General features: G+C 45.3%; 52 protein-coding genes (1 of these 52 only partly in view). 30 read left to right on the top strand and 22 right to left on the bottom strand.

The features are described from left to right. The 4 genes from nirB to cobA all read left to right on the top strand — a co-directional run. Positions 1 to 1,589: the 3' portion of a nitrite reductase large subunit NirB gene (gene nirB / locus R2S67_RS03330; protein WP_317342199.1), read on the top strand. The gene continues 976 nt to the left of window position 1, outside the view; the window shows 1,589 of its 2,565 coding nt (coding positions 977–2,565); the start codon falls outside the window, past its left edge; it ends in the stop codon at positions 1,587 to 1,589. Positions 1,590 to 1,602: 13 nt separating this feature from the next. Further along, positions 1,603 to 1,926: a nitrite reductase small subunit NirD gene (nirD, locus tag R2S67_RS03335; protein ID WP_317342201.1), complete on the top strand. Its 324-nt coding sequence runs from the start codon at positions 1,603 to 1,605 to the stop codon at positions 1,924 to 1,926. Positions 1,927 to 2,121: 195 nt separating this feature from the next. Then, positions 2,122 to 2,973 carry a formate/nitrite transporter family protein gene (locus tag R2S67_RS03340; RefSeq protein ID WP_317342202.1) on the top strand — a complete coding sequence of 284 codons (852 nt, stop codon included), beginning with the start codon at positions 2,122 to 2,124 and terminating at the stop codon, positions 2,971 to 2,973. 173 nt (positions 2,974 to 3,146) lie between these two features. Beyond that, the gene (gene cobA / locus R2S67_RS03345; RefSeq protein WP_317342203.1) at positions 3,147 to 3,905 is read left to right on the top strand and encodes a uroporphyrinogen-III C-methyltransferase; all 759 of its coding nucleotides are present in this window, start codon (positions 3,147 to 3,149) and stop codon (positions 3,903 to 3,905) included. A gap of 13 nt (positions 3,906 to 3,918) precedes the next feature. Here cobA and R2S67_RS03350 read toward each other — a convergent pair whose 3' ends face one another. Further along, the gene (locus R2S67_RS03350) at positions 3,919 to 4,359 is read right to left on the bottom strand and encodes a DUF4174 domain-containing protein (protein ID WP_258625833.1); all 441 of its coding nucleotides are present in this window, start codon (positions 4,357 to 4,359) and stop codon (positions 3,919 to 3,921) included. 117 nt (positions 4,360 to 4,476) lie between these two features. Between R2S67_RS03350 and R2S67_RS03355 the strand changes: the two genes are divergently transcribed. Then, positions 4,477 to 4,965, top strand: a complete 489-nt coding sequence (locus R2S67_RS03355) for an NYN domain-containing protein (protein WP_005394594.1) — start codon at positions 4,477 to 4,479, stop codon at positions 4,963 to 4,965. A gap of 88 nt (positions 4,966 to 5,053) precedes the next feature. Here R2S67_RS03355 and R2S67_RS03360 read toward each other — a convergent pair whose 3' ends face one another. After that, positions 5,054 to 6,385: an anaerobic C4-dicarboxylate transporter gene (locus R2S67_RS03360; RefSeq protein ID WP_005394592.1), complete on the bottom strand. Its 1,332-nt coding sequence runs from the start codon at positions 6,383 to 6,385 to the stop codon at positions 5,054 to 5,056. 420 nt (positions 6,386 to 6,805) lie between these two features. Here R2S67_RS03360 and R2S67_RS03365 point away from each other — a divergent pair, with 420 nt between their 5' ends. Together R2S67_RS03365 and R2S67_RS03370 are read left to right on the top strand one after the other, a co-directional pair. Beyond that, positions 6,806 to 7,543, top strand: a complete 738-nt coding sequence (locus tag R2S67_RS03365; RefSeq protein ID WP_203347404.1) for a siderophore ferric iron reductase — start codon at positions 6,806 to 6,808, stop codon at positions 7,541 to 7,543. An 89-nt stretch (positions 7,544 to 7,632) separates the two neighbouring features. Next, positions 7,633 to 9,804, top strand: a complete 2,172-nt coding sequence (locus R2S67_RS03370; protein WP_317342205.1) for a TonB-dependent receptor — start codon at positions 7,633 to 7,635, stop codon at positions 9,802 to 9,804. A 53-nt stretch (positions 9,805 to 9,857) separates the two neighbouring features. Here R2S67_RS03370 and R2S67_RS03375 read toward each other — a convergent pair whose 3' ends face one another. Further along, the gene (locus tag R2S67_RS03375) at positions 9,858 to 10,049 is read right to left on the bottom strand and encodes a DUF2986 domain-containing protein (RefSeq protein WP_317342206.1); all 192 of its coding nucleotides are present in this window, start codon (positions 10,047 to 10,049) and stop codon (positions 9,858 to 9,860) included. A gap of 136 nt (positions 10,050 to 10,185) precedes the next feature. Between R2S67_RS03375 and R2S67_RS03380 the strand changes: the two genes are divergently transcribed. Further along, on the top strand, positions 10,186 to 10,695 hold the full coding sequence (locus R2S67_RS03380; RefSeq protein WP_317342208.1) for a GNAT family N-acetyltransferase: 510 nt from the start codon (positions 10,186 to 10,188) through the stop codon (positions 10,693 to 10,695). A gap of 13 nt (positions 10,696 to 10,708) precedes the next feature. Next, positions 10,709 to 11,098 (top strand): nitrous oxide-stimulated promoter family protein, encoded by a 390-nt coding sequence (locus R2S67_RS03385; protein ID WP_258692254.1) that lies wholly within the window; start codon positions 10,709 to 10,711, stop codon positions 11,096 to 11,098. 48 nt (positions 11,099 to 11,146) lie between these two features. Here R2S67_RS03385 and R2S67_RS03390 read toward each other — a convergent pair whose 3' ends face one another. Continuing rightward, a complete protein-coding gene (locus tag R2S67_RS03390; protein WP_317342211.1) occupies positions 11,147 to 12,307 on the bottom strand; it encodes an MFS transporter in 1,161 nt (386 codons plus the stop codon). A 176-nt stretch (positions 12,308 to 12,483) separates the two neighbouring features. Then, positions 12,484 to 12,918 carry a thioredoxin TrxC gene (gene trxC / locus R2S67_RS03395; RefSeq protein ID WP_005394579.1) on the bottom strand — a complete coding sequence of 145 codons (435 nt, stop codon included), beginning with the start codon at positions 12,916 to 12,918 and terminating at the stop codon, positions 12,484 to 12,486. Between the two features lie 162 nt (positions 12,919 to 13,080). On the opposite strand from trxC, the gene R2S67_RS03400 reads away from it, so the two are divergent. Further along, positions 13,081 to 14,175 (top strand): ketoacyl-ACP synthase III, encoded by a 1,095-nt coding sequence (locus R2S67_RS03400; RefSeq protein WP_005394577.1) that lies wholly within the window; start codon positions 13,081 to 13,083, stop codon positions 14,173 to 14,175. Between the two features lie 86 nt (positions 14,176 to 14,261). On the opposite strand, the gene R2S67_RS03405 is transcribed toward R2S67_RS03400, so the two are convergent. The 10 genes from R2S67_RS03405 to R2S67_RS03450 all read right to left on the bottom strand — a co-directional run bounded on the left by R2S67_RS03405 (position 14,262) and on the right by R2S67_RS03450 (position 27,693). Further along, positions 14,262 to 15,587: a DUF1501 domain-containing protein gene (locus R2S67_RS03405; protein WP_317342214.1), complete on the bottom strand. Its 1,326-nt coding sequence runs from the start codon at positions 15,585 to 15,587 to the stop codon at positions 14,262 to 14,264. A 9-nt stretch (positions 15,588 to 15,596) separates the two neighbouring features. Next, on the bottom strand, positions 15,597 to 17,165 hold the full coding sequence (locus R2S67_RS03410) for a DUF1800 domain-containing protein (protein WP_317342216.1): 1,569 nt from the start codon (positions 17,163 to 17,165) through the stop codon (positions 15,597 to 15,599). Positions 17,166 to 17,571: 406 nt separating this feature from the next. Continuing rightward, entirely contained in the window at positions 17,572 to 18,834 is a 1,263-nt protein-coding gene (locus R2S67_RS03415) for a hydroxymethylglutaryl-CoA reductase (RefSeq protein WP_301658446.1), read from the bottom strand. Between the two features lie 352 nt (positions 18,835 to 19,186). Next, complete coding sequence (manA, locus tag R2S67_RS03420) at positions 19,187 to 20,404, bottom strand: mannose-6-phosphate isomerase, class I (RefSeq protein WP_237311064.1); 1,218 nt, start codon at positions 20,402 to 20,404, stop codon at positions 19,187 to 19,189. 124 nt (positions 20,405 to 20,528) lie between these two features. Continuing rightward, positions 20,529 to 21,869 carry an MFS transporter gene (locus R2S67_RS03425; protein WP_317342217.1) on the bottom strand — a complete coding sequence of 447 codons (1,341 nt, stop codon included), beginning with the start codon at positions 21,867 to 21,869 and terminating at the stop codon, positions 20,529 to 20,531. A 6-nt stretch (positions 21,870 to 21,875) separates the two neighbouring features. Further along, positions 21,876 to 23,378, bottom strand: coding sequence for a signal transduction histidine-protein kinase/phosphatase UhpB (uhpB, locus tag R2S67_RS03430; protein ID WP_317342218.1), 1,503 nt, complete (start codon positions 23,376 to 23,378; stop codon positions 21,876 to 21,878). After that, on the bottom strand, positions 23,378 to 23,986 hold the full coding sequence (gene uhpA, locus R2S67_RS03435) for a transcriptional regulator UhpA (RefSeq protein WP_005394558.1): 609 nt from the start codon (positions 23,984 to 23,986) through the stop codon (positions 23,378 to 23,380). The genes uhpB and uhpA overlap by 1 nt, the downstream gene beginning before the upstream one ends. A 138-nt stretch (positions 23,987 to 24,124) precedes the next feature. After that, complete coding sequence (gene uhpT / locus R2S67_RS03440; RefSeq protein WP_021707729.1) at positions 24,125 to 25,519, bottom strand: hexose-6-phosphate:phosphate antiporter; 1,395 nt, start codon at positions 25,517 to 25,519, stop codon at positions 24,125 to 24,127. Positions 25,520 to 25,924: 405 nt separating this feature from the next. Beyond that, the gene (gene fdhD, locus R2S67_RS03445; protein WP_017447522.1) at positions 25,925 to 26,755 is read right to left on the bottom strand and encodes a formate dehydrogenase accessory sulfurtransferase FdhD; all 831 of its coding nucleotides are present in this window, start codon (positions 26,753 to 26,755) and stop codon (positions 25,925 to 25,927) included. A gap of 53 nt (positions 26,756 to 26,808) precedes the next feature. Continuing rightward, the gene (locus R2S67_RS03450; protein WP_046875405.1) at positions 26,809 to 27,693 is read right to left on the bottom strand and encodes a LysR family transcriptional regulator; all 885 of its coding nucleotides are present in this window, start codon (positions 27,691 to 27,693) and stop codon (positions 26,809 to 26,811) included. A gap of 667 nt (positions 27,694 to 28,360) precedes the next feature. Between R2S67_RS03450 and R2S67_RS03455 the strand changes: the two genes are divergently transcribed. The 4 genes from R2S67_RS03455 to R2S67_RS03470 all read left to right on the top strand — a co-directional run bounded on the left by R2S67_RS03455 (position 28,361) and on the right by R2S67_RS03470 (position 33,247). Then, a complete protein-coding gene (locus R2S67_RS03455) occupies positions 28,361 to 30,685 on the top strand; it encodes an FdhF/YdeP family oxidoreductase (RefSeq protein ID WP_317342256.1) in 2,325 nt (774 codons plus the stop codon). Positions 30,686 to 30,987: 302 nt separating this feature from the next. Next, entirely contained in the window at positions 30,988 to 31,464 is a 477-nt protein-coding gene (locus R2S67_RS03460) for a DM13 domain-containing protein (RefSeq protein WP_317342257.1), read from the top strand. 141 nt (positions 31,465 to 31,605) lie between these two features. Continuing rightward, on the top strand, positions 31,606 to 32,406 hold the full coding sequence (locus R2S67_RS03465; RefSeq protein ID WP_317342259.1) for a PhzF family phenazine biosynthesis protein: 801 nt from the start codon (positions 31,606 to 31,608) through the stop codon (positions 32,404 to 32,406). Between the two features lie 145 nt (positions 32,407 to 32,551). Next, positions 32,552 to 33,247: an aspartate/glutamate racemase family protein gene (locus R2S67_RS03470; protein ID WP_317342260.1), complete on the top strand. Its 696-nt coding sequence runs from the start codon at positions 32,552 to 32,554 to the stop codon at positions 33,245 to 33,247. Positions 33,248 to 33,323: 76 nt separating this feature from the next. Here R2S67_RS03470 and R2S67_RS03475 read toward each other — a convergent pair whose 3' ends face one another. Then, positions 33,324 to 35,027 carry an FAD-dependent oxidoreductase gene (locus R2S67_RS03475; protein ID WP_317342262.1) on the bottom strand — a complete coding sequence of 568 codons (1,704 nt, stop codon included), beginning with the start codon at positions 35,025 to 35,027 and terminating at the stop codon, positions 33,324 to 33,326. Positions 35,028 to 35,098: 71 nt separating this feature from the next. Then, positions 35,099 to 35,284 carry a DUF2892 domain-containing protein gene (locus R2S67_RS03480; protein WP_012842250.1) on the bottom strand — a complete coding sequence of 62 codons (186 nt, stop codon included), beginning with the start codon at positions 35,282 to 35,284 and terminating at the stop codon, positions 35,099 to 35,101. A gap of 178 nt (positions 35,285 to 35,462) precedes the next feature. On the opposite strand from R2S67_RS03480, the gene R2S67_RS03485 reads away from it, so the two are divergent. Genes R2S67_RS03485 through R2S67_RS03505 form a run of 5 tightly spaced genes read left to right on the top strand, consistent with a single transcriptional unit; the run spans position 35,463 to position 41,077 of the window. Further along, complete coding sequence (locus R2S67_RS03485; protein WP_012842251.1) at positions 35,463 to 35,771, top strand: ArsR/SmtB family transcription factor; 309 nt, start codon at positions 35,463 to 35,465, stop codon at positions 35,769 to 35,771. A gap of 28 nt (positions 35,772 to 35,799) precedes the next feature. Then, positions 35,800 to 36,219, top strand: a complete 420-nt coding sequence (locus R2S67_RS03490; RefSeq protein WP_258684638.1) for a YeeE/YedE family protein — start codon at positions 35,800 to 35,802, stop codon at positions 36,217 to 36,219. A 10-nt stretch (positions 36,220 to 36,229) separates the two neighbouring features. Then, positions 36,230 to 36,688 carry a YeeE/YedE family protein gene (locus tag R2S67_RS03495; RefSeq protein ID WP_005460965.1) on the top strand — a complete coding sequence of 153 codons (459 nt, stop codon included), beginning with the start codon at positions 36,230 to 36,232 and terminating at the stop codon, positions 36,686 to 36,688. A gap of 28 nt (positions 36,689 to 36,716) precedes the next feature. Further along, positions 36,717 to 40,025, top strand: a complete 3,309-nt coding sequence (locus R2S67_RS03500) for an efflux RND transporter permease subunit (RefSeq protein WP_317342273.1) — start codon at positions 36,717 to 36,719, stop codon at positions 40,023 to 40,025. Then, positions 40,022 to 41,077: an efflux RND transporter periplasmic adaptor subunit gene (locus tag R2S67_RS03505; RefSeq protein WP_301615374.1), complete on the top strand. Its 1,056-nt coding sequence runs from the start codon at positions 40,022 to 40,024 to the stop codon at positions 41,075 to 41,077. Before R2S67_RS03500 ends, R2S67_RS03505 begins: the two co-directional genes overlap by 4 nt. Before the next feature lie 91 nt (positions 41,078 to 41,168). Here the strand turns inward: R2S67_RS03505 and R2S67_RS03510 are convergent, their stop codons facing one another. After that, positions 41,169 to 42,035, bottom strand: a complete 867-nt coding sequence (locus R2S67_RS03510; protein WP_317342275.1) for an endonuclease/exonuclease/phosphatase family protein — start codon at positions 42,033 to 42,035, stop codon at positions 41,169 to 41,171. A gap of 309 nt (positions 42,036 to 42,344) precedes the next feature. On the opposite strand from R2S67_RS03510, the gene nrdD reads away from it, so the two are divergent. Together nrdD and nrdG are read left to right on the top strand one after the other, a co-directional pair. Then, the gene (gene nrdD / locus R2S67_RS03515) at positions 42,345 to 44,465 is read left to right on the top strand and encodes an anaerobic ribonucleoside-triphosphate reductase (protein WP_020842161.1); all 2,121 of its coding nucleotides are present in this window, start codon (positions 42,345 to 42,347) and stop codon (positions 44,463 to 44,465) included. An 84-nt stretch (positions 44,466 to 44,549) separates the two neighbouring features. Then, positions 44,550 to 45,020, top strand: coding sequence for an anaerobic ribonucleoside-triphosphate reductase-activating protein (nrdG, locus tag R2S67_RS03520; protein WP_005394529.1), 471 nt, complete (start codon positions 44,550 to 44,552; stop codon positions 45,018 to 45,020). An 84-nt stretch (positions 45,021 to 45,104) separates the two neighbouring features. Here the strand turns inward: nrdG and R2S67_RS03525 are convergent, their stop codons facing one another. After that, on the bottom strand, positions 45,105 to 46,490 hold the full coding sequence (locus R2S67_RS03525; RefSeq protein WP_085343790.1) for an MATE family efflux transporter: 1,386 nt from the start codon (positions 46,488 to 46,490) through the stop codon (positions 45,105 to 45,107). Positions 46,491 to 46,610: 120 nt separating this feature from the next. Here R2S67_RS03525 and R2S67_RS03530 point away from each other — a divergent pair, with 120 nt between their 5' ends. The 3 genes from R2S67_RS03530 to R2S67_RS03540 all read left to right on the top strand — a co-directional run bounded on the left by R2S67_RS03530 (position 46,611) and on the right by R2S67_RS03540 (position 49,506). Further along, positions 46,611 to 47,468: an AraC family transcriptional regulator gene (locus tag R2S67_RS03530; protein ID WP_134645680.1), complete on the top strand. Its 858-nt coding sequence runs from the start codon at positions 46,611 to 46,613 to the stop codon at positions 47,466 to 47,468. A 155-nt stretch (positions 47,469 to 47,623) separates the two neighbouring features. Then, positions 47,624 to 48,811, top strand: a complete 1,188-nt coding sequence (locus R2S67_RS03535; protein WP_317342288.1) for an amino acid aminotransferase — start codon at positions 47,624 to 47,626, stop codon at positions 48,809 to 48,811. Positions 48,812 to 48,822: 11 nt separating this feature from the next. Then, the gene (locus tag R2S67_RS03540; protein WP_005394517.1) at positions 48,823 to 49,506 is read left to right on the top strand and encodes an ATP-dependent zinc protease; all 684 of its coding nucleotides are present in this window, start codon (positions 48,823 to 48,825) and stop codon (positions 49,504 to 49,506) included. 113 nt (positions 49,507 to 49,619) lie between these two features. On the opposite strand, the gene R2S67_RS03545 is transcribed toward R2S67_RS03540, so the two are convergent. Together R2S67_RS03545 and R2S67_RS03550 are read right to left on the bottom strand one after the other, a co-directional pair. Next, positions 49,620 to 50,156, bottom strand: coding sequence for a hypothetical protein (locus R2S67_RS03545; RefSeq protein ID WP_005394515.1), 537 nt, complete (start codon positions 50,154 to 50,156; stop codon positions 49,620 to 49,622). Between the two features lie 154 nt (positions 50,157 to 50,310). Further along, positions 50,311 to 50,685 carry a YgiW/YdeI family stress tolerance OB fold protein gene (locus R2S67_RS03550; RefSeq protein WP_150916531.1) on the bottom strand — a complete coding sequence of 125 codons (375 nt, stop codon included), beginning with the start codon at positions 50,683 to 50,685 and terminating at the stop codon, positions 50,311 to 50,313. Positions 50,686 to 50,840: 155 nt separating this feature from the next. On the opposite strand from R2S67_RS03550, the gene R2S67_RS03555 reads away from it, so the two are divergent. The 4 genes from R2S67_RS03555 (at position 50,841) to modC (ending at position 54,937) form a co-directional block, all read left to right on the top strand. Then, positions 50,841 to 52,292 (top strand): cobyric acid synthase, encoded by a 1,452-nt coding sequence (locus R2S67_RS03555; RefSeq protein WP_317342291.1) that lies wholly within the window; start codon positions 50,841 to 50,843, stop codon positions 52,290 to 52,292. A 69-nt stretch (positions 52,293 to 52,361) separates the two neighbouring features. After that, positions 52,362 to 53,117 (top strand): molybdate ABC transporter substrate-binding protein, encoded by a 756-nt coding sequence (modA, locus tag R2S67_RS03560; RefSeq protein ID WP_046875452.1) that lies wholly within the window; start codon positions 52,362 to 52,364, stop codon positions 53,115 to 53,117. A gap of 27 nt (positions 53,118 to 53,144) precedes the next feature. Beyond that, entirely contained in the window at positions 53,145 to 53,831 is a 687-nt protein-coding gene (modB, locus tag R2S67_RS03565) for a molybdate ABC transporter permease subunit (RefSeq protein WP_046875453.1), read from the top strand. Next, positions 53,831 to 54,937 carry a molybdenum ABC transporter ATP-binding protein ModC gene (gene modC, locus R2S67_RS03570; protein WP_053808399.1) on the top strand — a complete coding sequence of 369 codons (1,107 nt, stop codon included), beginning with the start codon at positions 53,831 to 53,833 and terminating at the stop codon, positions 54,935 to 54,937. Before modB ends, modC begins: the two co-directional genes overlap by 1 nt. A 71-nt stretch (positions 54,938 to 55,008) precedes the next feature. On the opposite strand, the gene R2S67_RS03575 is transcribed toward modC, so the two are convergent. Further along, positions 55,009 to 55,446 carry a DUF3069 domain-containing protein gene (locus R2S67_RS03575; RefSeq protein WP_005394495.1) on the bottom strand — a complete coding sequence of 146 codons (438 nt, stop codon included), beginning with the start codon at positions 55,444 to 55,446 and terminating at the stop codon, positions 55,009 to 55,011. Positions 55,447 to 55,719: 273 nt separating this feature from the next. Here R2S67_RS03575 and R2S67_RS03580 point away from each other — a divergent pair, with 273 nt between their 5' ends. Both R2S67_RS03580 and R2S67_RS03585 read left to right on the top strand, forming a co-directional pair. Further along, entirely contained in the window at positions 55,720 to 56,679 is a 960-nt protein-coding gene (locus R2S67_RS03580) for a diguanylate cyclase (RefSeq protein WP_046875455.1), read from the top strand. Then, the gene (locus tag R2S67_RS03585) at positions 56,676 to 57,668 is read left to right on the top strand and encodes a Solitary outer membrane autotransporter beta-barrel domain (protein ID WP_047009190.1); all 993 of its coding nucleotides are present in this window, start codon (positions 56,676 to 56,678) and stop codon (positions 57,666 to 57,668) included. Before R2S67_RS03580 ends, R2S67_RS03585 begins: the two co-directional genes overlap by 4 nt. The last annotated feature ends 3 nt before the right edge of the window (positions 57,669 to 57,671 follow it).

Raw genomic sequence — 57,671 nt, forward strand, 5'->3', positions numbered from 1 at the left:
TGCTTGGTGTGAAAGTGGGCTCTATCGGTGATGCGAATGGTCGCACTGAAGGTTGTAAGAGTTACGTTTACCAAAACGAAGAACAAGAAGTTTACAAACGTCTTATCGTTTCTGAAGACAACAAGAAACTGCTTGGTGCGGTATTAGTGGGTGATACGTCTGACTACGGCGATTTGCTTCAATTGATGTTGAACGAAATCGACCTACCAGAACACCCAGATGCCTTGATCCTTCCTGCACACGCAGGCGCTGAGAAACCAGCACTAGGTGCCGACGCTCTACCAGAAAGCGCAGTGATCTGTTCATGTTTCGATGTAACCAAAGGCAAGATCGCACAAGCGGTTGCTGATGGCCACCATAAATTGGGCGACATCAAAGCAGTGACTGGCGCAGGTACAGGCTGTGGTGGTTGTATTCCTCTAGTGACGTCTGTTCTAAATGCAGAGCTTGCTAAATCTGGTATCGAAGTGAAGAACGACGTGTGTGAGCACTTTGCTTACTCGCGCCAAGAGCTGTTCCACTTAATCCGTATTGAAGAGATCAAAACGTTTGATGAGCTTCTGGAGAAATACGGTAAAGGTTACGGCTGTGAAGTATGTAAACCACTTGTGGGCTCTATTTTGGCGTCTTGCTGGGGTGAGCACATCCTTAAGCCACAACTGGTTAAGCTGCACGACACGAACGACAACTTCCTAGGTAACATCCAAAAAGACGGTACTTACTCTGTGATCCCACGTATGGCGGGTGGTGAAGTAACACCTCAAGCACTGGGTGCGCTAGCGAACGTTGCTGCAGAATACAACCTATACACCAAAGTAACCGGTGCTCAACGTATTGGTCTGTTTGGTGCTCAAAAAGACGATCTTCCAGAGATCTGGCGCAAGCTTATCGACGCTGGTTTCGAAACAGGTCAAGCGTACGCAAAAGCACTTCGTATGGCGAAGACCTGTGTTGGCTCAACGTGGTGTCGTTACGGTGTTCAAGATTCTGTTGGTCTAGGTTCCTACATCGAGAACCGTTACAAAGGCATTCGTACACCTCATAAGATGAAGTTCGGTGTTTCTGGCTGTACTCGTGAGTGTGCGGAAGCACAAGGTAAAGACCTTGGCATCATCGCGACTGACGCAGGTTGGAACATGTACGTATGTGGTAACGGTGGTATGAAGCCTCGTCACGCAGACCTACTTGCAAGTGACCTAGATAAAGAAACGCTAATCAAGTATATCGACCGCTTCATGATGTTCTACATCCGTACTGCTGCGCCACTACAACGCACATCAGTTTGGATGGAAAACATGGAAGGCGGCGTTGACTACCTACGCGAAGTGATTGTTGAAGACAAACTTGGCATTAACGCTCAACTAGAAGCAGACGTAGCGAAGCTTGTAGATGAGTACGAATGTGAGTGGACTGCAACCATCAATGACGAATCACAACTGACTCGTTTCGCACACTTCATCAACTCTGACAAGCGCGATGACAATGTTGTGTTTGTTCAAGAGCGCGAACAGCACCGTCCAGCGACCTTCACGGAGAAACATCCTGAAGCGAAAGGCGACATCCTACACGTAGCGATCACTGAAGCATAAGGGAAGGTTGAACATGTCATTTGAAAAGATTTGCCAAATCAACGACATCGTACCGGGCACTGGCGTTTGTGCACTGGTTGATGGTCAGCAAGTTGCGGTATTCCGCCCAACAGAAGCGGAACAAGTGTTTGCAATCAGCAACACAGACCCGTTCTTCCAATCAAACGTGCTTTCTCGCGGTTTGATTTGTGAGCACCAAGGCGAACTCTGGGTAGCAAGCCCACTTAAAAAGCAACGCTTTAACCTGACAACAGGTGCTTGTATGGAAGACGAGCGTTTTAACGTGAAAGCGTACAAAACGCGTGTAACCAACGGTGAAGTAGAAATTTCTGCATAAGCTTGGTTCGCATTCCCTCCTCCTTAAGGGGAGGGAATGCACTGAGTACTTAGATTCAATAGACAAAGGCTTTCCAAGCGTCATCTTGGGGGAACAGGGAAGCGAGATGATGTCGACAGCAGTGGGTGTCAACGGGAAGCCTTTCTCATTCAATCTTTAACTTTTTAACTTTCAATTTTGAATAAGGACACATTCATGTCTACAGACTTTAAACCTGCTGAATTCGTGCAAACCATGATCAACGTGGGTGAAGCGAAAATTAATACCAGCACTCGAGATCTTCTGCTTCGCGGCACGATGGCAGGCGTTATTCTGTCTCTTGCGGTGGTGGTTGCTATTACCGCGATTGTACAAACGGGCATTGGCCTTGTGGGGGCGCTTGTTTTCCCTGTGGGCTTTGTGATTCTCAGTGTGATGGGTTACGACCTTGTCACAGGTGTTTTTGGTCTTGCTCCTTTGGCTAAGTTTGCTAACCGTCCGGGTATCACTTGGGGTCGTATTTTCCGTTGCTGGGGATTGGTAGGTTTGGGTAACCTGATTGGTTCTCTAATAGTGGCTTACCTAGTGGCTATCTCTCTAACCGGTAACTTCTCTCTAGAATTGAACGCGGTAGCGAATAAGTTTGTCGCTGTATCGACTGCCCGTAGCCTTGGTTTCGAAAGTATGGGTATGGACGGATGGATCACGTGTTTTGTACGCGCTATCTTCTGTAACCTAATGGTGTGCCTGGGCGTGATCGGCAACATGACGGCACGTTCAGTATCTGGTCGTGTAGCGATGATGTGGTTCCCAATCTTCATCTTCTTCGCACTCGTATTTGAGCACACTGTGGTAAACATGTTCCTATTCCCACTGGGTATGATTCTAGGTGCGGATTTTGGTATCGCGACTTGGTTGAACTTCAACCTTATCCCAACCATCTTAGGTAACATCGTTGGTGGTCTTGTAATGACTTGTCTGCCACTGTACCTAACTCATGCGAAAACAGCGCCTTCTATCAACGTAGTTGAAGAAGAAGTAAAAGCAGAGCCTGCAATCGCAAAATAAACTGCTTTTATCTGGCCCTACCTATGGAAGGTAGGGCTACTCAACTCATTTAACTTTCAATAGATATTGTATTGATTTAGCTATAAAAAGTAATAACTCCTTGGGGTAGTTTAAACCTTAAGTTAATAACGTGAGTGTTACTCTTTATATCCAAATTTCCGATAGGCGTTGATATGACTACTGCGAACTCATCTTTAAACAGCGGCTTTGTTTCTTTAGTTGGTGCAGGTCCGGGCGATCCAGACTTGCTGACGGTCAAAGGTTTGAAAGCCATTCAAGCGGCTGAAGTTGTGGTGTATGACCGATTGGTATCTAAAGAGATTCTAGAGTTAGCACACGTATCCGCCGAGATGATTTATGTCGGGAAAAAGCTCGATTTTCACTGCGTACCACAAGACCAGATCAATCAAATTTTGGTGGAAAAAGCACAAGAAGGTAAACGCGTTGTGCGCCTAAAAGGTGGTGATTCTTTCATCTTTGGACGCGGCGGTGAAGAGTTAGAAGAGCTTGCAGAATATGGCATCAAATACGAAGTGGTGCCAGGGATCACCGCTGCGGCGGGTGCAACAGCTTACGCGGGTATTCCATTAACGCATCGCGACCACGCGCAAAGCGTTCAATTTATTACGGGTCACGTGCAAAAAGACGGTCGCGAAATTGAGTGGCATTCGTTAGCGCAATCTAACAACACACTTGTGTTCTACATGGGTTTGAAGCAAAGCGGTCACATCATGGATAAGCTGATCACTCATGGATTAGATCCAGAGATGTCATGCGCCATTATTGAAAATGGTACGCGTCCAGAGCAGCGCGTGTTCCAAGGAAAACTGAACGAACTTTCTGAAATGGCTGAGAAGGCGATCAGTCCAGCATTGATCGTCGTTGGCAGCGTGACTCAGTTGCACAACAAACTAGACTGGTTTAGAAAATAAGTTCATCTAATGGTTAGATTTTGCAGGGGCTATGACGTCTCTGCATTTCTTGCTTACGCATTGGCATTTGATCAATCAAGTTGTTGATAAATGGCCAATCCGTTTTTGCGCCCCATCGGTATTTCTCTTGACCATCTTTACCAAGTAAAATTGCGGTATGTGAGCCTTTTTCAATTTCATACAGCTTGGCAAGCATTTTCAAATCAAACTCTTCTTTGAGCCAAGCTGGAGACGTATAGCCTTGTTCTGTAATGACTAATGTGACCACATCTCTGTCTTCCAACTCGCACTCATTCATGAGTGCTTCTAGTAAGAATTGTTTAACGTATTCATCGTTTTCTGGAGCGAAGTAAAGCACACTCCGGTGCGGCCAGTACTTTGAATGTGCTGGATAACCGAATGCTGTCGATGACAAGATACAAGAAAGTAGTATCACTAGTAACTTTCCGCCCATGACAGTTCCCCTAGAAACCCAAATACCGTTTATACGTTAAGTTTAGTGGAATTGGCTCATTGTGCTTTTACCAAAACTGACTTAGGGTAGGCAGCAAATAAATCAAGCGTAGAAAAGATGAATTCGGAAAGAAAACAAAAGATCGCCATTTTGGTTGATGTACAGAATGTGTATTACACCTGTCGCGAAGCGTATCGCAGTAATTTTGATTACAACCAGTTTTGGTATGTTGCGACGCAAGGGAAAGAGGTGGTGAGTGCTCGTGCTTATGCCATCGCGAGTAACGATCCAAAACAGCGTCAGTTTCATCACATTTTACGCGGTGTTGGGTTCGAGGTAATGCTTAAACCCTATATTCAGCGTCGTGACGGCAGCTCGAAAGGCGACTGGGATGTCGGTATTACTCTTGATGCGATTGAAATTGCCCCTGAAGTTGAGGAAGTGATTCTCGTTTCTGGAGATGGGGACTTTAGTCTGCTGGTGGAACGAATTCAGCAGCGCTTCAATAAAACGGTGACTGTTTATGGTGTGCCTAAGCTAACATCCCAAACTCTGATTGATTGTGCCGATAACTTTGTCGCGATTGATGATGACTTCTTACTGTAATCACTAGCGTGACAAAGAAAAGGCGAGTCATTCAGGCTGTACGCTAACGTACAATGACTCGCCTCTAATTTATTGTTGATTTGGCTAATTATGAAGGAATGATCATTTGTCCTAACAAGTAGCCCAGACAGCAAGCACCAATCACACCAATCAAACCTACCGACATAAATGAGTGGTTGAAGTACCACTTACCAATCTTAGTGGTACCTGACGTATCGAAGTTCACTGTCGCGATATCTGAAGGGTAGTTCGGAATAAAGAAGTAACCGTATACCGCAGGCATTAGGCCGATAAGCAGTGCAGGATCCAGACCCAAGCCAAGACCGACAGGCAACATCATACGTGCAGTCGCTGCTTGAGAATTCACTACAACTGACACAATGAACAACGCAAGCGCGAACGTCCAAGGGTAGTTGGTTACCATCTCAACGATGCCAGATTTGAACTGAGGCATTGCGTATTGGAAGTAAGTATCTGACATCCAGGCGATACCGAAGATCGCAATGGCAGCCACCATACCTGATTTGAATACTACGCCGTTTGGTACGTCACGTGGATCAGTTTTGGTTGCAAGCAAAATGATACCGCCGAAGCAGAGCATCATCATTTGAATCACAACGGCCATGCTGATTGGTTTCGCGCCATCCACGATGGTACGAATGTCCGGCCACATCGCGATAACGACGATAACCAAGATAGACGCGATGAACAGCAACACAGAGTTACGAGCACTTGTTGGTAGCACTTCATCAAGAGACGTTGCAGTGGTGTTGAGGATCTTTTCACGCCACACCGGATCTTTTAAACGCTCTTGGTATTCTTCATCGTCTTCCAGTTCTTTACCGCGTTTTAGGCTGTAAAGTGACATCAGCAACGTACCGAATAGCGTCGCTGGAACAGTAACGAGCAAAATAGAAAGCAGAGTGATCTCGTGCTGAATATCAGAGAGTTGTGCCAAGTAGTAAACGACTGCCGCTGAAATTGGAGAGGCCGTAATCGCGATTTGCGAAGCGACGGAAGCGGCTGCCATTGGACGTTCCGGACGAATGCCGTTTTTCAGTGCAACGTCGCCAATGATTGGCATGATGGAGTAAACCGCGTGACCTGTGCCGAGCAAGAAGGTCATAAAGTAAGTAACAAAAGGAGCGATGAGGGTGACGCGTTTTGGGTTCTTACGAAGCACACGTTCGGCAACTTGCAGCATGTATTTCAAACCACCAGCCGCTTCAAGAATGGATGCACATGTTACCACTGCTAAGATGATCAACATAACGGTGACAGGAGGGGAGGTTGGCGGCATCTTAAAGATGAAGACTTCAATCACCAAACCAATACCAGATACGACCCCAAGGCCTATACCACCATAACGTGAGCCGATATACAGCATCACGAGCAAAAATAGAAACTCAAGATACAACATGTGGATTTCCTTATTCAAAACAGGGGGCTATATAGCCAAATTACTTAATTACATTGTCCCGATATTCAGAAAGAAAATACTTCATGTTGTTCACACTCCTTTGGATAAGAAACAGCAATATTCAATTATTGGCAATAACTCACGCTACACAGGGAAACTGTTAACACAGTTTTATCAGGGTGTTTTTATGCTGTGTATTTTTGCGATCATGTCAGCGCTAAATGCGAAGAGGTTTAAGAGTTTGTTGCTATTCATCGCATACGTAACCAGACCTTACGGGCGCAAAGAGCTTGAAAATAGAGACAGAGACCACAGATGAGAATAGGTTCTTGTTATGTGAACACAAAAGATAATAGTTTGCATTGCGATTAGTGCTTGGGTATAAAGGTGTCAGAATGACTACACCAACAATAAACCATCATGTCTGAGCAATTTTTCCCACAACTATTTCAAACTTCGAGTGAGATTACGCCTTACCTGCACGGTGATATTGGCGAAATAGGGCAAGAAGTTATTCATATCGAAAATGATATCAATCCGATCATTCAAGGCCTTTACCAACAGTTGTCTGAGGCTCATCCGGAAGCGGGGAAAGCGTATTGGTTGACGAGAACGTGGGATTTGTTGTGTTGGCAGCCTGTTTATGTTGCGTTCATTTCTATTTACGGTTTCCACACGTTGCCAAACATTCGTGAGATGGCGCAGCACCTCAAGCCTTGTTTTGTGTCTGGATATCGATTCGCTGACGAAACACATATACATGGTAAGCCAGAAGAATTAATAAAAGAGGCCGGACGTCAAATTCGAGAGTTGTTCGATTTCTACCAACAAGAAATGAGTCAATGGACGCGCATTCGCCCAGGTTTCACTCATCAATTGATGTCGGATGGGATCATGGCTTGTTTGATTCGTCTTCAACAGCGCTTTCCGCAAATGACCAACACGACATTGCGTGAGCATGCCATCTTGTGGTTACAGGCATTGGGTTTAGATGCCAACAGTAGTCATTCACTTTATGAGACGTCACTGGATCAGCCGCTAAAATTGGTCAGAAAAAGCTGTTGTTTAGTCTATAAGTGTGAAGGCAGAAAGCTTTGTGAAGATTGTCCTCGTTTAGAAAAAAATCGACAGCTTATGAGCAAGCATAATCCTAATTAACATTTGGTTAACTTATGTAACAGTGCTCGATTTGAGAGTGAGAATAAGTATCATTGCATGCTCTTGTTGACAACAAAAAGATAAATACAATGATAAAAAGGACGTTTTCTCTTAATCTCATCGTACTTGCGATGAGCAGTGGATACGCAGTTAGCTCAATAGCTGCGGAAGAACTTCAACAAACATCAACACCAAGTGATGAACAAATGGTGGTCGTGGGCAGTGTGATGCCGAAATCGATCTCTGATATTCCAGGAACGGTTTGGTTTGTAGGGCAAGAGGAAATTGCTCAGCAATATCGCGCGGGCAAGACACTTGGTGACATTCTTTCTGCAACCATCCCTTCTCTAGACGTTGGTACGGGTGGTCGAACTAACTACGGCCAGAACCTGCGTGGCAGAGCGATGTTGGTGATGATTGATGGTGTCTCACTGCAGTCTTCTCGCCCAATTAGTCGTCAGCTTGATGCGATTGACCCATTCAACATCGAGCGAATTGAAGTACTATCTGGTGCAACCTCCATTTATGGAGCAGGCGCTACAGGTGGTGTTATCAACATTATCACCAAGAAAGCTTACTCCGATGACTTGTCATTTGAATCGTATGTCAGTGGGACTTCAGGCTTTAACAGCAGCGATGACTTTGATTACAAACTAGCTCAGTCTATCTCCGGTGGTAACGATCGAATTGCCGCTAGGGGTTCGGTTGTGTACACCGAAACACAAGGCGCATTTGACGCAAATGGCGACATTGTCACGCCAGATATCTCCCAAGGCTCTCTGCAATACAACTCGACGCTTGATGTAATGGGATCGACAGAGATTCAAATCTCCGAAGCCAGCAAGTTAAACCTTCTCGCACAATACTATGACAGCCAGCAAGATTCGCCATACGGCTTGTATATTGTTAACAATAAATTTGTTGATGTACGAGAGGGATTCGATTCCGATCGTGAACACGGTACAGAGCGAGTTCTCTTAAGTGCGAACTACGCTCACGACAGCGTATTCGGTCATCAACTGATTGGCGAGTTGTCTTACCGAAGTGAAGACCAAACGTTTACTCCTTATTACCAAGGTGCTTCTCAGCAAAAGACAGAGGTTTTTGCTGGACGTTTGGCACTGGCAAAAAACTGGGAATCATTCAACCTTGTTTATGGTGTTGATGCGTATTTAGACCGTTTTGAGAGCAATCAAGCTCTATTCGATCCAAGCATTGCAAACAACTCTGGAAACTTGATTAATAAAACGTACGCCGAAGTTGGTCGTTACCCAGGTGTAGATGTAACGTCTTACGCAATGTTTGTTCAAGGTGACTATCAAATTAATCAAGATTGGTCCGTTCAAGCAGGTTACCGCTATCAATACATGGACAATAAGATTGATGACTTTGTTGCCTATAGCGTACAAAAGAAGATTGCCTCGGGTAAGGGGGTGTCAGCGGATGCGGTACCAGGTGGCAGCACCGACTACTCTGTAAGTCTGTTTAATTTGGGCACCATTTATCAGCTTAATGATGAATCTCAACTTTGGGCAAACTTCTCCCAAGGTTTCGAACTTGCTGACCCTGCGAAGTACTATGGTCAAGGCAGCTATGATGCTGTGGATGCAAACGGTCATTATGCGTTGAACAACAGCATTAATGTGTCTGACTCAAAAATGTCAGGTATTAAAACGGACAGCTATGAGATCGGTTACCGTCTTGATACCAACTCTCTTGCGCTTCAGGCGGCAGGCTATTACTCGCTTTCCGACAACTCCATCAAGTATGATAGAAAAACGTTGTTGATTACGAATGTTGACGACGAGCAGCGTGTTTACGGTGCAGAAGCAAACATCAATTACTGGGTGACCCGCGATATCCTGTTAGGGGCATCAGGACACTACGTAGTTTCTGAGCTGAAAACCGATGGTAAATGGGAAGATTTGAGCGCAGGTAAAGCCAGTACATCTAAGGCTAATGCATGGGCTGCATACTACCAAGATTCGTACTCGATTCGTCTACAAAGTCAGACGATGTTTGATTACGAAGATGACGCCAACAATAAGTTGGAGGGCTACACCACGTTTGATCTTCTGGGTAATGTAACACTACCTGTTGGGCAGTTAGGCTTTGGTATTCAAAATCTATTTGACGAAGACTACACAACCGCTTGGGGTCAACGTGCGCAGATTCTTTATGCGGCACACTACGATGCAGCAGCTTACGACTACAAAGGAAGAGGTCGCACATTCACACTGAACTACAGTGTTGAATATTAAAGTCAATTCTCTCCGTACAATAAACAAAAAAGCCGCATAAAGCGGCTTTTCTTTTAGGCTTGATCTGTCGGCACTGTGTCTACAACATTTTCCGTGCTTTCCGAGGCTTGGTTTTGCTCTTCAGCTTCCATTTTTGCACGTTCAGCTTTGGAGATATAACGCGGCTTATTGCTCTTATGTAGCTTAGCGTTGTGCCTCTTCTGCTTCGCTTTTAAGATCTGATTGATTTTCTTCTTGCGGTTCATGGTGGTGGTCCTTTAATTTAGCGGGGCAGGATAGTTATTTTTTTATCAAGTTACAACTAAATAAGCCCTTACGTCGGTCGCAAGATTCAAGTACGTTTCTATGTCCAATCATCTCTCGCGTTTTAATGGAGTCCAAATGAAAACACTGATCACTGAACGTTTGATATTACGTCTTGTGAGTGTAGATGATGCACCATTCATATTAGAACTTTATAACCACCCAGACTTTTATCGTTTTGTCGGAGATAAACAAATTCGTACTGAATATGAAGCGGCGCGTTATATAAAAGAAAACATGCTACGCATGCAAAAAGTTAAAGGCGTGAGTTTACTCGTAGTAGAGAAAAAGGACGATGGACAGCCGATCGGTATTTGTGGGCTAGTTAAGCGTGACACATTGCAACACTACGATCTCGGGTATGGTTTTTTACCTTCTGCTTATGGTTGCGGCTACGGAGTCGAGTCGGCAACCGCGGTGCTGGAATATGCTCGAGAGGGAATGAAACTCGAGAAGTTGGCTGCCATCACCAACAATGACAATATTCGTAGTATAAGTTTGCTCAAAAAACTGGGCTTTGAGTTTGAACGAGTTGAGCAGCAATACGATAATGGTCGAACGTTAGAACTTTACACAATGACGTTGTGATTTTTGGAAGCTCATGAGCGATATTTTACTTGGCAAGCTCGCCACTGAATTTAAGACGGTAAAAGCCATGGTAGAGGTTTACTGTCACGATCACCATGGAACAAAAAGTGACTTGTGCTCAGAATGTCGTGAGCTGCTTGAATACGCAGAAGTTCGTCTTGACCGTTGTCCTTACGGAGAGAATAAACCGACGTGTAACAAGTGTCCGATTCACTGTTATAAACCGGCCCCTAAAGAGCAAATGCGTTTGGTCATGCGTTACTCTGGCCCCAGAATGCTACTGAAACATCCCATCTTGGCGGTTCGTCATTTACTTCATGAAAAGCGCGCGGTACCGGAAAAACCTGCAGCGAACGCGTCAAACCGTCACAAACGTTTATCTAAACAAAAAAGCGAAGAATAAAAAACGAGGGCGACATGCCCTCGTTTTCGTTGAGTAGAAGTTGCGTGGTTAGAGGTCAGCGGCCATACGCTGCTTAGTTTTGCTCGCTGCAAGTAGCATGTATACGCCAGTCGCAACTAAAGCGGCAAACAAGTAGCCTAGTAAGCCATGTTCTTGGCCCATAAATTTATCAGCCACAACCGGGCCAGCAACAGAGCCAATGCTGTAGCTGAACAGCATGACTTGTGTGGCAGAGACAATAAAGCGCTCATCAAGTCCTTCACAACCTAAGTTGATCGCAATTGGGTACAAGGCAAAAGTAGCTGCACCTAAAAAGAATAAAGCAGCAGCTAATACCACGGCTGACGATGAAATAAAGGTCAAACCGATCGAAAAAATACCCAAAATACAGAAGAACGCCATTAGCACTGTGCGGCTCATGTATTTGTTCAATGTGGTCACCATTGGTTGAACCAACATGCCACCTAGGATCACTAGTGCCATCAATGTACCAATGTCTTGATGGTTGATTTTACGGTTAGTTAGCTCAACAGGCATTAATCCGTATATCGCGCCTAAGGTCAAACCTGATACAACACAACCAATAATTGCAGCATGGTTTAGCTTGGCAATTTGCTTAAATGACAAAGCGGTTGATTCATGGCTGTTTGGTTGTTCACACTCAATAAACATCAGCACCAACATCGCCATTAGGATCAGCGTTGTGATTGCAATGAACGGAACACCGCCACTTACGCCAAGTACACCAATGCCAAATTGGCCTAATGCAGAACCGCCATAAAGCGATAGCATGTACAAGCTCAAACGTTTTGCACGTGATGCTTCGTCGCCAGACATTAGCCAAGATTCAACAATGACAAAAACGCCCGCAACGGCAATACCTGCGATAAAACGAGCAGCAAGCCACACTAACCCATTAGCAAAAACGGGTAGCGTGACAATCGTTAGCGAGAATGCCGCTAAGCAGCCAATAAACGCTTTACGGTGACCCACTTGACGCACGACACGTTCAATAAACATCGCGCCGACCAATAAGCCGCCATAAAAAACACTCGCCAACCAACTCGCATAATCTGCTGAGATGTTGTATTCACCGAGCATGAGAGGGATCAAGCTCATTAAATAGCCCGAAGCCACCGCATAAAGAGACAGTGCGACGACTGGAACTGTAACTCGTGGTGATGCTGCAGGAACGACTGTGTTTTCCACTGTTTTGCGCCTATAAGTTAAATGAAATCTATGGGTTATTCGGCGCGAATATGAGGCTAATAGTTAGGCAAGTAAAATGATTAATTTAAGTCGTTTCGACAAATAATATTTGTTAAATAGATAGGTCGATAAGTTGCATAAAAACGCCAACCTACCAGTGAGGTTGGCGTGGAGGATTACTTATTAAGTGCTTGATTTAACCATTGATCAAACTGACTCTTAGGTAGCGCACCATTGATCATATCAACGCGTTGACCGTTCTTGAAAACCATGATGGTAGGAATGCTTCGAATGCCAAATTGTGCAGCGAGCGCTTGTTGTGCTTCTGTATCAATCTTTACAAAACGAGCCGTTCCTGCTTGTTCATGAGCGACATCCGAGAAAACAGGGGCAAAACCGACGCACGGATTACACCAAGGGGCCCAAAAGTCGACGACAACAGGCGTATCACTTTGTAATAGGGCAGAAAAGTTATCTTGCGTTCCTTCGATAGGCGCGCCATCAAAAAGTGCACTTTTACATTTACCGCAAGTTGCAGACTCTGCAACACGCTCATTAGGGACACGATTCAGACCGCCGCATGAAGGGCAGCGAGTTTTAAACGATGACATGACTTCTTCCTTTATTACGTATTGATGAAAACATGACTTACCAGTCAGCCTCATTATTTGTATACTTATTTTTTAACCTGCCGAAATAACGCAGAGCAGGTTTGTATTTGAGCCTAAGGTTCTAAGAAATTTTATTAAAATACAACAATAAATAGGTCTGCGATGACAAATTACTACGCTGAAATTACAGGTTGGGGGAAATGTGTTCCTCCTGCCGTGCTCTCTAACGATGATCTTAGCACTTTCCTTGATACTTCAGATGAGTGGATTCGTACCCGCACCGGTATCGAAAACCGCCGTATTAGCCATGTAAATACTTCAGACATGGCAACCGTTGCTGCCAAACACGCATTGGCGCGCGCGGGCGTTGACGCAAGCGACGTTGATTTAATCATTGTGGCGACTTGTTCTCCGGATTCACTTATTCCAAACATCGCATCTAAAATACAGCAGAACTTGGGCATTCGTTCTGCGGCGGCCTTTGATTTAAATGCCGCATGTACGGGATTTGTCTACGGCCTTGAAACGGGCACACGTTTGATTCAATCAGGTAACTATCGCAACGCGATCATTATTGGCGCGGAAAGATTGTCTTTCTACATTGATTGGGCCATGCGAGATACCGCTGTTCTATTTGGTGATGGCGCGGGCGCCGTTGTGTTATCAAGAACAGAAAAAGAAACGGGTCTACTGCAATCTCAAATTGGTTGTGACGCTAAAGGTCGCGATATTCTATCCGTGCCAAAGTTTGGTACTTGTATGGATCGCTTTGCGGAAGACAACGGTTACTGGGATTTCAACTTTGTAGGACAAGAAATTTTCAAACGTGCGGTAAAAGGCATGGGGCTAGCTGCGAAAACCGTGCTTAAAGCATCACAGTTAACTACCGACCAAATCGACGTTGTTATTCCTCATCAAGCGAATATTCGTATTATTCAAACCCTATGTGACCTATCTGGGATCCCACACGACAAAGCGTTTGTGAACATCCAAAACTACGGTAATACTTCTGCAGCGACGGTGCCAATTGCATTATGTGAAGCGGTAGAGCAAGGCCGAGTTAACCCAGGTGATAACATGCTTCTTGCTGCATTTGGTGCAGGTTTGACATGGGGGGCGGCAGTATTGAAATGGGGTGACCGCGTAACGCCAATTGGTGAAAGTGATGCGGCTCTGCCTGAATGTGAGCAATCCGCGCTAGAATTACTTGAGCGTGCCATTAAGCTGTGTAACGAGCGCCGTCGCGACGAAGCGTAACGGACACTCAGCGGGAATGATATTGAGAAGGGAGCGTAAATGCTCCCTTTTTCATGACATGTTAAATAAGAGCTCATTAAAGCAGCTTAAGCCATAAAACCAAGGTTTGAATTAGCGAAGTTGCGGATATTCGGGAACACGTATTCCAATGCCGCGTTATCACTCACGCCCATCCATTGCGCGAGGGTTGAGCCCACCTGATCTGCTGCAATTTGGGGTATGAGTCGACCTTGAGAATAGTCATCGTTTCCGCCCAATACTAGTTCAGGCCATGTGCCGATAGGTCGCTGACCATTCACCGCGCCCCCAATCAATAGTTGATGACCACCCCAACCGTGATCGGTGCCGTTACCGTTGCTTGTCATCCGTCGACCAAAGTCAGACATTGTAAAAGAGGTCACTTGCTTGTTTAGCCCCAACCCGTCAATCGCACGATACATTGCTAAGAGGTTAGTCGCTAGATCTTCGAGCAGTACGGGGTGTCGAACTAATTGAGAATCGTGTAGGTCGTAGCCAGAGTGTTTAACGAAGAAGACTTGTCGTTGTTGCTTTAACACATCTTGGCTTGCGATCAATTTATAGACGGTTTGCATCTGCTTGCCGAGTGTTGATGAGGTGAACAGCGGCGCGTCATCAATATGATTGAGTTGCTCGCTTAGCACGCGGCTCATCACCATCGACTCATCAACCATCAAATTAAAGTGGCCACTAAACGGATTCTCTGTTTGATGAGAAAGCAGTTGGTCATAGATCCCCTTGTATAGCGGGTTATCAATCGCGGTAAGCTGAACCGCACGGTCTTTTTTCAGCACGGTTTGGCGGTGTTCCATCGCGCGTAACCAAAGCGAGTTCCCGTGCACACTGTATAGTGGGGTTATTTCTGATTCTGAAGTTAATACGTCCAACATTCTTCCTGCCCAACCCAAGTTGCTAGATTCTTGCATACCACCAAGTAACCAAGCGTCAGTTTGTGAATTGTGGGAAAACAGTTGCTCGGGAAGTGACGCTTCACCTAGCTCAATCGCTTGTTTTGTAACGGGATGGTTGAGAATGCCGCTATTGAGCACGATATTGGCATCGCCTTGTTCGAAAATTGAAGACAGCGCCTTTAGTTTGGGGTGTAAGCCAAGTTCTACCAGATTATCCGAGCTATCGGCGGTATGCAAATTGATAGGGAGTATGTCGTCTTTGGCGACAGAAAGAGCACCTCTGACTTTGGCATATTGGTTATAGTGCGCGTCAGACAACGGCAGTACAGTGTTGAACGCATCGTTTCCACCTGCTAAATAAACACATATCAATGCTCGAAAGTCATTGGATGGCGCCGCGAGAGAATAACCCGGTAGACCAAGCGAAGCTAAAGCGCCCATCGATGCAGTGCTTTTTATAAAATGTCGTCGTGAAATATCCATAATCCACTCCTAATCCTGAATATAGAATTCATCGCCGGAAATGGCGGTAAAAATCACCAAGGCGAGCTTTGTTGTTGGCACATAGTCCTCACGATATTCATCTAACACGGTGAGCATGAGTTTTTTTAATTCCGCAGAGGCCGTTCCAGCAAAGAAGCGTGCGTTAACCAGCTCGACTAAGGCATCGTGATCATCCAAAAGAAGATAAAACTCGCCGAGATCGAGAGTGTAGGAATCACCGCCGCCTCTGCGAGTGCTGGTCAACATATAGTTGACCAAATCGGTATAAACGGACCAGTTCAGTAGCTCATACTCAGGAGAGCTAATACCAGACTCCGTAAACTCGTTAGATGGTTGGTAGTCAGGAGAGTAAAAATTAAATACGGAAGGAGAACGAAGAGGTCCTTGATTGGCGATATTCATCATCGTAGTAGCGTCTTCGTAACGTGTAGATTTGATTGTAAAACCCGCTGCTCGATGAAAATTAGTTAGGACCAGTATTGGCTCTTTCACTTTTATTGGCGGGGTATCTGTCATGCCTAGAGCCTCAGAATCGAGCAAAATGGCATGAATGATCGCGCTTAAATCTCCTTTTTCTCCTTTGCCATTGTTATTGAATACCGAAGCAACACGTGCGATGTACTCCGGACTTGGATTCGAAGTTACAAAACGTTGGATAAGTAGCTTAGAAACAAACGGCGCCATGTTTGGATGAGACATCAAAATATCGATCACTTTTGAAAGCTCTTCTTGCGCAGTTAAACCAGCAGGAATTGTGTTACCAAGCAATCGTTTCTCGCCACCATCGTGTCGGTGGCTGATGACTCGCATCGGTTCAACAAACGCTAAATCGGCATTTTTCCACCCAGTTAATGCTCGAGCGAGCTCTTGAATATCCGTTTGGGTATATGTGGGGATAGGCTTACCCGTTTTACGATCAAGCTTTTTACTGCCATCGATATTCAGTTCATACAAGCCTAGGGTGAACAGCTGCATCAACTCTCGAGCGAAGTTCTCATCAGGTAATGCACCCGTCGTGTTGTTCTCTTTTGCGCTACCGAGCATGGACAAATAGCTGCCCATGACAGGATGAATGGAAACGTCATATAATAAATCTCGGTAGTTGCCAAAAGCGTTAGCAATCAATACATCATAGTAGTCGACTAGACCTGTGGGCTTACTGGAAAGAACACCGCCATAGCGAGAGACCACTAAGATCTGGCTTAATGCATACGCCATGCGTTGTCTGAGTTGATCATCAGCAGTAATAACAATTTGATACCAAGCATTTTCGCGATTGGATTGTGCGCCTTTGGAAAAAGGTGTCCGATAGAGCGGTTGATGATAGGTGGCAGGAAGGTAGATTTGTTGAGATATCCAACTTTCCATCCCGACTTCTTCTACCTCATCAATTAATGTTGGTGTTGGCCCAAAAGTGCTCTGATAGAGGAAACGCGCAACGGTTTGCTCGGAGGGCGTTAGTTCCATTTCTGCTGGTACTGAAGGGACGTAACTTAGTAATAAGATGATCAACCCTAGTACCCAACAAGAGATTTCATTCTGTTTCTGACGTCTCATAGTTAACTCGCTTACCCGAGGGAACGACTTAAATCCATTTAACGGGAGTGATTAAGCTCATTTGAGCTAAATAATAAATTTAGAAAAATCAAGCAGCTGCAGGAACGAGTATAGTCTCTATAAGTGACTAACAAAAAACTCAATCTATGAATTTGGTACTTTAGTGCTAGATGTTTTTGATATTTATTTAGGTAACGTACTGATATTTAATATCGCGTGAGAATAGGGTCAAACAGTGATATAGCGAGGAATGTGTGGTGATACTGCAATAATGCGGTCAACGTGAGAGTGGTGTAATCATTAAGTCTACAATACAACTTAAACTAATTTATGAGCTAATAAATAAAGTTGCTTTATTGGCACAAGAGAAAACCGCATGGGTGTTCTCTTGTACAAAGTAAAAGGATTATTTTCTAGCAAGTTTATGGTGAGCTCGGGAGAAGTGATCGGCACAAAATGCGCCGACAATTGAGAGTTCACCGGCCAGACAAAGCGCAGCCGCGACTTCGGCTAAGGCTTTCGCATTGCCGTTGCCGTGCAAACCCAAAATATCCAAACATGCTTTTTGTGTTGGAAGACCAGTGCCCCCGCCAACCGTGCCAACCATGATGTTTGGCAAGGTCACGCACGCGTACAAGCTGCCTTGAGCGTCCACATCCATACGAGTGATACCAATGGCAGACTCTGCAACGCAAGCGGCATCTTGACCGCAAGCAATGTACAGCGCGGCAAGGGCATTCGCGTAATGCGCGTTTACGCCAATCGCCCCGCTGAGTAAACCGCCCACCGTGGTCATTTTGCCAAATTGCACCATAGATTCCGGCGTTGTATGCAGATATTTCTCTACTAATTCAGCAGGAATAGTCACTTCGGCAGATACTTTCTTACCGCGTACCGATCGCAGCGTGTGTGCGTTTGGCTTTTTATCGCCTGATAGGTTGCCATCCAAGAAGGCTTGAGTTGGTTTGACAGGGCTGGTAGCCAAAATATGATGGAACACTTCGCTCGTTGCAATGGTCACCATGTTTTGTCCGGACGCGTCACCGGTCACATACTCAAAGACCAAGTAAACGTGGTTTCCTTCGATGTTCACGTTGATGTCTTTGAGTTTACCGTGTGAGGTGGTGGATTCTGCGATTTGACGAAATGCCTCAAACTGAGTCACCACCCAACTGACGAACTGACCCGCATCGGCAAGGTTGTTAAAGGCGAACACTGGCGTTCGGCTCACCCCTTCACTCAGCAACAATGCGCTCGCGCCACCAGCGGCGGTAATAAGATTTGCGCCACGGTTGTAGGAAGCGACTAACGCGGCTTCTGTCGTTGCGAGCGGAACCAAAAAGTCATCGTTCGCATACAAACCATTGACGCGCAAAGGGCCTGCGATGCCGACCGGCACATTGACAGTACCAATGAAGTGCTCGATGTTGTTGGAGTAAGCGTCGCAATGTGACTGCGTGAAAGGATCAAGAAGATGATCTTTATTGGTCACGTGTTCCAATACTTGCCAACGGCGCGCCAAATGCTTATCCGATAGACCAGGGCTTAAGCAGAGACGTTTCTCTGGCTTGTGAAACTTCGGTTCTAATGCCGATTGAATCTTACTGCTGGTTTCGATATCGGAAAGGGCGGAGCTTTGAACAGGGTTATCTTGGTTTAACTTCGGCATACAAACGTTAACTGAAAAATCGAACCAGAGATTGTAGTGATTGAGGCTTTGATTACAACGTTGATTATACGTTTTGCAACAAATACCACTGTGTGAGCGCCTTTGTTATCCAAGTAATTTGATATTGGAGCGGCGAATTTACCGGAAATAAATGAGTTTTGACAATGAATGTTGCAGTAAATGGCAGATCCGGGAGGTTATGGCTCTTAGAGAAACTGGCCTGTAGGTGTTTGGATTCGACAAGGTGTAAGCATGAGTGCCTTAAAAGCGGAATGGTTCAATCTATGAAAGGAATAAATTGTCTAACCCAGTCCCTTGGGTCAGACGTTAGTTTGAATCAGTTATTCAAAAACTAGTTGAAGGCGCGAGCCACACGTCCCGCACTTTGAATGCGATAATGGCCAACGTAAGCAGGAACAAATACAGATTGTCCTTTCGCGGCGGTTAACGTCTCACCGTTATCACTGATGAGTGTCAGTTCGGCATCAATCGCCATCAAAATCTCTGCGCTGTTTGCCTCAACCACGTCGTGATTCGGTTGGTTAAGAATGCTGAAACTAAAGTCTGCGACTGGAACGGGGTAAAGGTTCTGGCAACCATTGGCATTGGGTTCTAAAACAAGGCTGTCAAAAGGCTTAGGCACAAAATCTGTGCATTTAACCAGTTCTTCAACATCCATATGTTTCGGCGTGAGTCCTGCACGCAAAACGTTATCTGAGTTCGCCATGATCTCTAATCCCGTACCTTTAATGTAAGCGTGTGGCGTTCTTGCGCTCAGGAACATCGCTTCGCCAGGCTGCAGCGTGATGACATTCAACAGTAAAGGCGCAAACAAGCCGACATCGCCGGGATATTGAGTGGATAGATCCAAGATGAGCTGGAAGACGTCGCTGTCAGTGCCTTGCTCCGATTGACGTGAAGCGTGGGTAAGAAGCTGTTTCAGTGCTCTTTCTTTCGTTTCGCCTTCCATGGTCAGAATGTGCACAAAGAAATCTCGCAAACCTTGTGAGTTGATTTCGCGTTTGAATGCATCTAATGGCGCACGTAGCTCATCGATATCACAAAGGCTAAATGCCTCAATAATCTCGGCATACGAGCGAAAACCGTTCATGGCTTGGTAACTTGTCAATGCGTATACCAACTCAGGCTTGTGATTTGGATCCTTGTAGTTACGATGGCTCGCGTTTAGTGGGATGCCAGCACTTTGCTCTTTTTCGAAACCTATTTCAGCATCTTGTTTACTTGGGTGAACTTGAATCGACAGTGCGTGTTCGGCCGCTAAGATCTTAAACAGAAAGGGCAGGTCGCCAAATTTCGCTGCGGTTTCTGCTGATAAGTAAGCGGGTTGGTTTTGTTTGATCAGTTCAGACAAAGGCAGCGTGTTTTGCTCAATCTGAACTTCAGAGCAGCCGTTTGGGTGAGTCCCCATCCATACTTCTGCTTGAGGCTCATTCGTTTCGTTAGAAAAGCCAAACAAATCGTGAATAGAAGAGGTGCTTCCCCAAGCGTAGTTTTGGATTTTGTTGTTCATTTGAAAGAAGCTATGCGATGAAATAGTGTTCAAATTCATGAATTTTTCCCATAGTTAACCCTCCGAACTGAATCGGAAGAAAAATTGAGCAGAGATACGTTAAATAAGGATGGCGAGCGCGGTTAGGTCACTCGCCAATTTGCCCGAAGGGCGATAAGTCGATTTACAACCGAGGTTTTGGTTCGAGTGGTTTTCGTGATGGTTGCGCTTGCAAAAATGGCAGCAACAAAAGGCCAATGACGGCTGCACAAACTGAAATGGTGATGAAGAAACCCGTCCAATGATATTCTTCAAGAATTAACGCCAGTGGATAGCCAGACAATGCTGCGCCCATGTAGGCGAACAAGCCCACGAATCCTGTTGCCGCGCCTGCAGAATCTTTGTGAGAGCACTCAGCCGCCGCCATACCGATCAGCATTTGTGGTCCAAAGACAAAGAAGCCGATGGAGAACAATCCCGCCGCTTGGAATGCAAAGTTGGTCAGAGGCATCAGCCAAAGCGCAGAGACAGATAAGAAAATCCCAATCGCGAACAGCAAGTTCATTGGCCCACGGTTACCGCCAAAGAGTTTGTCTGAGCCCCAACCCGCAACCAATGAACCAACAAAACCACCGATTTCAAACATCGACAGAGCAGCGTTGGCGTTAATCAGGCTATAGTGATGCTGCTCGGTTAAATACAGGTTTCCCCAGTCGTTTATTGCGGTTCGGACGATGTAAACCAACACATAACTGAACGCGAGCAGCCAGATGTATTTGTTGTTAAATACGTACGATTTCAGAATTTCGCGGTAGGTGAGGCCACGTCCGTAATTTTCTTGCGCAAGTTCTAGTGCGTCGTTGCGCCATTGTCCGACACTTGGTAAGCCCATTGTTGCGGGTTTATCGCGCAATCGCCAACAAACGAATAGACCGAGCAATACCCCGATGATGCCGGGTAGAATAAAGCCTTCACGCCAGCTGTAGTGCAACGTTAAATAGCCCACCAAAATAGGGATCAGCGCGCCACCAACGTTGTGTGCTGTGTTCCAAATCGCCCATAAGAAGCCACGCTCGGAGCGTGAATACCAAGTGGTTAGCAGCTTGGAGCATGAAGGCCAGCCCCAGCCTTGGAACCACGCGTTTAAGATCCACAGAGTGATGAAAGCCGCGAGTGAGCTAGAAAAGCCGAACGCGATATTGACCAGACCTGTCGCAATCAAGCCTAGCCCCATGAAATAACGAGGGTTAGAGCGATCCGAAATCGTGCCAGAAATAAACTTCGAGCAGCCGTAGGTGATGTAGAAAAGCGTGCCTATAAGACCCAAATCGCCTTTGTCTAGGCCAAGATCGGTAATCATAGCTGGTGCGGCGTAGTTAAAGGTCTTACGGGTAAAGTAGAAACCTGCGTAGCCGATGTACATCCCCAACATAATGTGCAAACGCCAATGGCGGTAACGCTGGTCGATTTGCTCTTTGCTCAGACTCGGTTGAGTAAATTTAGGTGAACGTAAAAATCCAAACATCTTGAGTTACACCTTAGGTAAAGTAATGCTGATTTGTGTGCCAATCACTTGATCGCTGGTGGAGTAGATAACCATTTTTCCACCTAACGCGTGCACACGCTCTTGCATGCCGCGAACGCCCATGCCTTTCATGCTGTCCTGAACCTTGAAGCCGACACCATCATCGTGAATCATCAGTGACACCGCAGCTTCTCCGATCGTCAGCTCAATATTGATCAACTGCGCTTCTGCGTACTTGGCTGCGTTATTTAATGACTCTTGGCATAAGCGGAATAGGGTGACTTTGAGCGTATCACTCAAGCTGGTGTAATCGCCTTGCCAGTTCAGTTGAACAGTCGTTCCGTGATTGGCGAATTCCATCTCTCGCGTCAGTTGCTCGACGGATTCTTTCAAGTCCAAATCATCCAGCATTTTGGGTCTTAGTTTGCTTAACAGTCGCTTAGTGGTGTCGTACACGTTGAGCGAAAGCCCTTCGATCATGTCCGCGCAACCAACGCGTGTTTCTGCGTTATTCACTCGTTTAATGATGTTGGCTTGTGTGCGGATTGCCGTGATGTTCTGTCCAATTTCGTCATGTAGCTCGCGCGCAATATCGCGTCTTACGGATTCTTCCGCTTTGATAAGCTGGCGAGACAAATTCTGATTGCGTGCAAGTTCGCCGCGCAGTTTGTGATTGAGGTCTTTTTGTTTCTGAACCCCTAAGCCGAGCATAATGCCAGTGATGGTTTGCGCTGAGAGAGATAATAACAAATCGGTGATTTCTAGATTCGATACGCCGCTACGAGCCGCAATCAGCGCAATGCTGTTGAGCATGGTGGCGAGTAGGGCACCTTGCCAGCCGTAACGCAGAGCAAGCACGATGATTGGAATCGCCATACAAAATGGCGCAAATCGTTTTAGCTCTTCAGGCAAACTGGTTTGCACCAAAATACTGCCGATCAAAAGCAGCGCATAAAGCACGATATGACGCACCTGAAATACAACGGCATTACTAAGTAGGAGAGAGCTAAGCGGAGACCAACGACTTTGGAACAAATAACTCCATAACAAGTAGCACATAGGCACCACGAGCAAGCCTCCAGAAATGCTAGCCAGCCACACCATGTAAACCGAAGGAACGTGAAAACCAACGGCCATTACATTAATAAACGCGCTAATGATAATGACAACGCTCATCACGGCTAAATGGCGGTTTTGGTCTCCGTAGTAATATTTTTTCGCAATCAGAGTGACCGGGATACTGGCAATGCTCGCAATCAGCACGGTAAGCCACTGTGGTTGACCCAGTAACATCGCAAGAGCGATGGAAAGCCCCCACTCCGAAAGGTAAATCGTCGGCCAATAAGCGGTGCGAGTGTGCAGGGCGACACCTAATCGTAAAGCGAAAGGAAACAATAAGATCGCCAGCTCGGGATCATTGACAAAGTAATAGGCAATCACCCACAAGCAGAACCAGGCGCAAGCCATAACAAATAGTCCGCAAATGGTAGTAACAGCGTAAGCTCGCATTAAAAGGACTCTTGAGAAAATAGTTTGGCGAGCTCAACGTTGTTTTTCACACCGAGTTTGTCGATGGCATTCGCTCGATGAACGTGTACGGTCTTGTGGCTCAAGCCAAGCTCTGCCGCGACGGATTTTACATCCAGCCCTTTGGCTAAAAGCTGGCAAACTTCATTTTCGCGTCTTGTTAGTTGGCAAAGCGATGCAGCTTTGTCACTTGGTGTTGCCAGTTTGATGGCAATGTCGGAGGTAAGATAGCAGCCGCCAGACGCACTGGTTCTCACGGCTTGAATAAGTTCGTCTGGGCTACAGCGTTTGCTTAGATAGCCTTTTGCACCAAGTTTTAGTGATTTTTCCACCATTGCAGGGGAGTCGTGCACGCTAAGCATCACGCAGGCAATGCCAGTTGGAATTTCGCTCAGTAAGTTTAATCCGCTCTCATCGGGCATGGAAATATCTAGGATGACGACGTGTGGGTGTACCGCAGGCAAGCCTGTGCGTGCTTCGGCGACAGAACCAAATTCACCAACAACGGTAATATCACTTTCTAAATTTAATAATTGTGCGAAACCCGAACGCACGATGACGTGATCATCAACTAGAGCAACATGAATCATTATTACAACCAAATAGAGCAGACGACTAACAACAATAAGCTCCAACAGGAGCCAATAGAAAAATCTTTAATGATACTGAATTGAACCATGCTTTTTAATGATCTTGCGCGCTTTACCGAAGTAAAGCGCGCAGAGAAGTTAGGCTTGGTTTTGTGCAAGTTGAAGCTTCTTCGCGTGTCGAATCTTCTTCTCTTCCGCGATAGCAACGAAAGCAAGCAAAACAATACAAATCATGGCGGAGGTATCTAGGGCTGCGAAGGTACCTTTCCAGCCTGTTAGACCGAAGATTGGTGTACCGTCTGCAATCATACCGAGACCAAGCTTCGCGAAGCTGTCACCGATTAGGTAAGCGAATGTACCTTTCACACCATCAGCCACACTGATTGCTTTTTTAGGGACAAAACCAACCGCGGCAACACCGATAAGAAGTTGTGGACCAAACACCAAGAAGCCCAATACAAATAGAGAGGCCAAGTACATGAACTCGCTAGTGGCGTGCTGGTAGAACTCAAGCGATACGATGATCAAACCAAGAGATACACAAGCAACCAATGCGCGGCGACCGTTTGCTAGGTCAGACAGGTAACCCCACATCAACGTACCCACAAGTGCACCGACTTCGAACAGAGTAAAGCCAGAGATTGCCGTTTCTTTTGACAGACCAAGCTCTTGGTACGCGTATACCGTTGACCATTGGTCGATACCGATACGAACGATGTAAAGGAAGATGTTAGCAAAGCAAAGTAGCCAGATAACTTTGTTTTTAAGAACGTATTCAACAAAGATTTCTTTTTTGGTCATCTGGTTTTCTTCAGCGGCGGTGTCTTCTTCACTCACTGCTTCATCGAAAAGTTCTTCTACTTTACCTAGACCGTAAGCTTCTGGAGAGTCGCTACCAAAGCGCATACCGATAAAGCCAACGATGATCGCGATGATAGAAGGGAAAACGAACATGCCGATTACGTGGCCGTCGAATAGGTAGTTAGCACCGAAAAGAGCAACACCCGCTGCGCCCGCACCACCAACGTTGTGTGACATGTTCCACAAGCCTAGGTAAGAGCCGCGTTTGTTACGAGGTGTCCATTTTGTAATGGTTGAGTAACTAGAAGGGCCACCAGTACTTTGGAAGAAACCACTCAGAGCGTAGAAAGCCACCATCAAGAACAGGCTTGCACTACCGCCGCCCATGCTGAAGCTGAAACCAAGCATTGCAAGACCAGAAAGGATCAGCATAAAAGGGAGGAATTGCTTGGTGTTCTTACCGTCAGCGTAGTAAGACACAACGGTTTTACCGATGCCGTATGTGATGGAGAAGCCAAGGCCAATAAGACCTAGGTCTGTCATGCTCAAACCGTAAGTTGAGATCATGTCGTTTTGCGCGACATTGAAGTTCTTACGAATCAAGTACATGGTTAGGTAGCCGATGAATACGACCAAGTAAGATTGGATGAACGGTTTAAACCACATCTTTCTTCTAACTTCGACAGGAAGATCGAGGGTCGGCTTCCGCACCTGTTCGAGGAATTTTAACATGATGAACTCTCTTGTAATTGTTTTAGAAACACAACGGAGACCGTTATGCGCTCTTGTTACCTTTGACTGAGCGGAATTCTAGAGAGTGGTTTTGTGAGGCACATGAGATGGTTGCCTAGATCGGCTAGGAAAAATTCCTAGAAATGCCTAAGAAGGCGGAAAAGCGTGAAAAAAGTCACACAAAACCCTTACTAATATATGGGTTTTTGACTGAGTTTTTATCGATTGGAAAGCGTTCAAATGCAAACGGATTAATATGCGTAAGCTTAGTGGTGACAAGGGGTGAGCACGTTTGGTTGGAGAGAATAGTGTCTTGTCGCTAAGTATCAATTGGGAGTGAGAAGCAAACAAAAGAGACCCAGAGGTCTCCGTTAGAAATATTAGGAATTCGGCTAGGTCGACGTGTTAAGGCGCAGGGCTGTATAGACGCGGCGAGCCGTGTTTTGGCAAGTGAATTAGGTTCAAATGGTTTCTTCTTGCCCATTCGACGGTTAACGCTGTAGGTGCAGATAAGCAAACCAGTGTGGGGATGCGCGCGCGAACGGCTTTGTGGATCAACTCTAAGCTGCAACGGCTTGTCATGATTGCGAAGCCACTTTGAGGTTCGATGTGATTGTTGGCCAATGCGCCAATCAACTTATCTAGCGCGTTGTGACGGCCGATGTCCTCTCGGCACAACTTGATGTTGCCTTGTAAATCTGCAAATAAAGCGGCGTGTAACGCGCCAGATTCACGTGCGGCTTCTTGATGCAGTGCGACTTTGTCTCGCAGCCCTTCGAATACATCGGAGCGCGGAGGAAGAGACGGTGTTAGCGGTGCTAAATCAGGCAAAGCTTGTTCAAGAGCTTCGACGCCACAAATGCCGCATCCGGTTGTGCCAGCAAGATTTCGACGTTGTGTTTTTAACGCCCAGAAAGCGCGGTTGCTGATTTCCACTTCCGCATAGTGAGATTCGTGATCGCCACCAATTTCAATGTCTTTGATCTCTTTGAAGTCGTGGACGATGCCTGTGCTTAGGCTAAATCCTTTCACGAAGTCTTCCAGGTGGCCTGGCGTCACCATCATGACCGCTTGGCTAATGCCGTTGTAGCTGATAGCTAAGGCGGATTCACTCGCCAGCGACATTTGTTGCACTGGGCGGCCATCAATCAATTCTCGATAATTGAACGCACTTGGTTGAGGTGGTGCTTGATTGAAATCGGACAGTTCAAAATAAGATTGAGTAGTACATCTCATGAAATCACCTCATAAGCCGTTATGTATGCCAAACATTGACGTGTGGATTGTTGTTATCGATTGAATATGCTTTTTGCTTCTGCGAAACACTGATCGGTTAGCGCGGAGAAGGGTTCTTGTTTTCGCTTTAACAAACCTAGCGGGGCGTGAACGGCGGCTTCTTCGATAGGAATAATGCGAAGCGTATCGTTCAGCTCTTCTAATCCACAATTCAGCGGCATAATGGCGCAACAAAGGCCACTGGTTACTGCTTGGATCAAGTGAAAGGTGGAGTTACTTTCAATGACGGTTTGCGGAACTAGCCCTTTACTCACAAAGCTAAGATCAATCGAGTGGCGATAGTGCATGCCTTTCGAAAGCAGCCCTAGAGGAATGTTATTGAGTGACTCCCACAACACTTCAGATTCGGCAAAGTCAAAATGACGCTCATCGAATAAAACGCCAAGTTTGGTCGAATCTAGCTCGATAACATCGAAGTAAGCGGTGTTGACTTGATCGACATAACACATGCCCAAATCAAGCTGATTGCGATTGAGTTGGTCTATGATCTGTTCGGTCGTCATGGAGAGTATTTGAAAGCGTAACTCAGGGAACTGTTGAGCTAATGGTTTGAGCAATTGCATCGGGTTTTGGCTGGCGAGTGGCACCATTCCAAGCCGAAGTGAACCGACCAACTGACCACGGCAGTTGGCGGCTTCGGCTTGCAATCCATCATGAGCGGCTAAGACGGTTTTTGCCCAAGCTAAAATGCGTTCTCCGGCTTCAGTAAATCCTTCAAATCGTTGACTTCTCTGGATTAATTCGAGGTCGAGTTCTTCCTCTAAGCTTCGGATTCTCATGGACAAGGTAGGCTGCGTAATGTGGCACAATGCGGCGGCTTGACCAAAGTGTTTGGTCTGTTCAAGTGCGATGAGATATTTCAGTTGTTTGATATCCATAATGGATTGTTCACCTTGCGTTGTGAGTCACATGTACGGGGGAACTCCCTAAAAAAGGGCACAGCACTACCGTACTTTTTAAGCGCTGGAGCGTTTTAACTGGGTAATGGAAAGCCAAAACCAAGTCAAGAATAAAACCACACTCAAAATTGATCTGAATCAAGGCTATTCCTGATATTAATTAGGGTCAAATTTAAAGTATCTATAGTGTGATAGATACTATCTATTATCAAGAATGCCGATTTTATTGAGTTCGTTAAGCGAACTAGGTGGAATCGAATGGGAAAACGATTAACCTCATAAACTGTATTGATTAAAAATGTGATGAGCGTCAGTGGAAAAGTTCGTCATAGATTTTGTTTATCACTCGGTCAGGATTATCAATTGGACGCATATTGAATAACGACTTAATCTTTGATTTAGATCAAGGCGCAACAATGCAAATTGAATCTAACAGTCTTAGAAACAGTAGGCGGGTATCCGATAGCAAGAATCTAGATAAGTAAACGCTCGGACAAGCGAGAGCATGTTGAGTGGTTACTTATTTGGATTAAAAAATACATGGATTAGAAACTAAGCCCTTCAATACTTCCGCATTATCTCAATAAATAACGCGCTTGTTTTCACGGGCACCCTGCTTGCTGGTATATCTGCGAGGAGTAAAGTCGTGAGCCAAAAAGAACAAATAAAAGCATACAAAGGTCCAGCTGGTGGTTGGGGGGCATTGAAAGCCGTAACCAGAAGTTGGTGGGGCAGTGAAAATGCAGTGAAGAACATTCGCACTATGCTCAAAACCAACCAAAATGGCGGTTTCGACTGCCCGGGATGCGCATGGGGTGAGTCGCCAGATAGTGGTAAAGTCAATTTCTGTGAGAATGGCGCGAAAGCGGTAAACTGGGAGGCGACCAATCGTCTGGTTGATCCTGATTTTTTTGCCAATCACAGCGTTTCTTCTCTCTCAACGCAAACCGATTACTGGTTGGAATACCAAGGCCGTATCACGCACCCAATGCGATACGATGCCGAGTCCGATCACTATGTGCCAGTCTCTTGGGATGAGGCTTTTGCTCTTGTCGCGAAACATCTCAATCAATTGGATTCACCGCACCAAGCGGAGTTTTATACCTCTGGTCGTGCAAGCAACGAAGCGGCGTTTTTGTATCAGCTATTTGTCCGCGCATTCGGTACCAACAACTTCCCAGATTGTTCCAACATGTGTCACGAAGCCAGTGCAATAGGGATGAAAGACACCATTGGTGTTGGTAAAGGCACAGTGATCTTTGATGATTTTGAAGAAGCCGACGCGATTTTCGTGATTGGTCAAAACCCGGGCACGAACCACCCACGAATGCTTGAACCTCTGCGCGAAGCGGTAAAACGTGGTGCTCAGGTTATCTGTCTAAACCCGCTGAAAGAGCGCGGATTAGAGCGTTTCCAAAACCCACAAATGCCGATTGAGATGTTGAGTAATGGCTCAGAGCCTACAAACACGGCGTACCTGCGTCCTGCTTTGGGCGGAGACATGGCAGTATTTCGTGGCATCGCGAAATTCTTGTTGCAATGGGAACGCGAGGCTTTGCAAAACGGCGGCAAAGCGGTATTTGACCGTGAATTCATCAAGCAACACACGATTGGTATTGATGAGTATTTGGCTGAAGTGGACGCAACCTCTTGGGAACACATCGCGGAACAATCGGGTCTTGATTTAAGTGAGATCGAGATGGTGGCGAGCATGTATCGACGTGCAGAACGTGTGATCATGTGTTGGGCAATGGGGTTGACTCAGCATCGTCACTCTGTGCCAACCATTAAAGAAGTCGCAAACGTGCAAATGTTACGAGGTAACGTTGGTAAGCCGGGCGCGGGTCTTTCACCAGTGCGTGGTCACAGTAACGTTCAGGGCGACCGTACGATGGGCATTGATGAAAAACCTTCAGATCTGTTGTTGGATCGAATTGAAAGTCGATTTAACTTTGCCGTCCCACGTGGTGAAGGCCACAACACTGTGCAAGCCATTAAAGCGATGGAAGAAGGGCAAGCGAAAGTATTTATCGGTTTGGGCGGTAACTTTGCACAAGCAACGCCAGACACAGAACGTACGCACAACGCGATGCGAAACTGCAATTTAACCGTACACATTTCGACGAAGTTAAATCGTTCTCACCTTGTCACAGGTAAAGATGCGCTTATTCTTCCATGCTTAGGCCGTACTGAGATTGATCAGCAAGCGACTGGCCCACAAGGCGTGACGGTTGAAGATACCTTCAGCATGGTGCATATCTCATTTGGTCAGCTAAAACCGCGTTCGGAGCATTTGCGTTCAGAACCAGCGATTATTGCCGGTATTGCCAATGCTACACTCGGGGAAAAACCAATTGATTGGTTGTGGGCGATTGAAGATTACGACCGTATTCGCGATTTGATTGCCGATACCATTCCGGGCTTTACCGACTTTAACCATAAGCTTAAACACCCGGGTGGATTCCACTTGGTAAACCCAGCAGCCGAGCGTCGATGGAATACACCAAGCGGCAAAGCACAGTTCAGCTCTAGCGAGTTGCCGAAGCAGTTGATCAGCGAAGCGATACTCGAAAAAGGCCAAAAGCCAGATTTGATTTTGCAAACCATGCGCTCACACGACCAATACAATACGACACTTTACGGCTTGAATGACCGTTATCGTGGAGTATTTGGCATGCGCGAAGTGCTGTTCATCAATGAAGCGGATATTCGTAAACTCGGATTTGAAACGGGCGACAAAGTGGACATGGTGTCATTATGGGAAGATGGCGTTGAGCGCCGTGTGAGCGGATTTACGCTTGTTGCCTATGACGTACCAGCAGGTCAGGCGGCGGCTTACTATCCAGAAACGAACCCATTGGTTCCTTTAGATAGTTATGGGGATAGAACGTTTACGCCAACCTCTAAGTTTATTGCGATCAAATTGGAAAAATCGACATCCGATAAGATCGCTTTGGTGGAAGCAGAATAGTTCCCAAACCAGCACAACGACATTCCAGATAAGCAAACGGCTGATATCAATTATCAGCCGTTTTTAATTGCTCACTTTGCCTTTAGATCATTTCGTCGAAGGCGTATAGGGGCTGAATTAAAAAATAGTTATTTTGGTTAGTAACGGGCTTATTGGATAGCGTTCTTAAAGAAAGGCAGCAGTTAAGGCGCATTGGCCCTGCTTGTGTATAATATTAATGAAATTAGGCTATTGGACGTATAACCTGACGGATGTCTGTATTTGAGCCTAAATCTAAGCTGATGAAACTAACAAGAATATAGATGATCTTGAAAAGTATAATTAAATTAACGTTAAGCCACTTAGTGGCTGTTGCGATTGGTATTGCGATAGGTATCTATACTTTACCGATTCTTATTGCACCGCCTGCGCCGACCGATGAGCAAGTTTCTGAGAGCATGCAAGGTGCAGAATACAGTGCAGTTGTCACGAGGGACCTCAAAGATAGCGACGCTTTTCATTGGGGAGAAGGTGAAATTCATTTGAGTTCCCAAGCTATTACGCTGGTAGGAAAACTCGCTCCCGGGCCTGACTATAAACTCTATTTATCTCCTAAATTTGTCGAGACTGAACAAGCGTTTAATGACCTTAAATCTGAGATGAGCTTGGTTGGTGATGTCAAAACGTTCAATAACTTCGTTGTTGAGGTTCCTCAAGGCATTTCCATTTCTGAATACAATACTGTTGTTGTTTGGTGTGAAACATTCGGTGAGTTCATTACTTCGGCAAAATACCAATAAATCCCATCAGGAGAAAAAGGGGTTTCTTCTTAGTTAATAAAGGTTTACTGCTCAAATAACTGGTGCAATACATTACGTGGTACAAATGCACTAAGTGCTGCTAAAGGTTCTACAGTGTTTGATAGAACTTAAGGATATTTTGTGGAAGTTAAAATTTTTCAGGTCGACTCGTTTACATCAGATGTGTTCAAAGGCAATCCTGCAGGTGTGTGTATCACAGAATCAAGCCTTGATGAGGAAATGATGTTGGCCATAGCGGCAGAGATGTCACTATCTGAAACCGCGTTTCTGTCATTAAACACAATGCAACTTCGTTGGTTTACACCTGAAACGGAAGTCGCTTTGTGTGGACATGGCACATTGGCCACGGCGCACGTGCTGAGAGAGCAAGGGTTATATAGTACAGGTGATACCATTGAGTTTGCTACGCTATCCGGCGTTTTAACTGCACAACTTGATCATGACGACATTCATTTGGTGTTTCCTGCTCCTATTTTAGATATGCGAGCAAGTATTAACACAGACTTGCTTCACGGCTTAGGGCTCGATGTGGCTGATGTAATCGCTTATGGTCAGTTTGATAATAAGCAGTTGATCGTCATCAATGATGAGTCTTTGATAGAGCAACTTGAACCTGATTTTAGTACGTTACTTAAACAAAAAGGTCGTGGAGTCGTCATCACTGCTCAATCAAGCACTGACGCTGATTTTGTCTCTCGTTACTTTGCCCCTTGGGTGGGTGTTGATGAGGACCCAGTGACAGGTTCTGCTCATTGCGCTTTATGTGTTTACTGGGCCAAAGAGTTCGGTAAAGCGCAATTAAAAGGCTTCCAAGCATCCAAGAGAAGTGGAGTTGTTTATACAGAACTATTGAGTCCGGAATACGTTAAGCTTTCTGGAAGTGCGGTAACAATGTTGCGAGGAGATATGAGAATCGCGTAGTCGTCCTTTTTGGTTCTCGTTTTTTTTGATCGCAGGTTTATCCAGTTTTCACTAGTGACAAAGCTAGAAAGCTGTCTATCCACGTGGTTGATTTTGTTTGTAAAAGCACCCCTCCCATAGTGGTGTATAACGATTGGAGAGTTATATGAAAACGATCGGTCTTCTAGGCGGCATGAGTTGGGAGTCGACGCTTAGTTATTACAAATTGATCAACGAAGGGGTCAAAGAGGCGTTAGATGGCCTAAATTCCGCAAAAGTTTGTATGTATAGCGTGAATTTTTCAGAGATAGAGAAACTTCAACACCAAGGTAAATGGGAAGAAACGGCAAGTATTCTATCTGATGCTGCATCTTCAATAGAAAAAGGGGGCGCTGATTTTATTCTTATTTGTACGAACACAATGCACAAAGTTGCTCCTCAAATTGAAGCCAGCATTAATATCCCCATACTACATATCGCAGACGCGACTGCTGAGTTACTTCGTGAGAAAGAGGTTCAAAAGGTCGGACTCCTAGGTACTCAATTCACAATGGAGCAAGACTTTTACAAAGGACGGCTTTCCGACCTCTATGGGCTGGATGTCATAACTCCTGCTCAAGATGATCGCTCTATAGTGCATAACATTATTTATAAAGAGTTATGCCAAGGTGAAATCAAAGAGGAATCGAGAACGATATACCTGCAAATTATTGAAAAACTAAAAGAGCAGGGAGCTGAAGCTGTGATTCTCGGGTGCACTGAAATTGCCTTACTTGTAAACCAAAGTCACACCGATGTTACGCTACTTGATACCACTTCTATCCATGCTCAAGCGGCAGTCCGTTTGGCGATAGAAGGTTAATGAGTTAGATTTGAGTCCATGTAAATAAACAAAAGAGAAAACCAATCCCTCGGTTTTCTCTGTTTTTATTATCCCGTTATAAGCGCGAGAATTTGAGTGTTCTGTATCCACCAATCAAGTTGCGGGCTTTGTAACCATTGTTGACCAGTTGACGGTATGCCACGTTACCGCGCAAGCCTACTTGACAGTAAATCACAATCTCTTTGTCTTTTGGTAGTTCACCCATACGATGGCGTAGCTGATCAACCGGAATGTTGATTGCCCCTTCAAGATAACCAACAGACTCCAATTCACCCGGGTTACGGACGTCGAGGAGAATTTGATCTTCAGTCAGGTTGTCGATTTCATCGTAATGAATCGCCGCTGCGTCACCTTTGATGATGTTATTTGCCACAAACGCCGCTTGGTTGATCACATCTTTTGCACTGCCGTAAGGTGGCGCGTAAGTCAGTTCAAGATGCTGCAGTTGTTCAACCGTCATGCCAGCACGTTGTGCAACAGCCATAACGTCAATACGTTTGTCGATACCGTCTTTACCAACTGCTTGAGCACCTAAAATCTTGCCTGATTTTGGATCGAACAACATTTTGAACGACACCACTTCTGCACCAGGGTAGTAGCTCGCGTGGCTTGCGGTATGCACGTACACTTTGTCGTATTCAATACCAGCGCGTTTCAATTGTTTCTCATTTTTACCTGTTGAAGCCACAGCAAGGTCAAAGATTTTACAAATCGCTGTCCCTTGTGTGCCTTGGTAAGTTTCTTTGCGGCCTAGCATATTGTCTGCTGCCATACGACCTTGACGGTTTGCCGGGCCTGCAAGTGGCACTAGAGTTTGCTCGCCAGTCACGAAGTCTTTCTCTTCTACCGCGTCGCCGACAGCGTAGATCGAAGGATCGCTGGTTTGCATGTATTCGTTCGTGTAAATACCGCCTAGCGCACCAATTTGAAGGCCAGCTTCTTGCGCCAGTTTTGTCTCAGGACGTACACCGATTGCCATGATCAGAATATCGGTAGTGAGTTTTTCACCGTTGTTCAGTGTTAATTCCAATTCACCTTCTAGGTGTTGGTGTTTCTCACTCTCACCAGAGTCGAAACTTGCAACGTGCTCGTTAGGTAGGAATTTCACAGATTCAAGCGCGACGCCAAGTTTTAGGTCGACACCTTTATCACGAATTTCTGCATGAGCAAAACCTGCCATTTCACGGTCTACTGGCGTCATGACTTGGTCTGCCATTTCGATCAGAGAGGTTTTAATGCCAAGTTGGTGGAAGGCTTCCATCATTTCTAAACCGATGAAACCGCCGCCAACAACTGTCGCATGCTCTGGCTTGTTCATTTGGATCGTTTCGATGATGCGATCCATATCTGGAATGTTACGTAGCGAGTGGGTGAGCGGGTTATCGAGACCTGGAATTGGCGGAACAATAGGGCCGGCACCTGGGCTAAGCAGTAGAAAATCGTACGGTTCTACGTATTCAGACTCATCCAACAGGTTTTTGATCGTAACGGTCTTGTCCTGTCGGTTAATAGAAACCACTTCATTCATCACGCGAACATCAACGTTAAAGCGTGCTAAAAAGCTTTCTGGCGTTTGTAGTAGTAACTTACTGCGTTCTTGGATATCGCCGCCGATGTGATAAGGCAAGCCACAGTTGGCAAATGAAACAAACGGGCCACGTTCAAACATGATGATTTCGGCATCTTCGCTTAGACGACGAGCACGCGCCGCCGCAGATGCACCACCTGCAACACCACCGACGATTAAGATCTTAGTCATTTTTAACTCCAAGTTTTAGGGCGAACTGACCTTTCACGAATAGCCAGTGTGAAAGGTCACTACGCTCTAGATTATCTAAAACCAAATTTCTTTAAAAAATAAGCAGCAGGGCAGATTCCCGTGTAAGCACTTTGAATAAGATTAACGCCGATAAACACGGTGAACCAAATGAAGTTACTGTGAACGAACACGGTTAGTATGACCGAGATCAATACCATCGTGCCTGCAAAAATTCGTACTGCATTTTCTAACGTCATAACTCTTCTCCTTCGTACTCTCAAACTGAGAACGCCATCCTTTGATATTCATCACTATAATTATCTAAATTAGAAATGTCTAATGTTAATTTATCTAAATTCATAATTGCTAATTTAGCGTTGACTAAATGTTTTGTTTTAGTAATATCTAATTTAGTTTTTAATGTAGAGGTTAGTCATGAGCTATACAGATATGGATGTAGCAGCAATGAAAGGCAATGCCAATGAAGCTGCTGATCTCCTAAAAGTAATGGCACATCCGGAAAGGCTAATGGTGTTGTGCCAACTGACCCAAGGTGAGGTTGGTGTTGGGGAGCTGCAAAAGAACTCGTTCCTTAGCCAATCCGCCTTTTCACAGCACTTGACGGTGCTTCGCAAACACAAATTGATCAAGGCTCGTAAGGCATCACAGCAAGTGTTTTATTCGTTGTCAGAACCGAGAGTTGAGTCATTAATCAAGGCGCTTCATAGCGTTTTCTGTAACTAATTCGTAGCTAAGATTTTAGAGGTAAATAATGTTAAACGTTATTCCATGGGAATCGCTGTTTGGTGGCATTTTGTTAGGGATCTCCGCCACTATATTGTTGTTGGTTAACGGGAAAATTGCCGGAATCAGTGGAATTATGAATGGCATTATGTCACCGAAAAAAGGCGATTATTCATGGCGATTGCTTTTTGCGGTTGGAATGATAGCTGGTGGCTTGATTAGCGTTCTGATGTTGGGCGTTGCGGTTCCTAGTACCGCGAACCTTTCTTTAGGGATGGTGATTGCCGCTGGTTTATTGGTAGGAATCGGAACCAGACTGGGTAACGGATGTACTAGTGGGCACGGCATTTGTGGCATGGGCCGTTTGTCTAAACGCTCTGTTGTGGCGACCTGTGTATTTATGGTTGTCGCTGGCTTAACGGTATTCGTTCGACTTCACCTAGTTTAAGAGAGATTCCATGAACAAGACTATTTTTCGTTTTTCTGCTCTTTTGAGCGGTGTGTTATTCGGTATGGGCATGGCGGTGTCCGGCATGATCGACCCAGCTAAAGTCATTGGATTTTTAGATATTTCTGGCAGTTGGGACCCAAGTTTGGCTTTTGTGATGGGCGGCGCACTCGCGGTATTCATGCCAAGCTATTTTTTAATCATCAAGCCGAGAAAACAATCAGTTAGCGGTGAAGCGTTTTGCACACCAACCAATAAGAACATCGACGGACGTTTGCTATCTGGTGCGGCGATCTTTGGTTTAGGTTGGGGTTTGGCAGGTATTTGCCCTGGCCCTGCAGTTGCGAGTCTGGCATTAGGCAACGTGAGCATTGTAGTGTTCTTCCTTGCGATGTTAGTTGGATCTCTGTTCGCGAAAGCGATCATTACTAACCGTAACGCGAAGAAGATGAAAACCGCGAACGCGTAAACAATCAATCTGATATGGAGGGGAAAGGATGCCCGACAAACTAAAGCGAAGTTTTGTTCAGTCTGTGATGAACAGCTTTTTCCCTCCGATCATGATCTTACTCGCGCTTGTGGTCGGTGCCGCGGCCTTGTGGTTGACCCCGAAAGAGGAAGACCCGCAAATCGTTGTGCCGATGGCAGATGTATTGGTTTCGGCTCCCGGACTCAGCGCTTCTCAAGTCGAAAATCAAATCACTGAACCATTAGAAAAGCTTGTTAGCCAAATTGACGGTGTGGAATACGTTTATTCCTCGTCCATGGAAGGTGCTGCGCAAGTCATCGTTCGTTTCTATGTAGGTGAAAACCGCGAAGATGCTCTGGTTAAGCTTTACAACAAACTCTATTCCAACCAAGACAAAGTTCCTCCTTCTGTCACTAACTGGCTTGTAAAGCCTGTTGAGATCGATGATGTACCCATTGTTGTTGCCGCAATTTATTCCACCGATCCAGACATTCTCGATCGCCATCAGCTGAGACGTATTGCAGACCAAGCCACGTTAGGCATTAAATCATTGGATGCCACCAACAAGGTGGAAGTGATTGGCGGTGAGCCGAGAAAAATCCAGATAGAGCTTGATTCTGTTGCGATGGCAAACTTCAAAGTAACCATCGATGACCTAGAACAGGCCATTCAGCTCAGTAATAGTAAAACTCAAGGCAAGAACGTTCGCGTAAACGGGCAAAATTTCACATTGGAGTCGGGACGGTTTCTGACTAACGCCGAAGAGGTTGGCGATCTTGTTATCGCGGTGCTCAATGGCAAACCCGTTTATTTGAAAGATGTCGCGCGTATTTACGACGGTGAAGGTGAGGCAACATCCGATACTTGGTATCGCGATAAAAACCACGATGAAGCATACCCAGCGGTGTTCATTTCTGTCGCTAAACAAAAAGGCTCGAACGCGGTTAACGTGGCTCAGTCTGTTCGGGATAAACTGGCGGAGCTTCAATCCGAGCAATTTCCTCCACAAGTTCAAGTTGAAGTCATTCGCGACTATGGCGAAACGGCGAATGCGAAAGTAAACAACTTGGTATCAAGCCTTGGCATCTCTATTCTAACGGTCGTGGTGTTTGTCGGTTTGTTCTTGAACTGGCGAAGCGCATTGGTGGTTGGTATCGCGATTCCGATTAGCTATGGTGCCGCGCTCGGGATGGACTTGGCATTTGGCTATTCCATCAACCGAGTCACACTCTTTGCGTTGATTTTGGCGCTAGGTTTGATCGTGGACGATCCGATCGCCAGCATCGACAACATTGAACGCTACCTCAAACGAAAAAATCTAACACGAACCAATGCGATTGTTCTCGCCATGGCAGAAATTCGTAGCGCCTTGTTAATGTCGACGGTCGCGATTGTTATCGTGTTTACGCCGATGTTTTTTATCACTGGGATGATGGGGCCTTACATGGCGCCACTGGCGTTCAACGTTCCGATCAGCGTTATCTTTAGTACCGTTGTCGCGTTTATGATCACGCCTTGGCTTGCCAAGAAGCTACTCAAAGGTGCTGAGGAAAACGGCCACTATGACATCCAATCTTCGCCGATGTATCGTTTGTATCGTGGTGTGTTGATTCCGCTACTTGAAAGTCGCAAGAAAGCGTGGCTTTTCCTTGGTTTGGTTGCCTTGTTGTTCGTCTTGGCAGCATTGTTGCCAGCACTTCGCTTAGTTCCACTCAAGTTGCTGCCTTATGACAATAAAAATGAGTTCCAATTGGTATTAAACATGCCAGAGTCTTCAAGCTTTGTGGATACCTCCAACGCGCTGTCGAGCTTTACGGACTATTTAATGACGGTGCCGGAAGTGACAAGTGTGTCGGGCTTTGCAGGCACCGCTTCCCCAATGGATTTCAACGGCATGGTGCGCCACTACTTTATGCGTAGCGAACCATACCAAGGCGAGCTTCGAGTCGTTCTTGCAGAGAAGAATCGCCGCGCAATGCAATCACACGAACTGGTGACACGACTCAGGGCGGATTTAGAGCAGATTGCAGATAATTTTGACGCTGACGTGCAGCTAGTCGAAGTGCCGCCAGGCCCGCCTGTTATCGCCACCATTACGGCAGAAGTTTACGGTGATGAAGCGACATCTTATGAAGATCTGATGATTCAAGCAGAGAAAGTCGCGGATAGGCTTCGCAAAGAACAGTTGGTTTCTGAGGTGGATACCAGCATCCAAGGTGATTTAGAAACGTGGCAGTTCATCGTTGATCAAGAAAAAGCGGCGCTGTCTGGTGTTTCTGTTGCTGATATCAATAACACGCTTATTACCGCCGCGAACGCCAAAGTGCTCGGTTATATCGCCGATCCAAGAGAAGTGGCCCCATTACCTATCGAAGTGCAGCTCCGACGCGAAGACAGAGATAACCTTAATCAACTAGAGCAACTTTATGTGCGAGGCCGTCCGGGCATTGCAAAAGTAGAATCCAATGGGGCGGTTGTGGATGCTCCTCAGCCTATCGTGCAGTTGTCTGAAGTCGGTCATTTTGTGAAACGCGCAGCGGACAAACCGGTTTTCCATAAAAACCTCAAGCCTGTTGTGTATGTCTACGCCGAGGTAGTTGGGCGTGTTCCGGGTGAAGTGATTGCCGATGTGATGGCTGACCAAGATACAACTCACGCGGAAGATGTACATCGTCACTGGCAAGATCGCACGTACTTGAGCAATGGCGCTGGTGTCACTTGGAGCGTGCCAGATTACATCGAAGTGGTTTGGAGTGGTGAGGGGGAATGGAAAATCACAGTGGACGTATTCCGCGATTTAGGCATTGCTTATGGCGCTGCGCTGCTTGGCGTATTTGTGGTGATGTTGATTCAAACTGGTTTACCTGCGGTATCGGGCATCATCATGCTGGCGATACCCCTGACCGTGATTGGGATTATGCCGGGGTTCTGGATTTTGAATGTGTTAAGCAGTGACATCGGTAATTACCCGAACCCAGCGCTGTTCACGGCGACCGCGATGATCGGCATGATTGCGCTAGCAGGGATTGTGGTGCGTAACTCACTCGTTTTGATTGAATTTGTTCAGCAATCGCTGGCTGAAGGTCGTAGTTTACATGATGCGTTGATTGAATCTGGTGTTGTTCGTATGCGGCCAATATTGCTGACCGCGGGTACAACGTTACTGGGTAACGTCGTGATTACGCTAGACCCAATTTTTAACGGTTTGGCTTGGGCAATCATATTCGGTATTACCGCCTCGACTATCTTTACGCTGCTTGTGGTTCCGGTGGTTTATAACCTTGCATACCAAAACACCAAAGGACATGGATTACCTCAGATGGAGGAAGAGCAATGAAATTAGATACCAAATGGTTAGGCGTGATTCTGTTTGCCATACTCGCGCTTCTTTTTCTCTATATGGCTGGTTTTTTTACAGAAAAGTTGCCGACAGAACATGACGCGAAAACCAACCAGATTGATGTAAATAACGCAGAGACACATCAACTGATGTTAACCAGCGAATCGGTTGTTCGAGAGTTTCCGGGCGTCGTCGTTGCAGAGCAGCACGCCGATATCGCTGCACGGTTAACGGCATCGGTGATGGAGGTATTGGTGAAGGTTGGCGATAGAGTGAAGCAAGGAGACGTGTTGGCGCGGCTAGAAAGCGATGATCTCGACGCGCGAGTTCGTCAAAGTGAGCAGGCTTTATCCTCTGCACAAGCGCAGCTCAATGCGGCGAGAAAGGAGTTTTCTCGTGTCAGAGCGCTTTTAAACAAAAAGCTGATCCCTCAATCGCAATTTGACCAAGCGGAAAGTGCGTTGCAAACCGCACAAGCCAACTTCAATAAAGCGCAAGCGGCGGTCTCTGAGGCGGAAACGACCTTTGGCTACAGCATCATTACTGCACCGTTTGATGGCTTGATCACGCAAAAGCCCATCAACAAAGGTGATACCGCGACGCCGGGGGCTTTGCTTTTATCAATGTACAATCCAAACTCGTTGGAAATAGAGGTGAACTTTGCTGAGTCTGTCATGCCTTATGTGACTTATGATAAAGAAGTGGACGTTGTTTTTCCGTCTTACAACCTCAACGCGCAAGCGGCAGTAAAAGAAGTGACGCCGTCGGCAGATGCCAACTCGCGCAGTTATACCGTAAAGCTTCAATTTGAGCCGCCAACGGCTATCTATCCAGGTACATACGCCAAAGTCGCGTTGACCTTGACCGACGATGTTGTACTTCGCGTGCCAAAAGAGGCGGTTTACCAAGTTGGCCAATTGGACTACGTAAAAGTGGTGCAAGACAGCGGTGAGATAGAAACTCGGCTTATTCAGCTTGGAGAGTTGGGGAGAGTGCGAACGGGGTTGAAGCAGGGTGACGTCGTACTGCTGAATCCAAGATCGCTTTAATAGAACGGTTTCTTTTGTTAACTAGTTAAACGTCTATCTAACAAACAAGAAGATAAAATAGCCCAGCATSATGCTGGGCTATTTTGTTCGTTCAGTTAAGCGTTACCGTTGCGTTTACAGGGCAATGGTCACTCAGTTTGTAATCTAAAACATCTTGTGAGCTAAACAGCGTTTGATGCGCGTTTTTCGCTTTTATTTGCGGGCTAACAATAATGTGATCAATCAAAGAGCGGAATTGGTGTGTTTTTCTTGGGTTCTTATTTGAGCGAACCTTGCAATCCGCTTTGGTATCTCGCGTTACCAATTGTGCATCGTTACCAAGCGTCATGATCGCCCACAGCCAATCACGTTGATACGGCAAGTTGTGATTGAAATCGCCCATTACGGCGTACTGCTGCTTTTTCTTTTCTCTCTCGCTCATCCATTTCGCAAGAGCTTCTCCTTGTTGGCTCAGTGTTTGGCAATTGCGGTTGTTTTTGTATGCTCCGCTGCATCCTGCTTTTAGATGCACAGAGAGCAGGTGAAGCTCGTCCTTTTGGTTTTGGTTAACGACGATGTAGCTGGCAAAGCGCAACTTGCTATTACCACGCGTGATTGAGAAGTCTGCTGGATCAGACACTTCAATGTGTTTGCGCACAGCAAAACCAGTGTACTGATTGGTATCAGAAAACTGAAGGTGCTTATTGTTTGATTGAGCTCGATCAGAGAGGTAAATCGCGTAGCCATCGCCTACGGCTTTTTGAACGGCGGCTTTGGAGTCGACCTCTTGAAAGGCGATGATGTCGGCTTGAGTTTTATCCACATATTGATTGAGTTTGACGAAATCGTCACTGGTTCTAGAAACCTTACCTCCATTTATAGACAGCCATTCTATATTCCAACTTGTTAAGTTGATGGAGTTTTGAGCAAGTGACGTTGAACTAAAAATTAATAAGGCAGTAACAAATAGTGATCGCATATTGGCTTGTTTCACTCCTGGATTTTAGCGTGTTCCTTTCCAACCTTTATCCTATAAGCGCTCTAAAAAAAGCAAGTAGATTTCGTACCAATTTTGCAATTTTCATGGTTTTCTTCTCAACTGAGATCAGTACCAATAAGATCGATTTGTTCTTGTCCGCTAGCCGATCTTTATTGATCAAAATCAATGTTTTCAAGTGGTGCTTTTCGTTAAATACGCCACAATATATTGTGTTAGCAGAATAAAAAATAACCCCATATAGTGTGTTTGTGGATAACTCTGTGAGTATGCTGGGGTAAGGAGAAGAAAGTGAAACCAATCGTAATCAAGCGTGACGGCTCAAGAGCTCCGTTCAACAGGGATCGTATCCAAGCAGCAGTTGAAGCGGCAGCGGAAAACAAAGATAAAGATGTCGCCATTTATGCTCTTAATGTCGCTCTTGCTGTCGAGTTACAGCTAAAAGATCACGATGAAGTTCACATCCATGAGATTCAAGACTTAGTCGAGAATGAGCTCATGCAAGGTCCTTACAAAGCCCTAGCACGTTCTTACATTGAATATCGCCATGACCGCGACATCGCGCGTGAAAAGCAAAGTGCACTAACTCGTGAAATCGAAGGCTTGATTGAAGAAAGTAACCTTGATTTGATCAACGAAAACGCGAACAAAGACGGCAAAGTTATCCCAACTCAGCGTGACCTTTTAGCGGGTATCGTGGCGAAGCACTACGCGAAAACGCACATCCTGCCTCGAGATGTGGTTCAAGCACACGAAGTGGGTGACATTCACTACCACGATCTGGATTACGCGCCATTCTTCCCAATGTTTAACTGTATGCTTATCGATTTGAAAGGCATGCTAACGCACGGCTTCAAAATGGGTAATGCAGAAATCGATACGCCTAAATCGATTTCAACTGCGACCGCAGTAACAGCGCAAATTATTGCGCAAGTAGCTAGCCATATTTATGGCGGTACGACAATCAACCGTATCGACGAAGTGCTTGCTCCGTACGTTATGACAAGCTATGAGAAGCACCTAGAGATCGCGAAAGAGTGGAACATTGCCGAGCCAGAAGAGTTCGCTAAAGCGCGCACCGAGAAAGAGTGTTACGACGCATTCCAATCGCTAGAGTATGAAGTAAACACACTGCACACGGCAAACGGTCAAACGCCATTCGTTACGTTTGGTTTTGGTCTTGGTACCAGCTGGGCGTCTCGTCTTATTCAGCAATCGATTTTGAAAAACCGTATCGCTGGTCTTGGCAAAAACCGTAAAACCGCCGTATTCCCTAAATTGGTGTTCGGTATTAAAGACGGTCTAAACCACAAGGCAGAAGATCCTAACTACGACATTAAGAAGCTTGCACTTGAGTGTGCTTCAAAACGTATGTACCCAGACATTCTTAACTACGACAAAGTCGTGGAAGTAACGGGCTCATTCAAAACACCTATGGGCTGTCGTAGCTTCCTAGGCACTTACGAAGAGGATGGCGAACTTATCCATGAAGGTCGTAACAACCTTGGTGTAGTTAGCTTGAACTTGCCACGTATCGCGCTTCGCGCGAAAGGCAGCGAAGCGAAGTTCTATGAACTGCTTGATGATCGTCTACGTCTTGCTCGTAAAGCACTGGAAACGCGTATTTCTCGTTTAGAGAACGTAAAAGCGCGCGTTGCACCAATTCTATATATGGAAGGTGCATGTGGTGTGCGCTTGAAAGCGGACGATTCGATTGCAGAAATCTTCAAAAACGGCCGTGCATCAATTTCTCTAGGTTACATTGGCGTGCATGAAACTATCAACGCGTTGTTTGGTACTGAAGCGCACGTTTACGATGATGCCGTATTGCGTGAAAAAGCGGTCGCGATCATCAAACATCTAAAAGATGCGGTGAATCAATGGGCTGACGAAACTGGCTATGGCTTTAGCTTGTACGCAACACCAAGTGAAAACCTATGTAGTCGTTTCTGCCGCATCGACACCAAAGAGTTTGGTTTGATTGAAGGCGTAACAGACAAAGGTTACTACACCAACAGCTTCCACTTGGATGTTGAGAAGAAGGTTAACCCTTACGACAAGATCGACTTCGAGATGCCTTACCCAGAAATCTCAAGCGGTGGCTTCATCTGTTACGGTGAGTTCCCGAACATGCAACGTAACGTAGAAGCGCTAGAAAACGTGTGGGACTACAGTTACACCCGCGTTCCTTACTACGGAACCAACACTCCGATTGATGAGTGTTACGAATGTGGTTACACCGGCGAGTTTGAATGTACAAGCAAAGGCTTTACTTGCCCAAGTTGTGGCAACCACGATTCAACCAAAGTATCGGTGACACGTCGCGTATGTGGCTACTTGGGCAGCCCAGATGCACGTCCGTTTAACTTCGGCAAACAAGAAGAAGTTAAACGTCGAGTGAAACACCTATAAGGTTAATTACCACTCGATTCAACACTTTGAAAATCAACCTGCTTTAGGTTGATTTTCATTTTCGCGATAACAAAGAGACGCATTATGAACTACCACCAATATTATCCAATTGACGTTGTTAACGGACCGGGTACGCGCTGCACATTGTTTGTGTCGGGCTGTGTACATCAGTGTCGTGGCTGTTATAACCAGTCGACGCAACGCTTGGATTCGGGTGTGTTGTTCACGCAAGAAGCGGAAGACAAAATCATCAATGACTTGAATGACACACGCATTAAGCGTCGCGGTTTGTCGTTGTCGGGCGGAGATCCGCTTCATCCTGCTAATGTGCCTCATATTTTAAAGATCGTGAAAAGGGTGAGAGAAGAGTGTCCCGGTAAAGACATATGGGTTTGGACAGGCTACACGCTGGCTGAACTGGATGACGCACAAAGAGAAGTAGTGCAATACATCGACGTTTTGATTGATGGTAAGTTTGAACAAGACAAGAAAGATCTCAATCTCGAATGGCGTGGCAGTTCAAACCAAATCATTCATCGCTTTACGGATATTTAATCAGGCATTCTCCAAACATAAAAAGGGCTCACACGTGCATAACGTGTGAGCCCTTTTGGTGTGAGTTCGTCAGTGTATTTTCAGTTACGCTGTCACTGTTTGGTCATCTTCGACCATATTGTTTATCCAACGTTTAGATTGGATACGATAAGTCGTCAGTACGCCTTTCACAAATTCTTCAGCTAGCAAAGACATCAAGACAAAATGCAAAGGCAACCCGAGTACCATACCAGTGTAATAGGTAAGGGGAATACCAATAGCCCACTGACCGAACGTATCAATAAAAATGCTGTAGCGAATATCTGCGCCACTCTTTAGTACGCCGCCAATCCCTACCATGTTAAACACTCTCAAAATCATACCCAGCGCCATGACTAAGCATACGTTAAGTGCCATTTCTGCATCGGTTAATGGACTTAGTACCAATAGATGATGAATCAAAGGCGAGCTCAACCACACTAGGAAAAACAGTAAGGTGGCTAAGATTGCGCTGGTTAACACATACCACCATGCCGTTTTCTCGACCCGGTCATAATGTTTTGCGCCAATATCATTACCAAGAAGAACGGATGCTGCGACCGCAAATCCCATAAAGGTTGAAATCAGTACACCTTCAATTGGTGATAAGAATGAGATGATCGCAAGTTCTGAAACGCCCAATTGACCATAGATGATGCTGTAAACGATCAGTCCACCAGTCCAGAGCGCATCGTGGACCAGCATGGGTAGAGAAACCTTAAAGTATTTTTGACGATACTGCTTTAAACGGCCTTGCGCCCAATCGAACTTGGTCGGAATAAGGTATGCGTAGCGTTTACAGAAAAAGTAAATCAACACTGCCGTTTGGAAAAATCGAGAAACAAAGCTGCCAACGGCTGCACCAAATACGCCCCATTGAGGGAAGCCGAATAAACCGAAAATCAAAACATAATTAAGCACGACGTTCACGACAATCGCGGAGATACTAACGTTGGTTGCCAGTTTGGTTTGGCCTACGGAGCGCAATACCGCTTCAATAGGTACCACTATCGCCGTTGCAATAAGACTAAAGCCCGTAACCACAAGATAATCACGTGCATAAGTGACGTATTCGGGATCGTCTGACATGAAAGAGACGATCTCTTTATCAAAAATCGCATAAAGAACAATAAACGGCAGCGTCACTAAAATGGAAATAAACCAAGATTGCGCCAACGTTCTGCGGATTCCTGCGAGATTCCCTGAACCGTAATATTGAGAAGCCAGCACTGTTACTGCACCGCAAAGACCGAAAATGACTGCAAGGTTAAAGAAAAAAATGCGATTTCCGACTCCAACGGCTGCAGTGGCGGATTCGCCGAGTTGGCTCACCATGAAAATATCCACGACGCCGAGTAACGCAAAAAGCATGGATTGAAGTGAAACAGGAAGGCCAATCGCAATCAGCTTTTGCCAAAATGCTTTATCGATGTATTCGCGTGTTAAGAGCATCGCATTTCTCCTTAAAGATTAATGCGAGTAGTTTATCCCTATGATTTGGCGGTGTATTTTTCAAAGGCATCCAAAACCTTTGTAAAACTCTCCACTAGTGTATATGTGAGCCAATAAATCATGGAAGATAAACAAGAACGCTACGCGATTTCAGAAAAAACCTATCAAGAGTTTATTGATCACAGTCGAGTACTGGCATTGGAGGAGAGAGGCATTGTGCAGTGCGGAATTGCAACCTGTCGTGACTTCTTCTCTGTTTATCGTAAAAACCAAAAAAAACACATGCTGCTTTACACCGTGCGCGGTAAAGGTTGGTTAGAAAGTGGGGCGTGTCGATATGATTTGGAGCCTGGCTCGTTGATCACGGTGCCTGCAGGTGTTGAAAACGGTTTTGGTATGGAAGAGGAACCCTGGCAGATCGCATGGCTTTTTCTTGCTCCTGATAGAGCATGGCCAATGATAGAGAGTAATATTAGTTACCAGCTCACATCTGCACCTGAGGTGATGTATGCGTGTATCCAAACGTTGTTACGCAGTATTAATCTTCCTATTGATTATGGTGGTGCGGTTGGTGCACATAGCGTGGCTCAGTTAGAGCTGATGTTAAACATGCCGCCCTCAGAGTCGATATCACGCAGCCAATTGAGGCTTCGGCGCGTATTCGATCTTGTCCAGCGTCAGCTGCATAAGGATTGGAGTGTCGAGCAAGTGGCAGCTTTATATCCATGTTCGGAGCCACATTTGCACCGTCTGACTCAAAAGCAGTTTGGTCGAAGCCCGATGGCACATTTAACACGTATGCGCATGGAATATGCTGCTAGGCTACTTCGTTCAACAGAATGGCCGATTCAACATATTGGAGAGATAGTCGGATATCCAACTAGTGCCAACTTTAGTACACGTTTTAAAGCGTGGTCGAGCATGACGCCAAGAGAATTTAGGAAAAACGGAAGAGTGGATTGGTATATTGAGGAGTGAATCGTTCTTTTTATAACCGATAGAGCGCACAAAACTTATCGCAACCCAGAATTTTGTTCTCTAATTGATGAAATAAGTGAAAAATCATTTCGCCATTTTTTGCGATGGTGTTAACGTGAGGTTCGGTACTTGAATTTCAAAGGGTTATGACTTTCATGTTTTCTAATCTCCCAACTCCCGTATTAGATCCTATTTTATCTCTATCCGTTGCATACCGTAACGATGACCGTCCAAACAAGGTTGACCTTGGTATTGGCGTCTATAAGAACAGCGCAGGTGAAACGCCGATCATGAAAGCCATTCAAATGGCGCAGGATGTCGTTGTTGAAACTCAAAAAACCAAATCGTACGTTGGTCTTGCGGGTTGCGAAGAATTTAATAAAAGCATGATCGATTTGCTACTGACGGGAACGTCAGCAATGGATCGTGTTGCTGCCATTCAAACGCCAGGTGCAAGTGGTGCGCTGCGTATGTTAGGTGACCTGATGAAGGTCGCACAGCCAGATACGACGGTTTGGATTTCAAACCCTAGCTACGTAAACCATAAACCAGTGATGGAAGCGGCAGGTCTTAAAGTTAAGTTCTACCATTACTTTTCTCCAGAAACGAAACAAGTAGACACAGCAAAAATGATGGATGATCTTGCGAAAGCAGGGCCTTCTGATGTTGTATTGCTGCATGGTTGTTGTCACAACCCAACAGGCGCAGATATCGATTTTTCTGCTTGGCAAGCCATTACGGAATTGTCACAGAAGAACGGTTTCACACCATTTGTTGATATAGCCTACCAAGGCTTTGGTGATGGCCTAGAGGAAGACGCAAAAGGGCTTCGCTTCATGGCAGATAACGTTGAAGAGATGTTAATTACGACATCATGTTCGAAGAACTTTGGCCTATATCGCGAGCGTACAGGTGCGGCGATTGTCGTTGGTAAGAACATGCAAGACGTGGCCAACGCAAAAGGCAAGTTACTTACGTTAGCGCGTTCTACTTACACGATGCCACCCGATCATGGAGCGACTTTGGTTAAGACGATTCTTCAAGATGACAACCTGACTTCCGTTTGGAAGCAAGAGTTGAGTGAAATGCAACATCGTTTGGTTAGTCTTCGTCAAAGTTTGTGTAACGAATTGAGAAACAACCATAATACCGATCAATTTGACTTCATTGAGGGTCACAAAGGCATGTTTACTGTGCTAGGCTTTAGTGAAAACCAAATGGCGCAACTGCGTGAAGATTATGGCATTTATGGTGTTGGCGATGGTCGAATTAACATCGCTGGACTTACCGAAACTCATATTCCATACGTAGCGGACGCAATTAAGAAAGTATCTCAAGCTTAATTGGAGTGTGGATGAAAAACTGGAAACTGATTCTGCCGCTTATGATGAGCGGCAGTTTAATTGCTTGTACGTCAACTCAAACGACGCCGGAACCTGCTGAGCCTGAGTCGCCGAAGGTCGAAGAACCTGTCAAAGTAGAGCCAGAAGTGAAACCAGAGGTTGATCCAACGCCTGAGGTTGAGCCTAAGCCTGAAGTAAAACCTGAGAAAAAGCCCGAGCCAAAACCGACAAAACCAGCCAAAGTGACAAAGACACCAGACGGCATGTTGATTCTTGGTTCTGAAGAGTGGGTTTACGTTCCTGAAATTGATCAAACCTTCAAAGCTAGGGTTGATACAGGGGCGACAACATCATCAATTAGCGCGACAGACATTGTTCCGTTTGAGCGTGATGGTAAAGATTGGGTTCAGTTTAAGATCGACTTGGGCGATAAAGAAACTAAAGAGTTTAAAGTACCTGTAGAGCGCTGGGCTAAAATCAAGCAGTCATCGTCAGAAGAGGTGGATAAACGAGCGGTAGTAAAAGCGTATATTACCGTCGGTGACCACAAAGAAAAGACAGAGTTTACGTTAGCTGAGCGTGGGCATATGAAGTTTCCAATTTTACTTGGTCGAAGCTTTTTTAGAGATATCGCCGTTGTGGATGTATCGAAAAAGTATGTCCAAGATAAACCTAAAAAATCCGGCAAAAACTAAAGCCTTGTTACTAGTTCCTGCTAACAATCGGTATTTAACAAAAATGGCCTCCGAAACCGGAGGCCATTTTTATTGAATCACACACTTATTAATGCAACTGCTTAGTTACTTAATTAAAATGCAAAACGAGCAGACATCACAATTTGTTGGCCATAGACACCATTATTTTTGAAATCCGCGCCAAGTGATAGTTGCTGAGTAGAGTGGAATCTTGCGCCAAAATTATAAACGGTATTGGAATCGTCGTTATCCATTATTTGACCGATACGGGCATGTAGCTCAACATTTTGCATGAACCAAATACGAGTACCAATATTCACCTCAGTGCGCCACTCGTCACCCACTTTATCACTGCCGTTTTCTTTAATGTTGTGTACCAACATTTGGCCATAAATATCCGCAAATTGACCCGCAGGGCCATTAAAGCCAATACCACCAGCAATGTCCCAGTCTCCGCTGAATTCACTGTCTGCGCGAGCAATGAAGTGAGTGTTTTCCGTAAAGTAGGTATTGAACTCGCCACCAAATGTACCAGGGCTAGTGCCCATGCGAAATTCCATCGTGTTGTAGTTGAAATTATTTGCATGTGCGGAAAGTGGCAAAACAGCGCACAAACCAAAGGCTGCAACCTTTAGAGCTTTACCTAGCATGGTGTCTCCGGGCAAGATGATTAAAATGAACAAAAAAATGGTCTGCAAAAAGCAGACCAAGATTGATAAAGCTATCATTTTAAGTGCTTGCCGTCACCATTTAGCTGTAATCGTCACAACATCATGTCGATGTGCACAGCAATCGGGGTTTGTTTTACATGACCACGAGTTGTTCGACTTCAATCTCTGGTTTGTTTCCGCCTTCAAATTCGCCAAACAGACGGACTTTAGTGGTGTGATCAATCGGAGTATTTAGCTGAATGTCGTCATCGAGTTCGACCATCACTTCACCGGAACCATCGCTAAAGACAAACTTATCCGCGCGAACTTGACGTAATAAGTTACCTTCAACAACTACATCTTTTTCAGTAAACATATTGGAGTCGTTTAGCAAGGCGTCCAATTTTTCCACAGTGACAGGACCACTAAACTGCAAGTTTGATTGGTTTTGAGCGTGATCTTTCGCGAATGCGATAGAAGGAGCAATAACTAAGGCGGCGATTGTTGCGATAATTGTATTCTTTTTCATGTTACATCCTCATCGGTTTGTTTTGATGGGTTCATTAAAACAGAGCTTGTTTGAACCAATGATGATTTCAACATTCATATTCTATTCATTTGCTTGAGTAAGTGGGGACGATGACGTTATGATTGTTCATCTTCCTCTATTCCTTACAAATGTTCATGAAATCAGCGATCCCATCTTTAATGGTTCAAGGCACCACTTCGGATGCCGGAAAAAGTGTCCTTGTGGCAGGTTTATGCCGTGTATTAGCGAGAAAAGGGATAAACGTTGCCCCGTTTAAGCCACAAAACATGGCACTAAATAGTGCGGTAACCAGAGATGGCGGTGAAATAGGTCGAGCTCAGGCAGTTCAGGCACAGGCGTGTAATATTGAGCCAACCGTGCATATGAATCCGGTTTTGATTAAACCCAATAGTGATACAGGTGCTCAGATCATTTTGCAGGGCAAGGCAATTTCCAATATGGATGCGGCTGGTTTTCATGATTACAAGAAAGTTGCGATGGACACGGTGTTAGATTCCTTCTCTCGTCTTACTCAAGAATTTGATTCGATCATGATCGAGGGTGCAGGGAGTCCTGCTGAAATCAATTTACGTGAAGGCGATATCGCGAACATGGGTTTTGCGGAGGCCGCTGATGTTCCGGTGATCATTGTTGCTGATATTGATCGTGGTGGTGTATTTGCGCATTTGTACGGAACACTCGCGTTACTTTCTGAATCTGAACAAGCGCGAGTAAAAGGATTTGTTATCAACCGTTTTCGAGGTGATATTCGTTTATTACAATCGGGCCTCGACTGGCTAGAAGAAAAAATAGGCAAACCTGTACTCGGCGTGCTTCCTTTTCTTCATGGTTTGAATTTAGAAGCAGAAGACGCGATCACCGCGCAGCAAGAGTTGCACTCTGAGGTAAAACTGAATGTCGCTGTGCCTGTTTTAACCCGGATTAGTAATCATACTGATTTTGATGTGTTGCGATTGAATCCCGACATCAATCTACGTTATGTAGGCAAAGGCGAGAAAATAGATAAAGCCGACCTTGTTATTTTGCCTGGGACCAAATCAGTTAGAGACGACTTAGAGTATCTAAGAAGCCAAGGGTGGGATAAAGATATCTTACGCCATATTCGTCTTGGTGGAAAAGTGATTGGTATCTGCGGTGGCTACCAGATGCTTGGAAACTTGATTGATGATCCAAATGGCGTCGAAGGCCAGCCGGGTCAAAGCGAAGGGCTTGGCTTACTAGACATCACCACGACGCTAACTAACAGCAAACAGCTTACAAATACACAAGCACAGCTTTCTCTTAATGGCAAAACAGCCAATGTAAAGGGTTATGAAATCCACGTAGGACAAAGTGAAGTGCAGGGCGTTCAACCTCTTACATTGAGTTCCGATGAAGCAGAGGGGGCTATCAGCAAGTGTGGCCAAATCATGGGAACCTACCTTCACGGGTTCTTTGATGAGGCAGATGTCTTAAGCCTGGTGTCAGAATGGGTAAACGGCACTCAAATCAAACAACAAGACTTTGAAGAGTTAAAGGAGCAAGGAATTAATCGTATTGCAGATGCGATAGAACAACATATGAACCTTGATTTTTTGTTTAAATAGCACATTAACTGATTGAACTTTCTACCCAAATAACCAGTTCTTTCGCTTGCCTTGTATTGGAGTTTCTCTATGAAAGCATGGAAAACGCATGCTTGCCTCGCGGCAATATTAAGCATTTCATTTTCAGCTAACGCAGCTACGAACCTCAAAGTGTATGCGGCGTCTTCGATGACGAATGCGATCGACGAAATCGCACAAAACTTTGAAGAAAAGTATGACGTTTCTATCACTCCCGTTTATGGTGGTTCTTCTTCTATCGCTCGACAAATTATCAACGGCGCACCAGCGGACATATTTATTTCTGCGAATACAAAATGGATGGATTATTTGGTCGATAAAGACGTTATTTCTCGTGACAATGTCACAAGCTTGGTGCGCAATAGCTTAGTGTTGATTGCGCCTCAGTCTTCAGAATTAACCTCATTTAACTTCTCTGATGCAACAGCATGGGAAAAGGCATTGCATGGAAATCGCCTTGCGTTAGGCAATCCGACGTCAGTGCCTGCTGGTATGTACGCGAAAGAATCACTGACTACACTGGGTGTATGGAAAGAGATTCAAACTCAAATCGCACCAGCAAAGAATGTGCGCCTAGCTTTGGCGTTGGTTGAACGTGGGGAAGCACCTTTAGGCGTGGTCTACAAAACCGATGCGCAGTTAACCGACAAAGTCAAAATTGTTGGTGAATTCGCGAGTGATACGCATGCGGCTATTGTTTATCCGGCTGCGGTTGTGAATGATTCTACTGAGTCCGATCAGTTCTTCCAGTACCTAAAATCGGACGAAGCCGCACGCGTTTTTGCTCAATATGGCTTTCAGCAATAAACCGGCTTTCAATTATAGGAACGAAGCGTGACAGAACTGGAATACCAAGCCTTAATGTTAAGCCTCAAAGTGGGCGCGTACGCAGTACTTTGGCTCATTCCTCTCGGCGTTTTTCTTGCTTGGCTACTTTCTCGAAAAACGTTCTTCGGTAAATCGATTCTAGATAGCTTAATTCATTTACCACTGGTATTGCCGCCAGTGGTTATCGGCTATTTGTTGTTGGTTTCTCTTGGGCGGCAAGGATTTCTTGGCAAGTGGCTCTATGAACATGTAGGGCTAGTCTTTAGCTTTAATTGGAAAGGAGCAGTAGTCGCTTGTATTGTGGTGGCCTTGCCTTTGATGGTTCGGTCTGTGCGGTTAAGTTTAGAGAACGTCGACCCAAAACTGGAACATGCCGCTTCAACGTTAGGCGCTTCTCCTTTAAAAGTTTTTCTCACCATTACGTTACCACTGACCATTCCCGGAATTATTACTGGGACGATGCTGTCTTTTGCTCGTAGTCTTGGTGAGTTCGGGGCGACGATCAGTTTCGTCTCTAACATTCCGGGAGAGACCCAAACGATTCCACTGGCAATGTACAACTTTATTGAAACGCCAGGCGCGGAAATGCAGGCGGCTCGCCTATGCATCATTTCTATCGCGCTAGCTTTGTCTACATTAATGATCTCTGAATGGCTAAATCGCAAAGCGGCAAGTCGATTGGGTGCGAAGTAATGACGATTAAAGTTCAATTTAAACAAATGCTTGGTGATACTGATTTCGATATCAAACTTGAGTTACCGTGTAACGGAATTAGCGCTTTGTTTGGGCGATCTGGTGCGGGAAAAACCACGTTAATTAATATCATCAGCGGATTAGTTGCACCAAAGCAGGGACATGTTGCGATTGGTGATCACGTTTTGTTTGATAGTGAACAGGGGGTCAACTTACCAACACACAAGCGCGGTATTGGTTACGTGTTTCAGGATTCACGTTTATTTCCTCACTATTCCGTTCAAGGCAATTTGTTGTATGGCGTTAAAGAAAAAGATGACGAGTACTTTGATGCAGTCACCGAACTCTTGTCTATCAAACCGTTACTAAAGCGCTTCCCGATCTCACTGTCTGGTGGTGAAAAGCAACGTGTTGCGATTGCGCGCGCATTACTATCAAAACCCAACTTGCTTTTGATGGATGAACCACTTGCGTCGCTTGATATGCCGAGAAAACGTGAGGTGATGCCATTTCTGGAGGAATTGTCGGATAAGGTTAATATTCCGATTATCTATGTCACGCATAGCCTGCAGGAGATCTTAAGACTCGCTCAACACCTCGCTATTATCGATCAAGGTAAAATTACGAGTTCAGGTAAGCTTGAAGAAGTGTGGGCTTCTCATGCGATGCGTCCATGGCAGTCTTTCTCGGATCAAAGCAGCTTATTTGAAGGCCGAATTGCTGAACATCATGAGCGTTATGCGCTGACTTGTGTCAGCCTTGCACCTAATGCATCACTATGGGTGCAAAAGATTGATGGTGAGCCAGAGACGCCAATTCGCTTACAAGTGCGTGCCAACGACGTTTCTATTACGCTAGAGCAACCTAAGGCGACTTCTATTCGAAATATCCTGCCTGCGACGGTCGATTCAATCGAGGTGTTTAACGCGGCTGATGATAAACAGAGTATTAATGTATCGCTAAAGCTAGATGAGGGATGTTATTTGTGGGCAACGATAACACCTTGGGCGCTTGATGATCTCGACTTAAAGGCAGGTGATAGTGTATTCGCACAAATTAAAGGTGTCAGTGTCACGCAAAAAGACGTGGCATTAGCGCCGCATTAATCGTTTAAAGCTACGCACGCTTAATGATCAAAAAAGGCCGCAAACGCGGCCTTTATTTTGTCGGAAAAACGTTATTTTGCGAACACTTCTTTGAATTCGCGTTTAAGAAGTGGGTCGCGACGTGCTTTCTTAAGTTGCTTAACCATGTCTTTCACGCAGTTGTGAAGCACATTATCAAGTAATTGAGCGCGGTATTCTTCTTTATCTTCATCTGTCATGTTTTCTGGCAGATTAAGAGTAGGGAATTCTTCCATCACGTTGATACCAGCAAATGCTTGGCCAACAGAAACTAGAGCATGAAATTGCTCGAAGTTATCTAGAATGTTCTGAGCACTTGCAGGCATTTCGTCCCAAGACTCACGCACTGCTTCTTCAGACACTTCATGGATAGAGGTAACCATTTCGAACATTTGCTCTGGAACTTCGTCAAACTCGATAACTTTACGTAGTTCAGGAGAAATGGTTGCTAGATCGATTTTTTTGCTTTCGCTGTTAGTTGCTTCTGACATGGTGTGTCTCTCATTACAAAAAGGCGGGAATATTAATACCAAATGCATCAAATAGCTATACCCATGTGTCCGCAAGATGACCAGAACACGTGAGTTTGTTGAACTAACGTTCGTTGGTCATGTTTTGGTAGGGCAATTTTCAGTGTAATCGTTATAGACAATTGATTCCGTGATATTTAAACAAAAATATAGCACTTAATTATGAGTCGAATGCAACAACTCTTTGAGTATGGTATATGTTTAATAAAGACAAAATAAGAAATGGAACGCGTTATGCAACCGACAGGGACATCAATGCGAATCCTCCTGGTTGACGATGTTCAGCTAGATAGGATGCAGTTGGCTATTCGTCTTAAGCAACTTGGACATATTGTAAAAGCGGTGGGTAGTGGGCTAGAAGCACTAAACACCTACGAGAGTTTTGATCCTGAACTGGTATTACTCGATATATCGATGCCAGATATGAACGGTTTTGAAGTCTCTCTTCATATCAGAGAAACCTTTCCCGATTGGATCCCAATAATTTTCCTGAGCAGTCACGAAGAGCCAGAAATGATTGCAAAAGCCATAGAGGCCGGCGGTGATGATTATTTAATTAAACCCGTAGATAAACTCGTACTGAACTCTAAGCTTATCGCAATGCAGCGTATTGCCCATATGAGACGAGAGCTTAAACAAGCGACAGCTCAATTGGAGAAAGTGAATCAACTTTTGACCCAGCAAGCGAATGAAGATGGCTTAACCAAACTCTATAACCGTCGTTATATCGATCATAAGTTAGAATCGATGGTTGCATGGCATGGCCGTCACAACATGCCAATGGCTTTGATTTTATTAGACGTCGATTTTTTCAAACCGTTTAATGATAATTACGGTCATATAGAAGGAGATCGTTGCTTGCAAGCCATTGCGAACCAACTTAAAGCAACATTTTGTCGCTCTGGTGAATACGTAGGGCGTTATGGCGGAGAAGAGTTTGTGGTGTTACTGGGTTGCACAGACGCCCAAACCGCAGAAAGAGAAGCAGAACGTATACAAGAGGCCATGTATTTTCTGGATTACCCACATGAGTATTCTAGTGTGTCTAATAGGGTGACAGTGTCACAAGGTGTTTTTGTTTTTCAACCAACGGGAAAAGAGCTGCAGTCTGATTTGTATGCGACGGTGGATAGAGCGTTGTATACCTCAAAATCTCTAGGAAGAAATACACATACGGTGGTAAATGCAAGTTGAAACAAGCTGTTATCAATAGTTACGCCTTAGCTACACTGTCACTTTTTTCATTATGTTCTAAGGCTAATTCGATTCAAGATCAGATACAAAAAGAGTATGAAAGGAACTTTGCTATTGGGATCGTTCTGTCAGATAGCGATGTCTTTACGGTAGGATTTCATGATTTCGATCCGAACGAATACTTCAACATAGATAACGAAGACATTGGTACTCAAGATTCGGTTGATCTCAGAAAGAAGATCGCTGTATCAACGCTACCATTTAGTTTTGATTTGTTTGAACAAGAGGGAATACAAACTCACTACCTATTAAATGGCCGAGTTTATGCCTTAAGTACAGAGCAAGATGTGTATGTAGACCAAAAAGGACAGATTCCAGATAAAAGTAAAGAGTTAGTCATGGGCGGATATATTGAGTTTGCTGGAGAAAAACACCTCACAGACAAACTAACGCTTAGTGGCGCAATCGGCTCACACTTAATGTACTATCAAAACGATTATAGTTATCGTAGTAATGCACTGAATGACCTAAAACCATTTCTAGAAGGTGTATACCTAAACACCAGTGCTTGGGCCGTTGTTGGAGAAGTCAACACAAAGCTCAAATACCTAGAGCATGAATCGTGGGGGAAATGGTACCTCTGGTCGGCTCCTCACTATTTTTATGGCACTGGCTGGGGTAAAGCAAATAATGGTGATATTGGCAATCCGGAAGGCTGGTATTGGGTCAATGGAATAAAGGTGTTTTATGATTTTACCCACATCGGAGATACTGTGCAGTCAGTGTATTCGAGCTTCAATCGAGTTGATATTGGTGGTGATACAAGAAAACCCATGAATACTGTACACTACTACGAAGCCAGTGTTGGATGGTTAATGACACCACCATTTGACTCCGATTGGATAGATAATATCGGGATCGGATTAACGATCAATTATGGCAGTGCGTTAAAAGGAGGAAGCTTAGTCTTGTTCTTTAATCAAGATTAGTCA

The organism is Vibrio sp. T13N (assembly GCF_032970445.1).
Taxonomy (GTDB): domain Bacteria; phylum Pseudomonadota; class Gammaproteobacteria; order Enterobacterales; family Vibrionaceae; genus Vibrio; species Vibrio diabolicus.

Bases quoted from the DNA above. Each gene is read 5' to 3' on its own strand.
- R2S67_RS03400 (WP_005394577.1), top strand. From the start codon at position 13,081: ATGACAAATTACTACGCTGAAATTACAGGTTGGGGGAAATGTGTTCCT.
- R2S67_RS03475 (WP_317342262.1), bottom strand. From the start codon at position 35,027: ATGACTAAGATCTTAATCGTCGGTGGTGTTGCAGGTGGTGCATCTGCG.
- R2S67_RS03450 (WP_046875405.1), bottom strand. From the start codon at position 27,693: ATGGATATCAAACAACTGAAATATCTCATCGCACTTGAACAGACCAAA.
- nirD (WP_317342201.1), top strand. From the start codon at position 1,603: ATGTCATTTGAAAAGATTTGCCAAATCAACGACATCGTACCGGGCACT.
- R2S67_RS03525 (WP_085343790.1), bottom strand. From the start codon at position 46,490: ATGCTCTTAACACGCGAATACATCGATAAAGCATTTTGGCAAAAGCTG.
- modA (WP_046875452.1), top strand. From the start codon at position 52,362: ATGAAAGCATGGAAAACGCATGCTTGCCTCGCGGCAATATTAAGCATT.
- R2S67_RS03500 (WP_317342273.1), top strand. From the start codon at position 36,717: ATGCCCGACAAACTAAAGCGAAGTTTTGTTCAGTCTGTGATGAACAGC.
- R2S67_RS03385 (WP_258692254.1), top strand. From the start codon at position 10,709: ATGAGCGATATTTTACTTGGCAAGCTCGCCACTGAATTTAAGACGGTA.
- trxC (WP_005394579.1), bottom strand. From the start codon at position 12,918: ATGTCATCGTTTAAAACTCGCTGCCCTTCATGCGGCGGTCTGAATCGT.
- R2S67_RS03370 (WP_317342205.1), top strand. From the start codon at position 7,633: ATGATAAAAAGGACGTTTTCTCTTAATCTCATCGTACTTGCGATGAGC.
- R2S67_RS03505 (WP_301615374.1), top strand. From the start codon at position 40,022: ATGAAATTAGATACCAAATGGTTAGGCGTGATTCTGTTTGCCATACTC.
- R2S67_RS03355 (WP_005394594.1), top strand. From the start codon at position 4,477: ATGAATTCGGAAAGAAAACAAAAGATCGCCATTTTGGTTGATGTACAG.
- R2S67_RS03380 (WP_317342208.1), top strand. From the start codon at position 10,186: ATGAAAACACTGATCACTGAACGTTTGATATTACGTCTTGTGAGTGTA.
- R2S67_RS03495 (WP_005460965.1), top strand. From the start codon at position 36,230: ATGAACAAGACTATTTTTCGTTTTTCTGCTCTTTTGAGCGGTGTGTTA.
- R2S67_RS03535 (WP_317342288.1), top strand. From the start codon at position 47,624: ATGTTTTCTAATCTCCCAACTCCCGTATTAGATCCTATTTTATCTCTA.
- modC (WP_053808399.1), top strand. From the start codon at position 53,831: ATGACGATTAAAGTTCAATTTAAACAAATGCTTGGTGATACTGATTTC.
- R2S67_RS03485 (WP_012842251.1), top strand. From the start codon at position 35,463: ATGAGCTATACAGATATGGATGTAGCAGCAATGAAAGGCAATGCCAAT.
- R2S67_RS03575 (WP_005394495.1), bottom strand. From the start codon at position 55,446: ATGTCAGAAGCAACTAACAGCGAAAGCAAAAAAATCGATCTAGCAACC.
- R2S67_RS03350 (WP_258625833.1), bottom strand. From the start codon at position 4,359: ATGGGCGGAAAGTTACTAGTGATACTACTTTCTTGTATCTTGTCATCG.
- R2S67_RS03405 (WP_317342214.1), bottom strand. From the start codon at position 15,587: ATGGATATTTCACGACGACATTTTATAAAAAGCACTGCATCGATGGGC.
- R2S67_RS03480 (WP_012842250.1), bottom strand. From the start codon at position 35,284: ATGACGTTAGAAAATGCAGTACGAATTTTTGCAGGCACGATGGTATTG.
- manA (WP_237311064.1), bottom strand. From the start codon at position 20,404: ATGAATTTGAACACTATTTCATCGCATAGCTTCTTTCAAATGAACAAC.
- R2S67_RS03410 (WP_317342216.1), bottom strand. From the start codon at position 17,165: ATGAGACGTCAGAAACAGAATGAAATCTCTTGTTGGGTACTAGGGTTG.
- R2S67_RS03375 (WP_317342206.1), bottom strand. From the start codon at position 10,049: ATGAACCGCAAGAAGAAAATCAATCAGATCTTAAAAGCGAAGCAGAAG.
- R2S67_RS03460 (WP_317342257.1), top strand. From the start codon at position 30,988: ATGATCTTGAAAAGTATAATTAAATTAACGTTAAGCCACTTAGTGGCT.
- R2S67_RS03360 (WP_005394592.1), bottom strand. From the start codon at position 6,385: ATGTTGTATCTTGAGTTTCTATTTTTGCTCGTGATGCTGTATATCGGC.
- R2S67_RS03530 (WP_134645680.1), top strand. From the start codon at position 46,611: ATGGAAGATAAACAAGAACGCTACGCGATTTCAGAAAAAACCTATCAA.
- uhpT (WP_021707729.1), bottom strand. From the start codon at position 25,519: ATGTTAAAATTCCTCGAACAGGTGCGGAAGCCGACCCTCGATCTTCCT.
- nrdG (WP_005394529.1), top strand. From the start codon at position 44,550: ATGAACTACCACCAATATTATCCAATTGACGTTGTTAACGGACCGGGT.
- R2S67_RS03555 (WP_317342291.1), top strand. From the start codon at position 50,841: ATGAAATCAGCGATCCCATCTTTAATGGTTCAAGGCACCACTTCGGAT.
- R2S67_RS03415 (WP_301658446.1), bottom strand. From the start codon at position 18,834: ATGCCGAAGTTAAACCAAGATAACCCTGTTCAAAGCTCCGCCCTTTCC.
- R2S67_RS03510 (WP_317342275.1), bottom strand. From the start codon at position 42,035: ATGCGATCACTATTTGTTACTGCCTTATTAATTTTTAGTTCAACGTCA.
- R2S67_RS03550 (WP_150916531.1), bottom strand. From the start codon at position 50,685: ATGAAAAAGAATACAATTATCGCAACAATCGCCGCCTTAGTTATTGCT.
- R2S67_RS03470 (WP_317342260.1), top strand. From the start codon at position 32,552: ATGAAAACGATCGGTCTTCTAGGCGGCATGAGTTGGGAGTCGACGCTT.
- R2S67_RS03365 (WP_203347404.1), top strand. From the start codon at position 6,806: ATGTCTGAGCAATTTTTCCCACAACTATTTCAAACTTCGAGTGAGATT.
- R2S67_RS03580 (WP_046875455.1), top strand. From the start codon at position 55,720: ATGCAACCGACAGGGACATCAATGCGAATCCTCCTGGTTGACGATGTT.
- R2S67_RS03340 (WP_317342202.1), top strand. From the start codon at position 2,122: ATGTCTACAGACTTTAAACCTGCTGAATTCGTGCAAACCATGATCAAC.
- R2S67_RS03490 (WP_258684638.1), top strand. From the start codon at position 35,800: ATGTTAAACGTTATTCCATGGGAATCGCTGTTTGGTGGCATTTTGTTA.
- cobA (WP_317342203.1), top strand. From the start codon at position 3,147: ATGACTACTGCGAACTCATCTTTAAACAGCGGCTTTGTTTCTTTAGTT.
- fdhD (WP_017447522.1), bottom strand. From the start codon at position 26,755: ATGAGATGTACTACTCAATCTTATTTTGAACTGTCCGATTTCAATCAA.
- R2S67_RS03425 (WP_317342217.1), bottom strand. From the start codon at position 21,869: ATGTTTGGATTTTTACGTTCACCTAAATTTACTCAACCGAGTCTGAGC.
- uhpB (WP_317342218.1), bottom strand. From the start codon at position 23,378: ATGCGAGCTTACGCTGTTACTACCATTTGCGGACTATTTGTTATGGCT.
- R2S67_RS03540 (WP_005394517.1), top strand. From the start codon at position 48,823: ATGAAAAACTGGAAACTGATTCTGCCGCTTATGATGAGCGGCAGTTTA.
- R2S67_RS03545 (WP_005394515.1), bottom strand. From the start codon at position 50,156: ATGCTAGGTAAAGCTCTAAAGGTTGCAGCCTTTGGTTTGTGCGCTGTT.
- uhpA (WP_005394558.1), bottom strand. From the start codon at position 23,986: ATGATTCATGTTGCTCTAGTTGATGATCACGTCATCGTGCGTTCGGGT.